The following is a 56,833-nucleotide window of genomic DNA, read 5'->3' on the forward strand; positions in this document are numbered from 1 at the left end:
CCGAAGCCGCCGGCCGTCCCGCGGCGGGCCTTCATCACCGCGATCAGGCCCAGCACGATGGCCACCACGCCGCAGATCACGCCGACGATGGTGAACAGGACGGTCCAGAACGTCAGCAGACCGATGACGCCGAACACCAGGGCGGTGATCGCCATGCCCTTGCGCTGCGGCGACTCCTGCCAGTACTGCCCACCGCCCGGCGGCGGATAGTTGCCCGGCGGCGGGTACGCACCCGGCGGGTAGTTCCCCGGCTGCCCTTGCGGCGGGTACTGACCGTACTGGTCCGGCGGCGGGTACTGATTCATAGGACGATGCTATTGCCCGCCGAGCCGGGCATGCATTTCCCACACCAGGATCTCCGACGGCAGGTTGGCCGTGACCCGCTGGCCGCCACTGCGAGCCAGCCGGACCGCGTCACCCTCGTACAGGGTCCCCGCGCCCTCCATCTCCACCTCGCCGCGTGCGACGAAAACGTGCAGGTAGGGGGCCTCGGGTAGGCGGATCTCGGCGCCCTCGCCGGGCATCCGGGCCACGTGCATGGCGGAATGACTGCTGGCGATGGCGATGGCCGTGCGGTCGCGGTAGCGGGGCAGGCCGGAGGCCACCGTGACCAAGTCGCCGCTCGCGAGTTCGGCGTCGATCTCCAGCTGCTGGTAGCCGGGGGTCAGTCCGGAGTCGTCGGGCACCACCCACATCTGCACGAAATGCACCGGCTCCTGGTGTTCGGGCGCATTGCTGAGCCGCCAGGAGTCATTCTTCTCCGAGTGCAGGATGCCGGTGCCGGCGCTCATCCGCTGGGCCAGGCCCGGGTAGATGACGCCGTTGTGGCCCAGAGAATCCTGATGCACCAGGCTGCCGCTCAACACCCAGGTGACGATCTCCATGTCCCGGTGCGGATGGGTCTCGAACCCCTCGCCGGGCAGGACGATGTCCTCGTTGTTGACCAGCAGCAGGCCGTGATGGGTGTTGTCGGGATCGTAGTGTTCTCCGAAGGAGAAAGAATGCTTCGAATCCAGCCACGCCACACGGGTTTTCATGCGGTCGCCGCCACGATGGATATCGATGTGTGGTGTCGTGAGGGTGGACACCGCCGTACTCCTCTCACCGGCGAGCACCGATCGGATTCCAGGGTAGGGGCCGATACAGCGGCCCAACTTGAATTCCGGGTTAAATTCTAGCGTGCGGGCAGCGCTGCCCCACCTGCCGCCGACCAGGTACTACGCTTCCGGCAATCGGCCCGGGCAAATGCCCGGCGATTGTCCGGGCGCCCGGTCGCCATGTTCCCGGATCCCGCCCCGACCATCAGCGGGTTTCGGTCGGCGACCGTATCATGATGTGCCGCAAGCGAAACGGGAGGGAGAGCAGGGGGATGCGACCCGAGGTACTCGCGGGCATCGAGCGTGAACTCCGGCAGCAGGCCGAGAGCGAGGGGATCGCTCATTTCGTCATGGGCGTGGCCGTCTTCCGGGACGGCAAACTCCTGGTCGTACGGCGTGTCGAGGAAGGCTCGCACGCGGGGATGTGGGAACTGCCGGGCGGTGGCGTGGAATCGGGGGAGACCTTCGCCGATTGCGTGGCCCGCGAGCTGTTCGAGGAGACCGGGCTGCGGGTCGTGAACATCACCGATGTGCTGGGCGGCTTCGACTACGCCACCCGCACCAAGTCGCGGGTCCGCAAATACAGCTTCGTGGTCGAGGCCGAACCCGGCGAGATCCGGCTCGACCCCCTCGAACACGACCACTACCAGTGGATCGATTCCGACACCGTCGACAACCTGCCCATGGCCGATGACATGCGCGCCGCCGTGTTCGCCCTGGTGACCACGCACCCGTCCCGGTGACCGCGCCCCCGCCCGCCGAGCCGCGCACCCGGCTCGCCGCGGTGACGGCCGCGCTGCGCGAGAACCCGGGCACCCTGCGCCTGACCATGGTCCGGCTCACCGGGCAGTTCGGCGACGGCATGTTCCAGGCCGCGTTGTCCGGCGCGATCCTGTTCAACCCCGAGCGGCAGACCGATCCGCTGGCCATCGCCGGGGGCTTCGCCGCGCTGCTGCTGCCGTATTCGATCATCGGACCGTTCGCGGGCGCGCTGCTCGACCGCTGGGACCGCCGCCGGGTGCTGCTGTACGCCAACCTGCTGCGGGCCGTGCTCATCGTGGCGACCGCCGCCGGGCTGCTGGCCGGGATCCGGGCCACGCCGCTCCTGCTGGGCGCGCTGGCCGTCGTCGGGGTGAGCCGCTTCGTCGGCGCGGGCGTGTCCGCGTCCCTGCCCAAGGTGCTGTCCCAGCGCTGGCTGGTCCCGATGAACTCGGTGCTGGCGACGGTGGCGTCCGGGTGCGCGATTCTCGGCGCGGGCCTGGGGTTCTCGCTCATCGGCGTGATCGGGGCGGGTGACTTCGCCTCCGCGGTCGCGACCGCCGCCAGCGCCTCGGGCTCGATCGTGAGCGGGCTCGTGGTGGCCGGATTCCGGCCCCGGGCACTGGGTCCCGACCGGGACGGGCCCCCCGGCGACACCGTGGGCGGGCCCACCGGCGACACTGTGGGCGGGCCCACCGGCGACACTGTGGGCGGGCTCGCCACCGTACGGGCCATCGCCGCCGGACTGCGCCGGGGCGCCACCGCGGCCTGGGGGTCACGGGACGTGACCACCGCGTTCCTCGGGATCGGCGCGCACCGCATCGTGTTCGGCGCGGACACCCTGCTCATGGTGCTGGCACTGCGCCGCGGCGACGAGTCCGCGGTCGGCATCCACCTCGCCAAGTTCAGCGCGGCCATCACCGCGACCGGGGCGGGACTGGTGACCGCGGCCGTGGTGGCGCCGTTCCTGATTCCGCGGCTGGGCCGCCCGCGCACCGTGGTGAGCTGCCTGGTGGCCGCGATCATCGTGCAGCTGACCCTGGTCACGCCCATCACCGTCGCCACCGGCGGGACCGAGCGGCGGGCGGAACTGCTGCTGCTCGCGGCGGCCTTCCTGCTCGGGCTGGCCGGGCAGGTCATCAAGCTGACCGGCGACGCGGCCATGCAGATCGAGATCGACGACACCCACCGCGGCCAGGTGTTCGCGCTGCAGGACACGATCTTCAACATCACCTTCGTGCTGGCCCTGGCCGGGACCGCGCTGCTGATCCCGGCGGACGGGCGCTCCCCCGCGGTGGTGGTGGCCGCGGCCGCCGTCTACGCCTGCGGAATCGTCGCCATCGGGGCGAATTCCCGGCGACGGACGGGTCCGTCCGCGGCATAGGTATCGGCTCGATCACACCGGCCCGGCGACACGCGGCAGCGCTCTGTCGGATCCGGCCGGGCCCGATACCGTGGATTCAATGACTGCGCGGCGCTCCGAAGCACCTGCGGCACTGGCACTCTCCAGCCTGGCGATGGCCGGGGTCATGATGCTGCCCGGCGTGCCCGCCACCGCGAACGCCCTGGCGCCCTGGGCCCCGCCGCCGCTGAACGCCTGCGGCGAAACGGGATTCGATCCGCTGGCCCGAGAACCGAATCCGGACCTGCCGCCACCGCCACCGCCACCCGTGGACACCACCATCCACATCCAGCTCCCGGTCCCGAAGTTCACGCCGGTCCCGATCCCCGGACCCCGGCAGAACAACACCCGCATCGACCCGCCGCCACTGCCCGCGGACCCGTGCATCAACCCGTGCCCGGACATTCGCACCGACCAGAGCCCGCGGCCCGAGAACCTCCCGCCCGAGACCGAACCCGCCGAACCGGGCGACGACGAGGACGCCACCGGCGCGCCGCCCGCCACCGAGCCGCCGCCCGAACCCGCGCCCCCGCCGCCGGCAAACAGCGGATCGGGCGGAATCCCATTGCCGCGGCTCCAGATCGATCAGGTCCCCGAGACCATCCCGATCCCGATCCCCGGCGGGGAGCCCCCCGCACCACAGCCGCAGCCCGCACCGGCCGTGCCGTCCCTGGCGCCCGCGCCGGTCGCCGCGCCCGTCGCTCCTGTCGCACTCGACGAGCTGGAGCTGGTGAACCAGGTGACCGGGCACGGGTCCAGCAACCGCACCGACATGCGCTGGTCGGTCGACGGCACGGACCTCGGCCTGATGTGGGAAACCGAGCCCGGGCGGATCGCCGTCGTGTTCGGCGACACCTTCGGCAAGGGCTGGGAGCCGGTCGGGGCGGGCACCGGGGACCAGGACTGGCGCAGCAACGCCATCGCCTTCAGCACCGAACGCGATCTGTCCAAAGGATTGGTGCTGGATACCTTCGCCCAGGACAGCCGCTGCCACGCCGCCGAGATCCTGGCCAGCCGCAAGGTCGACAACTTCGAGATCACCACCATTCCCACCTCGGGATTCGCGCTGCACGGCCGGCAGTACCTGACCTATATGTCGGTGGCGCGATGGAGCCGCCTGAAGCCGGGCATGTGGTGGACCACTCTGGGCGGGCTGGCCTGGTCCGACGACAGCGGCGACACCTGGACCAAATCCGAATGGGCGCGCTGGGACAATGTTTTCGGACTCGGGCGGTTCCAGGTCACGGCGATGACCCCGCACGACGGGTACGCCTACATGTTCGGCACGCCCAACGGCCGGTTCGGCACCATCGCGCTGGCCCGGGTGCCCAGCGATCAGGTGCTCAACAAGTCCGCGTACCAGTACTGGATCGGCAACACCTGGGTGCCCGCGTTCGGACCCGACGAATTGCTCGCCACGCCGGTGGTTTCCGGGACCGCGGGGGAGGTGTCGGTGCGGTACGACGCGTCGACGCGGCGGTGGCAGATGCTGTACCTGGACCTCGACCGGGGGGCGCTGGTGCTGCGCACCGCCGCCGAACCGCAAGGGACGTGGACCGATCCGGTGACACTGGTCGACACCCGCGAATATCCCACCACTTACGGCGGATTCATTCATCCCTGGTCGAGGGGGAACGATCTGTACTTCACCATGTCGGCGTGGAACAGCTACAACGTGTACCTCATGCACGCGAAACTGAAGTAGTGCGGTGGAATCCGTGCAGGCGCACGGTCACTCGATGCGGCGGAAGCGCAGCGGCTGCCCGGGCCTGGCCTGCGCCACCGTGTCCACGTCGGCGTCCACCACCACCGCGATCACCGGGTAGCCCCCGGTGATCGGGTGATCCGCGAGGAAGACCACGGGCTGACCGCTGGGCGGCACCTGCACCGAGCCCAAGGCCATACCCTCCGTGGGCAATTCGCCGGCGACGCTGCGCTGCAACGCGGGCCCGCGCCGCCGGTCCAGCCGTGCGCCGATCCGGTCGGTGTCCGGGGACACCGTCCACTCGCCCGCGAAAAGCGCTGCGGCATCGGTGAACCAGTCGGCGCGCGGGCCGGGCACCGCGCGCACGGTGAGCAGGTCGTTGCCCAGCGCCGGAACCGGCGCGACATCGACGATCGGCAGCGCGCGCGGTGGCGGGCCCACCGGCAGCAGGTCACCCGGGCGCAGGGGTTCGGGGCCGATGCCGGAGAGGGTGTCGCGGCTGCGGGAACCCAGCACCGGCGAGACCTCGATCCCGCCGCGCACCGCCACATAGCTGCGCAGGCCGGTGGCGGCGAGCCCCAGCCGAAGCCGTTGGCCCTCCTCGATTTCCAGCACACAGGCCGTGCCCATCGGGCGGTCGTCGACGGTGACGGGGGCGGACGCGCCGGTCACCGCCACCGTGACATGCCGCTGGGCCACGAGTTCCAGCCCGCCCAGCAGCACCTCGATGCCCGCGGCGCCCTCGGAGTTGCCGACCAGTCGATTCGCCAGCCGTAGCGAGGCCCGGTCCGCGGCCCCGGCCGCGCCCACCCCCGAGTCGAACCAGCCCGGACGGCCCAGATCCTGAATGGTGGCCAGCGGCCCCACCCGATCGACCCGCAATGCGCTCATGACCTACCTCCCCGCGTCGACGAACCGGACCGGCGTCCCCGCGCGCACGAGGGCGGGCGGATCCCGGTCCACATCCCACATCGATGAATCGGTGGTGCCGATCAACTGCCACCCGCCCGGGCTGCGGCGCGGGTAGACGGCCGAATAGCCGCCCGCCAGGGCCACCGCGCCCGCCGGGATCGCGGTCCGCGATTGGGTGCGCCGCGGCACGGTCAGCCGGGCGTCGGGTGATTCCAGATAGCCGAAGCCGGGTGCGAAACCCACGAAGGCGCAACGCCATACGGTCCCGGTGTGCTGGGCGACGACCTCGGTCTCGGACAGGCCGAGCAGACGCGCGACCTCGGGCAGATCCTCGCCGTCGTAGCGGACGGGGATCACGACCGGTTCGCGTGGCGCGGCCCGCTCACCACGATCGCCCACGACGTCCTCCCGACTCCAGCCGTCGACGGTGGAAGGCCTCGCCGGTGACCGCCGATCACCGGCGCCGACCCGGGCCGCCGTGTCGAGCCGGTTCAGCAAGGCCAGCAAGCGCTTTCGCACCGGCTCCAGCGACCGCGGCGAATCCAGGGTCACCAGCACGGTTTCGGCGGCGGGCAGCACATCCAGCACGCCGCGCGGCCGCGGCTCCAGCGCGGACACCAGCTCGGCGACCAGGGCGTGCAGCGGTGGAATCACCAGCAGCGCACGGTCACCCGCCGCCCGCACCTCGCCGGCGGCGTCGATCTGTCCAGGATCGGTCATGGCGCATCATCCCCGGTCAGGTGAAAGCCCGGACGGGCGTGCCGGATTCGTCGAGCGCCGCGCGGATCCGGCGGGCCATCTCGACCGCCGCCGGAGTGTCGCCGTGCACGCAGATGCTGGCCGCCGTCACCGCCACCGTGCCGCCGTCCACGGCCGCCGCCTTGCCGTCCCGCGCGATCGACAGCGCCTGGGCCACCGCCGCGTCCGCGCCGAGCACGGCGCCCGGCAGCCCGCGCGGGGCGAGCAGACCCTCCGGCGTGTAGGCGCGATCGGCGAAACCCTCACCGACGAACGGAGTTCCGGCGGCCGCGGCCGCGTGCTCGAGTTCCGTGCCCGCCGGGCCCAGCAGGGCCAGAGCGGTGTCGAAGTCACGCAGCGCCGCGACGATCGCGTCGGCCAGCGCCCGGTCGGCCGCCGCCTGGTGATACAGCGCGCCATGGGGTTTCACGTAGCGAACCCGGTCCCCGGCCGCGACGGCGAAGCCAGCCAGCGCGCCGATCTGATACAGCGTCTCGTCCCGTAGGTCGGCCGGGGTGACGGCGATGGCGCGGCGGCCGAACCCGGCCAGATCGCGATGGCCCACGTGCGCGCCGATCCGGACACCCTTCTCCACGGCCAGGGCACAGGTGCGGCGCATGATGGCCGGATCGCCCGCATGGAAGCCGCAGGCGATGTTCGCGCTGGTGACCACGTCCAGCATGGCGGCGTCATCGCCCATGGCCCAGTCGCCGAAACCCTCGCCGAGGTCGCTGTTCAGATCCAGCGTCATCCGCGTCCTCCCGCTGTCGTCGTGATCCGATTGTGGGCGCGCCCGCATCCGGCGACAAGAATGTCACGACAGAAACTGTGTCATGGATCACAGCGCCGTGCGGCCGGTTCCGGCGGCGCTGCCGGCGTCAATACGCGTAGACGTCAATACGCGTAGACGTCCACTTCGGTCGCCTTCACCGCGAAATACACCCGCATACCGGGGGCCACGCCCAGCCGGGCCACGGCGGCCGGGGTCAGATCGGCCGCCAGGCCCGCGGCCGCCCCCGGGCCGTCCATCGCGCGTACCCGCACGATCCCGCCGTGATCCTCCAGCTCGGACACGGTCACCCGGAACACATTGCGGGGACTGCCCTCCGGATGGTCCCGATGTACCGCCACCGCGGCGGGCGAGAACACCGCCGCGGCGTCGCCACCTGGCGTCCACTCGTCCTCGGCCCGGCCGAAAACCTCGGCGCGCCCGTCCGTCACGGCGCCCAGCCCCGCACTGTCACCGGCCACCGCCGTACCGAGAATCAGGTTCACCCCGGCGATCCGGGCCGCGAAACGGCTGCGCGGACGCGCGAGAACCTCGGTGACGGAACCGGATTCGATGACCCGGCCGGACTCGATCACGACGACCCGATCCGCCAGGGTGACCGCGTCGATGATGTCGTGGGTGACCAGAATCGTGGCCGTGGGACGCGCGTCGGCGAAGGCGGCGTCCGCACCGTGCGGGCGCAGCACCTTGCGCAACAACGCCCGCATGGCCGGGGCCGCGGTCACATCCAAGGCCGCCATGGGTTCGTCCAGCAGCAGCACCCGCGGATGCACGGCCAGTGCACGGGCCAGGGCCACCCGCTGCGCCTGACCGCCCGACAGGGAATCGGGCGAACGGTTCGCCAGGTCCTCCGCCTCGACCGCCCGCAACCACTCCCGCGCGAGCGCCACCGCGGCCTTGCCGCGCATGCCGCGGCTCCGGGGGCCGAACGCGACATTCGCCTCCACCGACAGATGCGGGAACAGCAGGGCATCCTGCGCCAGCAGGGATACACCCCGCTGATGCGGCGGCACCGCAAGACGTTTCGAGGTATCGGTCAGCGCACGCCCGTCGAGCCGGACATATCCCTCGTCCGGAACGGCCAGGCCCGCGACCACATCCAGCAGACTCGACTTGCCCGCGCCATTGGGGCCGAGGACCGCCAGCACCGCACCGGCCGGAACCTCCACGGCCACCTGGACATCCCGCTCGTGCAGCCGGGCGGACACCTCGAGCCCGGTCACGGCGTCAGCTCTCCCAGCAGGGCGCCCAGGTGGCGGGGCGCGGGGGAGCCGTGCGCGAGCATCGCGTCGTGCCAGTCCCGCAGGGGAGTCGCGGCGGGGCGCGCGGCGGCCAGGGCGGCCACCTCGGTGTAGCCGACGAAATAGGTGGAGAGCTGGGTGGAGGTGAGCAGGGTGCGACGCCATTTGCCGACGGCCTCGCCCTCCTCCTGGAAGCCGCGGTCGAGCATCAAGCGCATGGCCTCGGACTCGGTCATGGCGTCACAGTGCACCGACTGGTCCAGGATGGCGTTGATGGTCATGCGGAGGTGGGACTTCAACTGCTGCAACCGGACCGGGAGCCCGCCGAAACCGGTGTCGGCCATGAGTTTCTCGGTGTAGACGGCCCAGCCCTCGATGAACGTCCCGCTCGCGCACAACGCGCGGACCGCGGTCGAACCGCGGAAGCGGCGAGCCCGCGCCAACTGGAGATAGTGACCGGGCATGGCCTCGTGCACGGTCAGATTGCGCATCATGTGGTCGTTGTATTCGCGATAGAACGACGTCGCCCGCTCCGGCGACCAGTCCTCCGGGGTCGGGGCGATGGCGAAGAAGGTGGGGAGCTCGGCGGTTTCGAGCGGACCCGCCGAATCGCAGTAGGCCACGGCCACCCCGCGCGCGAATTCCGGCATCTCCTGGATCACCAGGGGGTCCTCGACCAGCGACGCCAGGTCGTGCTCCCGGACGAAGGCGGTGGCCTCGGCGAGCGCGTCGGCGGCCACGGCCACCACCGTCTCGTTCGACGGGCGCTCGGCCGACACCCGCTCCAGCGCGTGGCGCACGGTGTCATCGTCGGGGTTCGCGACGCCGAGCAGTTCGCCCGCCGCCGAACGGATCTCGCCGGTCAGCCGCTCGAGATGACGGTGGGCGCGGTCCAGGATCTCCCGCGAGCCCAGTTCGGTGTCGAGGGTGTGCCAGAGCCTGGCCTCCCACAGGCGACGGCCCAGGCGCGGGTCACGGTCCGCGCCGTCGAGGCGACCGCCCAGCCAGGAGGTGAACTCCCTCAGCGCCGACACCGCTCCGGTGGCGGCGGGTTCGATCGCGAACCCGGGCGCCTCGGCGGCCAGCGCCGGCACCTGGTCGCGCACCAGCGCGGCCACCCCGTCGAACTGGCCGATCGCGGTCCCGACATGGACGCTCGGCATGTCACCGAGCACCGCGCGCGCCGTGGCCAGTGCGTCCGGGAGCGCGGTGAGCCGGGCGCGCAACGCCTCCAGCCGCACCTCGGCGGGAGCGAACGGGCGGGCGATCAGGTGATGCAGGAGCGGACCGGGATTGTGCACCAGCGGATTCCACTCGTGCTCACGGATCTCGGTGAGCTCGAAGAGCAGGCCGTCGACCCGCTGCTGCAGCAACGCCAGATCGACGCCGTCCTGCGGCGCGAGATCGTCGGGATCCACCTCGGCCAGCGTGTGCGAGGCGTCGCGCAGCAGGGCGACCCGCTCGGCCACCGCACCCGGCGACAGATCCGGCAACCGGCCATCGGCGCGATGATCGCCGACCTCGGCGGCCGGGTGCGGATCGGCGGTCAGCAGCGCATCGACGATGCGCTCGGCACGGGAGGCGAAGATCGGCGACATGGTGGTCACGTTAGCGTTCGCCGGTACGCGACCAGCACGATCACCGCGGCGACCAGCACCAGCAGCAGCGAAAGCGCCACCGCGGCATCCGGATCGGACTCCCGTTGCAGATAGATCTCCAACGGCAGGGTGCGGGTCCGGCCCTGCAGACTGCCCGCGAAGGTGAGGGTCGCGCCGAACTCGCCCAGCGCCCGCGCGAACGCCAGCACCGTCCCCGACACCAAGGCCGGGCGCAGCAGCGGCAAGGTCACCCGCCACCACACCACCGACGGCCGCGCGCCCAGGGTGGCCGCGATCCGCTCGTACCGGTCGCCCGCGGTGCGCATCGCGCCCTCCAGCGTGATCACCAGGAACGGCAGCGCGACGAACGTCTGCGCCAGCACCACCGCCGTCGTGCTGAACGCGATGCGGATGCCGAGCGACTCCAGCTCGCGGCCCACCAGACCGTACCGTCCGAACAGATACAGCAGCGCCAGACCACCCACCACCGGCGGTAATACCAAGGGCAGCAACACCAGTGCGCGCAGCACCGGCATCGCCCGCCACCGGACCCGGGCCAGCACCGCCGCCATGGGCACGCCCAGCAGGACGCACAACACGGCGGCGGCCAGCGCGGTGCGCAGGCTCAGCTCCAGCGCCACCCGCGAGGACTCCGAGGTGATCAGGCCGAAGAAGTGCGACCAGTCCACCGCCCCGGTCAGGGCCACCAGCGGGCCGGCCACCAGCACGAAGCCGATGGCCGCCGGCAGCAGCAACCAGACCGGGAGACGCATCACGGCTGCCCGAAACCGGCCTGCTGCAACGCCTTCCGACCGTCCGGTCCGGTGACCAGGGCGACGAAGTCCTTCGCCGCGGCAGCGTTCTTGGAATCCGCCACCGCCGCGATCGGGTAGGTGTTCACGGCCTTGGCGGATTCGGGGAAGTTCACGGTGGTGACCTTGGCGCCCGCGCCCGCCGCGTCGGTGACGTAGACCAGCCCGGCGTCGGCCTGACCCGAGGTCACCTTGGCCAGCACGTCGGTCACCGAGGACTCCTCACTCACCGGCGAAATCGCCACTCCGGCATCGGCGGTCACCTTCTTGGTGGCCGAACCGCACGGCACCTGCGGCGCGCACACCACCAGTCGCAGACCCGCGTGCGACAGGTCGGCCAGCGCAGTGACATGCGCCGGATTACCGGGCGGCGTCACGATGGTCAGCACATTGGTGGCGAAAGTCTGCGGCTTGTCGGTGATCCTGCCGCCCTTCACCGCCTTGTCCATATTGTTCTGGTCCGCGGAGGCGAAGACGTCGGCGGGCGCGCCTTGATTCAACTGCGCCACCAGATCCGAGGAACCGGCGAAGGAGAACGTCACCTTCGTCCCCGGGTGCGCGGACTCGTACTGGGTGCCCAGCTGGATGAACACCTGCTTCAGGGACGCGGCCGCGAACACGGTGACGGTCTTGGTCTCGGTGCTGTCCGACGAGGACCCGCACCCCGCGAGCAGGCCCGCGCCCAGGACGGCGGTGGCGGAGAAGGCCGCGCCGGACTTGAAACCTAGGCCGCGCCACCGGCTTCGGTCGCCGTCTCCACCACGACGGTGGTCGCCTTGACGCTCGCCCACGCCACGCTGCCGGGCTGCAGCCCCAGCTCGCGCACCGACTCGCTGCTCATCAACGACACCACTGTGAACGGTCCGCATTGCATCTCCACCTGTGCCATCACGGTATCGGCCACCACTCTGGTGACCAGTCCCGGAAACCGATTGCGCGCCGAACTGGCGCTACCCATCCGGGTCTGCGGCGTGCGGGCCTGCTCGACAGCCAATTCCGCGAGCTCCCCGCCGTACACCACCAGGCGACCGGACTCGTCCTTGCGGCCGGACAACACGCCGCCGTCGATCCAGCGGCGCACCGTGTCGTCGCTGACGCCGAGCAGCTGCGCGGCGTCACGAATCCGTATTTCGGGCATGACAGGAAGAATATAGCCGCAACTACGGAGATATCAATCCAATCCATCCGCAAGTACGGATGACAAGAGGTCTCCGAGTGTTCCTGTTCACCTTCGCGCCGCTGGTGTCGCCGCCGGCGGCCAGTACGCTCGAAGCAATCATGGCCACGTATTTCGATCCGAAGGCCTGGTCACCCCTGCGCGCGGTGGACCTGGGCATGGACCTCGGAAGACGCTTGTTCGACCAGGTCTGGGTGGAGCAGTGGACGAGCTTCACCAGCGCCTGGCTCGAACCGGCCGCCGACCTCGGGTCCGGAACCGTCACCGCGCTGATGCCCGACGTCCTCATGACCCTGCTGTCCGAAGGCATCCTGAGCCAGTTCGGCGGCCAGGAGGTCAGCGCCACCCTGCTCGGCAGCGATATGCGAGCCACCCTGCACACACTCAAGGTGCGGCGGCGCGGCGCGCACTTCCAGGCCAAGACCGTGCTCACCGGCCTGCTCTGGAACACCCACCCGATCGAGGAACTGACCGTCATCGCCCACGGGCTGCGGCTCATCCCCGGCGTCCCCACCAAGGTCCGCACCTCACAGCTCGACCTCACCGGCGTGATAACCCTTGCGGCACTGCTGGAATGGATCAACAGCTGGCAGCCCGACTGGGAACTGGAAACCGCCGACGACGGGCTGATCCTGGCCCGGCACCGGCGGCGCCGGATCCGGGCGCTGGCCTCGGCCGAGGTCAGCGACAACGTCCTGTCGATCACCGTGCAGCGCGCGCACTGGCGAAAAGTCCGCGCGCCCAAACGATTCACCACGCTCAACCCGATCCCGCTGACCGGGCTGCCCAGTCAGGCTCGGATCAGCCGGGCCGAACTGGTCGGCGAGCACGTGTTCTTCCGCATCGACCTGCCGGGCATCACCGGCTCGTTCGATCTCGCGCAGATCCGATCGGCCATCGTCGCGGGGACGACCCTGATCATCTTCTGAGAGAGCCCCACTCTCGGGACCCTCGAGGGCTCCGCCCCCGAACCCCTCAGACCTATTGCGTCGGCCACCATTCGAGCAGCGCGGCCTCCGCCTCATCACGCGTCATCGGGCCGCGGTCCAGGCGCAGTTCCTTCAGGAAACGCCACGCCTTGCCGACATCCGGGCCCGGCTTCAGATCCAGCAGCTCCATGATCGCGTTGCCGTCCAGATCCGGGCGCACCCGCGCCAGATCCTCCTGCTCGGCCAGCGCCGCGATACGCGTCTCCAGCCCGTCATAGGTCGAGCGCAGCGCGGCGGCCCGGCGCTTGTTGCGGGTCGTGCAGTCGGCGCGAACCAGCTTGTGCAGACGAGGAAGCAGGTCACCGCCGTCGGTCACGTAGCGGCGCACCGCCGAATCGGTCCACTGGCCCTTGCCGTAGCCGTGGAAACGCAGGTGCAGGTACACCAGCCGCGCCACGTCCTCGGTGAACTGCTTCGGATACTTCAAGGCGCGCAGGCGCTTTCGCACCATCTTCGCGCCCACCACCTCGTGATGGTGGAAGCTGACGCCGCCGCCGGGCTCATTGCGCTTGGTCGGCGGCTTGCCGATGTCGTGCAGCAGGGCGGCCCAGCGCAGCACCAGGTCCGGATCGCCGTCCTCCTGGTCGATGGCCTGGCGCAGCACGGTCAGCGAATGCTGGTAGACGTCCTTGTGCTGGTGGTGCTCGTCGATCTCCAGCTGCATGGCCGGAACCTCGGGCAGCACCTGCTCGGCCAGACCGGTCTCGACCATGATGTCGATGCCGTCGGTCGGGTACTCGCCGCCGATCAGCTTGTCCAGCTCGGTGCGCACCCGCTCCGCGGTGATGCGGTCGATCTCGGGAGCCATCTCCACGATCGCCGCCCGCACCCGCGGGGCCAGCTCGAAACCCAGCTGCGAGACGAAACGCGCGGCGCGCAGCATGCGCAGCGGATCGTCGGCGAACGAATCCTGCGGCAGCGCAGGCGTATCCAGGACACCGGCCAGCAGCGCCTCGACACCGCCCAGCGGGTCCACGAACTCCAGCTCGCCCAGCGTGCCGATCCGCACCGCCATGGCATTGACCGTGAAGTCCCGGCGCACCAGATCACCCTCGAGGGTGTCGCCGAACGTGACCTCCGGATTGCGGGAGACCCGATCGTAGGCGTCGCTGCGGAACGTGGTGATCTCCAGTTGCTGGCCGTCCTTGGCCGCGCTCACCGTGCCGAAGGCCAGGCCGCCGGTATCCCACAGGTTGTCGGCCCAGCCGCGCATCAACTCCTGCACCACGTCGGGGCGGGCGTCGGTGGTGAAATCCAGATCGGTGCCGAGACGGCCGAGCACCGCGTCGCGGACGCTGCCGCCGACCAGATACAGCTGATGGCCGTGTGCGGCGAACAGTTCGCCGAGGGGAGTCAGCACATCGGAGAGCCTGCCGAGGGTTATCGCTGCCGCCGCCAGCAAACGAGTACGGCGATCGTCGACAAGCGCGGGGGGGCTGAGCGCTGCTTCCTCGGACTTCGGCGAAACCACGAAGACGCAGCTTAGTCGCACGTCGGCGCAATCCCGAATAGTGTCCCGCGACCCGGGGCGGGCATCCGGCGTGCCGCGCCACGACCGGTGTCTACCTGCTATGAGAGCCCTGTATATAGAGGAGCCACCGCGCTGGGGCGGGCGGAGCCGACCTCCCCTATAGACTGACCCAGTGTCCCCGGCCGATCGTGCGAACAGTCGACGCCGCCAGCCCCGGCGGCGTGGTTCGGCCGGTAATGCGGCGAAAGCTACCGGCGCGGCGAAACCGCGCATGCGCACCGTCCGCGAGACCTCCGCGGGCGGACTCGTGGTGGACGGTCTCGACGGCCCCAGCGAGAAGCGCTGCGCCGCCCTCATCGGACGCACCGACCGGCGCGGACGCCTGCTCTGGTCCCTGCCCAAGGGACACATCGAAGAAGGCGAGACCTCCGAGCAGACCGCCATCCGGGAGGTCCAGGAGGAGACCGGCATCCACGGCACCGTGGTCGCCGAACTCGGCAGCATCGACTACTGGTTCGTCACCGAGGGCCGGCGGGTACACAAGACCGTGCACCATTACCTGATGCGTTCACTCGGCGGTGAGCTCTCCGACGCCGACGTCGAGGTCACCAAGGTGGCCTGGGTTCCCTTGAGCGAACTGGACTCCCGGCTCGCCTACGCTGACGAACGCAGGCTGGCCGAGGTCGCCAACCGGCTGATCGACCGGATGGAGAACGGCAGACAATGACGCGTGCGGGATCGCGGCGCACGCTGCTGTCACTCGTCGCGGTAATGCTGGCGGTGCTCACGTCACTGGGAATCGGCCCGGGAATCGGCACGCCCATTGCCGCCGCCGAACCCACCGGCAGCGGTAGCGGACAGAACACTGGACCCAAATTCCTGAAACTGTCACTGGATTCGGTGACACCGACCGCCATCACGGCCGGCAGCGACCCCTACTTCGTGGTGTCGGGCACCGTGACCAATATCGGCGATCGGCCGGTCGACGATGTCAGCGTTCGCATCCAGCGCGGCGCGGCCGTCACCAACCCCAGCGCGTTGCGCACCACACTGCGCCTGGACCAGGCCAGTTACGACGTCACCGGCGAATTCCAGGACGTCGCAGACCGATTGACCGCCGGGCAGCGCAAGCAGTTCAGCGTCACCGTCGCCCTGCACTCCGGAACCGAGCTGCCCGACGGCATCTCGTCGCTCAATATCGACGCGCCCGGCGTCTACCCGCTGCTGCTCAATGTGAACGGGCAACCCGCCTACGGCGGCCAGGCCCGCCTCGACGATGCCCGCTTCCTGCTGCCCGTGCTCGGCGTGCCCGGCGGCGCCGACGCCAAACACGCTCCCGGACAACCCGCCCCAGCCGTCGTCGACGCTCCGCCGGTCGCCACCACCCTGCTGTGGCCGTTGGCCGACCGCCCCCGGCTGGTCGCCGGGCAGCCCGGCGCACCCGACGCGCAAGCCCTGCTCACCGATGACGACCTCGCCGCCTCACTGGCCCAGGGCGGACGGCTCGACCAGCTGCTCTCCGCCCTGGAGAGCATCGTCAAGCCCGACAGCGCCCGCGACCGCAGCCTGATCAACGCGGTCTGCCTGGCCGTCGACCCCGACCTGCTCATCACCGTGTCCGACATGACCAGGGACTACCGGGTGCTGGCCAGCCCCTCCGACCCCGAAGGACCCACCCGGTCCGGTAGCGGCGGCCGGGCCGCCAAGGCGTGGCTGGAACGACTGCGCACACTCGCGCCGGGAATGTGCGTGACCGCACTGCCGTTCGCGCAGGTCGACCCGAACGCGCTGGCCGCGGCCGGGGACGTCACGCTCGCCGACCGCGCGCTCAACGCGCCCGCCGACCTCGTCGACTCCGTACTCGGCGTGAAATCGGTGCGCGGCGTGGCCATTCCGGACGCGGGCACCGTCGACAACGAGGGCGCCGCACTCTTCGCGCACCACGGCTTCACCACCACCGTGCTCGCCGACAACGCGGTCGCACCGGCCGACGGCCGCTCCAACCTGCTCACCGCCAAGACCCCGCCCGCGGCGCCCGGCGGCGCATCCGAAACCGGCGCCCCCGACGTGGTCACCCTGGCCGACGTCAGCCCGCCACCCGCCACCGGCACCACCACGCAGCCCGCACCCGCCGCCCCGCATGCCGCCACCTTCGACATCTGGGCCGCCACCGCGCTCGCCGCCATCGGATCCAACCCGCCCACCCCGCCCTTCACCCCGGACAAGGCCCGCTACGACGTCACCGTCGACTCCCGCGCCGCCCGGTTGCAGGACGCGCTCGGGGCCGTCGCGTGGACCGCGCTCAACCCGCAGCCCGGCCGCCCGCGCTCCGCGCTGCTGGTGCCGCCGCAGCAGTGGGGGGCCAACCGGGACGAGGCCTCCTCGGTCCTCGCCCTGCTGGACCTGCAGCTGCGCAGCAACCTCGCCACCCCGCGACCGCTCACCGAACTGCTTGCGCAACAGCCCGATCCGCAGCCCTACACGCTCGACTATCTGGAACAGGCCGCCGACGACGCGGTCCCGGCGCACTACGCCGAACCCGTGCACCAGCAGGGCCAGCGCATCACCGAACTGATGAGCGCGCTGGTGGACGTGCCGCAGCAGGAACTCAGCCCGCGCGCCTTCCTCACCCCGCTGCGCGACGACCTGATCCGGGTGCTGTCGCTGACCGACCGCCGGTCCGGGGGCGCCGCCGCCGACACCAATGCCCAGCGGCGGCTGGACCAGACCACCAAAACCATGGACAACCTGTACGGATCGGTGACCGTGCTGCCGCCCGGCGGCGTCTACACCCTCGCCTCCGAACAGAGCCCGCTGCTGCTGGTCGCCCGCAACGACCTGCCGGTGGCCATCCGGGTGCGGTTCAAGATCAACGCGCCGGCCGAGACGAATATCACCGATATCGGCGAACAGCAGCTGCCCGCCAAGGGAAACCGGTCTTTCCAGATCCCGACCGAGGTCTCCGACAGTCGAAACCTGGCCATTCCCATCGGACTCAGCACACCGGACGGCGTGCCGCTCGGCAACGCGGTCTCGGTATCGGTGCGATCCAACGCCTACGGTCAGGTGTTGGCAATAATTACGGCGAGCGCCTGTGCACTCCTGCTCCTGCTGGTCGGTCGCCGGCTCTGGCACCGCTTCCGCGGACAGTCCGATCCGGCCGACGAGGAGGGGTTCGACGCCGGCGCCGCCCGCGGCCCCGAGCAGCACGGCCGCGGACGCAAGCGGGACATGAAACGACAGGAGGCACGGTGAGCGAGTACGGCGGGCCACGCTCATCCGGCCGACCGGAGGACTCATCGGGCCGGGCCGCAGGCCACCCCGGACATCACGAAGGACAGGCCGGGCGCCAGGACGGGCCCGACGGTCCGCCGCCGGCGCGCCGTGCCCCCTCCGCGCCATGGGAACGCGGCGTCCCCCGCCCCGGACCGCGCGGACCCCAAGGCCCCGCCTCCGGAGCACAGCGAGCGATTCCCGGTAATCCGCAGGGCAATCCGGGCCGCCCCTATCCGGGTCAACCGACCGGTCCCCAACGACACGTTCCCGCGCCCGGCGAATCCGGGCCCATCATGCGACGACCCCAGCAGGGCCGCCCCGAACCCGCCGCCGGACACGTCCCACCCGAAGAGCGCTACCACTGGGGACACCCCGGCGCCGCGGGCAACCGCGCGCCCGGAACCGGGCCCATCTCGATGCCGCCCGGCCAGCGCTACCCGACACCGCCGATGTCGAATCCGCGCCCGATGGCCGCCCCGCGCCCCGGACCGCCGACCGGGCCGCAGCGGCACGCCGATTCGGGCCGGCAGGCAGTGGTCACCGCCCCGCGCGCCGACGAGAAGCCGGACAACTCCAACGCCAAACTCGTGCGCGACACCGGCTCGCTCGCGCTGGCGACCCTGATCAGCCGCATCACCGGATTCGCGAAACAGGCGCTGCTGCTGACCGTGCTCGGCCCGGCCATCGCCAGCGCCTTCACCATCGCCAGCTCCATCCCCAACATGATCTCCGAGCTGCTGCTCGGCGCGGTGCTCACCGCCATCGTGGTGCCCACCCTGGTCCGCGCCGAACGCGAGGACGCCGACGGGGGAGCGGCCTTCGTCCGACGGCTGTTCACCACCGCGCTCACCGTGCTCGGCACCGGAACCGTCATCGCGCTGATCCTGACCCCGGTGCTCACCGAGCACGTCTTCCTCTCCAGTGACAGCAAGGTCAACTCCGCGCTCACCACCGCGCTGACCTTCATGCTCGTGCCCGCCGTACTGCTGTACGGCATGTCGGCGCTGCTCATGGCGATCCTGAACACCCACCAGGTGTTCAAACCCGGCGCCTGGGCGCCCGTGCTCAACAACTGCGTCGCCCTGGTGGTGCTCGGGCTCTACGCCCTGCTACCCGGCGAGCTGACGCTGAACCCGGTCCGGATGGGCGAACCCAAACTGCTGCTGCTCGGCATCGGCACCACCGTCGGCGTCGCCGTCCAGGTCGCCACCCTGCTGCCCGCCATCCGGCGCGAAGGCATCGACCTGCGGCCGCTGTGGGGCCTCGACGCCCGGCTCAAGCAGTTCGGCGGCATGGCCGCGGCCATCATCCTGTACGTGCTGATCAGCCAGATCGGCTTCAGCTTCACCCTGCGCGTGGCCTCGCACGCCGACGTCGCGGGCCCGACCATCTACCAGAACGCGTGGCTGCTGCTGCAGCTGCCGTGGGGCGTGCTCGGCGTGACCCTGCTGACCGCGATCATGCCGCGACTCAGCCGCAACGCCGCCGCCGACGACACACCGGCCGTGGTCGACGATCTGAGCGCGGCCACCCGGCTCACCATGATCGCGCTGGTGCCGATCGTCACCTTCCTGACCTTCGCCGGCACCCAGATCGGCGAGGCCATCTACGGATACGGCCGCTTCGGCGGCGACGCGGCCCGCCTCGGCGAAGCCGTGTCCTGGTCCGCGTTCAACCTGATCCCGTACGCGCTGGTGCTGATCCACCTGCGCGTCTTCTACGCCCGCGAACAGGCATGGACGCCCACCTGGATCATCCTCGGCATCACCAGCGTCCAGATCACGCTGTCGGCGCTGGCGCCTGTGTTCTTCTCACCCGAACACGTGGTCATCGCGCTCGGCGTGGCCCGCGGGCTCGGCTTCGTGACCGGCGCGATGATCGGCGGCTGGCTGCTGCACCGCAGCCTCGGCGATCTGCGCATGGCCAATGTCGGCCAGACCATCACACGCGTGGTGCTCGCCTCGCTGGCCGGCGGCGCGGTGCTGCTCATCGTGGACAAGGTGCTGGGCCTGCACCGGCTCTCGGACTCCTTCGGCGGCTTCGGCTCGCTCATCCGGGTCGGCATCACCGCCGTCGTCATGTTCGGCGTGGCCTTCGGGCTGATGCGCCTGCTCGGCATCCCCGAGATCGTGGCCATCACCGTCGCCGTGTCGCGGCGGCTCGGCTTCACGCCGCCCGCCCCGGATCTGGACCTCGATGGCACCCCGCTCGAGGACCTCCACGAGACCACCCTGCTGCCCAAACCGGACCTGCGCGCCGCGCCGTACTACTACCGCTTCGATCCGTACCTCGACGCGCAGACCATGGTGCTACCGGTCATCCGACCCGATGCGGTTGAACTCACCGAGAAGGTGGAGTTCCCGTACCCTGTTCGGCAGGCAAACGCAACTGCCCAAACCGGCCTGCCCGCGGACAGCTCCCGCGGCACGCCGGACGTCGCCCGGAACCCCGACGGCGGCTTCCGCACTGGTCCGGAGGCCGCCGCGGCGGGCCCGGCGCCGACATATCGGTCTTCGACATACGAGGGCGAAGGAGGAACGAGGGTGAGCGACGACGCGGCGGGCGGTGTCCCGGGCGCCGAATCCGCACAGGCCGCGGGCGGCGGGCTCTCCACGGACACCCCTCCGGTCGGCGAGGCCGGCGGAAAGCCCGGGGTCAGAGCCGAATCCGCGGACCGCACGAGCGGATCCGGCGGACCGCAGGAACTACCGGAGGACCAGGACCACGCAGGTCCCGAAACCGGTGTCTACGAGGCCATCTCACCGCAGATGCCGCCCATGCGGGTGGAATCGCCGACCAAGCGGATCCAGCGCGGACCCAAGCTGACCCCCGGCGCCTCCGTGGCGGGCGGCCGCTACCGGCTGCTGGCCGGGCACGGCGGCGCGCGCGGCCTGCGGTTCTGGCAGGCCCTGGACGTGAAGCTCGACCGCGAGGTGGCCCTCACCTTCGTCGACGCCGACCAGGAGGCCACCGAGAACTCCGGGCACGACGGACCGCAGGCCATCCTGTCCCGCACGCTGCGCCTGGGCCGGATCAACTCGCCCGGCCTGGCCCGCGTCCTGGACGTGGTGCGCGGCTCCTCCGGCGGCATCGTGGTGGCCGAATGGACCCCCGGCCGCTCGCTCAAGGAGATGGCCGACACCGTGCCGTCCCCGATCGGCGCGGCCCGCGCCATCCGGGCGCTGGCGGCCGCGGCCGAGATGGCGCACCGCGGCGGCGGCTCACTGTCCATCGACCACCCCGACCGGGTGCGGATCAGCGCCTCCGGCGACGCCGTGCTGGCCTTCCCCGGCACCCTCTCCGATTCCGACGCGCAGTCCGACGTGCGCGGGCTCGGCGCCATGCTCTACGCGCTGATCACCGCTCACTGGCCCATCCGCCCCGGCGGCATCTCCGGCACCGCGATCACCGTCGGCGGACTGCCGCTGGCCGATTTCGGGCCCGACGGAACCCCGGTGGAACCCCGCAACATCCGGCCCGAGGTGCCCTTCGAGATCTCCGCGGTCGCGGTGCGCTCGCTGGAGTCCAACAAGGGCGTCCGCACCGCCGCCACCGTCCAGCACGTGCTGGAGCAGGCGTCCGTGGTGGACCAGAAGACCGACTTCATCCCCGTGCTGCGGCTCGGGCAGAAGCCGCCCAGCGCACCCGACGAGACCCTCGCCGATCCGGAACTGCTCGCCGCCGAGAAGGAACGCTCGCAGCGGATGATGTGGATCCTGGTCGGGCTCGGCGTGCTGGCCGCGCTCGTGGTCGGCGTCATCATCTGGTGGCTGCTGAGCGTGTTCGCGCCCGGCTCCTCCAACGCGCCGCTCAACGAACAGCGCAATATCGGCCTCACCACCTCGGCGACGCCGCCGCCCGCCCCGGGCGCGGCCACCCAGACCCCCGTCGGCGCGCCGCCCGTCGGTGGGGTGCCGGTGCCGGTCACCGGCGCGACGGTGTTCTCCCCGGAGGGCACCCCGGACAATGTGGGCAGCGTCGGGGCCGTGCTGGACAACAACCCCACCACCACCTGGCGCAGCGACGCCTACTTCCAGCAGTTCCCGGCCCTCAAGAAGGGCGTGGGCGTCCTCACCACCCTCGGCAGCCCGTCCAAGCTGACCAAGGTGAGCATCGAATCGCCTTCGCCCGGAACGCAGGTCGAGATCCGCACCTCGCCGACCGCCTCGCCGACCCTCGACCAGACCCAGCTGGTCGGGTCGGCGGTGCTCGGCGACGGCATGACCGAGATCCCGGTGCGGGCCGACCAGCCCGCCCGGTACGTGCTGCTGTGGATCACGCAGCTCGCGAACAACGGCGGCCAGTTCCAGTCGGCCATCGCCGAAATCCGCTTCGAAGCAAGTGTCTGACGCTCCTCCGAGTTCCTGAGCGCTGACCGCCACCAGGTCGCGTGGTCCGGACCAAATGGCCGCTACCTGCGCATTCTCGCGCGATTCACCGCTGCTGAATCGTTCTCCTCGATATGATCTTGGCGCTCTCGGCATGGGGAGTTCGCCGCTCTGAGGGGATGCATTGTCGTCACCGAACGCAGTGTCAGCATCGAGGACAGAGTCACCGTCGAACGCGAGCGATCGCGAACTATTGGCCGCGCACGCCGCGGGCGCACCGCACGCCTTCGCCGAACTGTTCCGCCGCCATCGCGACCACCTCTACCAAACCGCGCTACGCGCCTCCTACAGTCCCGAGGACGCCGCCGACTCGCTCCAGGACGCCCTGCTGTCCGCGCACCGCGGCGCGGCCGGATTCCGTGGCGACGCCGAGGTTCGCAGCTGGATGCACCGCATCGTGGTCAACGCCTGCCTGGACCGCATCCGCCGCAACAAGCTGCGCCGCACCGAACCGCTGTCCGAGGACACCGCCGACGAGCCTGCTTGTCCGCGAGACGATTTCGCGGCCCTGGAGGCCAGCCTGCTGGTCGACGCGGCGCTGTTCACGCTGCCCGCCGACCAGCGCACCGCACTGGTCACGGTGGAACTCGAGGGCTACTCCATCGCGGATGCCGCTGCCCTGCTGGGCATCCCGGAGGGCACGGTCAAGAGCCGCTGCGCCCGTGGCCGCCGAAGGCTGGAAATGAAACTTCGCGAATAGGACGTTTGCGCGCCGACACAGCCGGGCATGAACACCTGAATTCCGCTCGAACACCGCACTATTGGGGGAACCTTGTACGGTTCCCGTACGTCCGATACGAAGACAGGTCTGTGATTCCCACTCGACGCCCTGGAGGGGCAATGGAGGAAACCTTCTCCACCGAGCTGCTGGCCGATCTGCACGGCGGCAACCTGCCGCCGGAGCAGTCCGCACGGCTCTGGCCCGAGGTCCGGCGCGACCCCGAGGCCATGCGCTACCTGAACACCCTCGACGGCGTCGACGACCGGCTGCGCGAACTCGGACGCGACGAGAACATCACCCACCCCATCCCCACCGACGTGGCCGACCGCTTGGAACGCATGATCGACGACCTCGCGGCGGAGGACACCCCCATCGCCACCGCGCCCATGCCGGTCCTCAACGGGTCCATCTTCACCACCGGCCGCCTCGACCCCCGCGACCTCGAGGAACCGCTCCTCCCGGCGGACCTGGACGAGGACGAGACCGTGCCCGCCGAGTTCACCGAACGCCCGTCCCGCCGCCTGCGCTGGCTCACCGCCGCCGCGGCCGCCGCCGCCCTGGCCGCGGGCGCCGTCGTCGCCGTGGACGCCCTGAGCACCCGCCCCACCACCCCGGCCGCCCAGCCCACCGCCGGCGACGAACTGGACCCCGCCCTCTCGCCCGGCGTCGTCCTGACCGCCATGGGCCGCCACGACATCACCGGCCCCCTGGCCGCGGGCAGCGCCCTCACCGACTGCCTACGCGCCGCCGATCTGGACCGCCAGGTCCTCGGCAGCCGCAGCGTCGTGTTCTCCGGCACCCCCGGTGTCCTGGTCCTGCTCCAAGGCCCGAAAGCGCCACAGATCACAGCCGCCGTCCTCGGAACGGGCTGCGCACCCGGCCACCCACAGGTACTCGGCCGGACCGATATCGGCTAGCCGGCCTGCGAACCCGCCGGAGCGAAGCGGAGGCAATCAAACCCGGGAATGACAGCGTTTAGGCTGTTGTTGACCGGTTCGCTCACGCTCGAGCGATCGAGATTCTGTACTACAGCTTCGGAGGGCCATCTTGAGCACGCCTGTTCGCGACCTGATCATCGTCGGCTCCGGCCCGGCCGGCTACACCGCCGCGGTGTACGCCGCCCGCGCGGAACTGGAACCGCTGCTGTTCGAGGGCACCCAGTTCGGCGGCGCGCTCATGACCACCACCGAGGTCGAGAACTTCCCCGGCTTCCGCGAGGGCATCATGGGCCCCGACCTGATGGAGGAGATGCGGGAGCAGGCCAAGCGCTTCGGCACCGACATCCGCACCGAGGACGTGGACGCCCTCGACCTGACCGGTCCGGTCAAGAAGGTGACCGTCGGCGGCGAGGTGTACGAGGCGCACGCCGTGGTCCTCGCCATGGGTTCGGCGGCCCGCTACCTCAATGTCCCGGGCGAGCAGGAGCTGCTCGGCCGCGGCGTCAGCGCCTGCGCCACCTGTGACGGCTTCTTCTTCAAGGGCCAGGACATCGTGGTGGTCGGCGGCGGCGACTCGGCCATGGAGGAGGCGACCTTCCTCACCAAGTTCGCCAGCTCGGTGACCGTCATCCACCGCCGCGAGGAGTTCCGCGCCTCCCGGATCATGCTGGAGCGGGCCAAGAACAATGACAAGATCCGCTTCATCCTGAACTCGGAAGTCGCTGCGGTGCACGGTGATTCGAGCGTCACCAGCCTGACCCTGCGCGACACCCGCACCGGCGAGACCTCCGAGCTGGCCGCCACCGGCCTGTTCGTCGCCATCGGCCACGATCCGCGCAGCGAACTGGTGCGCGGCCAGGTCGATCTGGACGACGAGGGCTACGTGCTGGTCCAGGGCCAGAGCACCTACACCTCGGTGCCGGGCGTCTTCGCCGCCGGCGACCTGGTCGACCACACCTACCGGCAGGCCATCACCGCCGCCGGCACCGGCTGCCGCGCGGCCATCGACGCCGAGCGCTGGCTCGCCGACCAGGGTGACATCACCAGCAACACCCTCGATCACGCCGGTCAGCCGGTGGAAGTGAACAACTAAGGAGTTTGGCAATGTCCGACGCCAAGACCGGTGCCACCAAGACGGTGACCGACGCGACCTTCGCCGACGAAGTACTGCTCAGCGAGAAGCCCGTACTCGTCGATTTCTGGGCGGCCTGGTGCGGCCCGTGCAAGATGGTCGCCCCCGTGCTGGAGGAGATCGCCGCCAACACGGACAAGATCACCATCGCCAAGCTCGACGCCGACAACAACCCGGAGACCTCGAAGCACTACGGGATCCTGTCGTTGCCTACCATGGTCCTGTTCCAAGGGGGCAAGGAAACCAAGCGGATCGTCGGAGCGAAGGGCAAAGCCGCCCTCTTGCGCGAACTAGAAGAAGTTCTTTAGCGACGCTGGATACGATTTCGGCGTCAGCGGGGAGGCGGAGCGACGCCTTCGGCCCCTGACCCTGACGGCGGGGTTAGTATGCCTGCACTCGACAGTTGCCGAAATTCGGTCCGGGTCTGAAACAATCGTTCGACGCTCCGGTCGCGCGGTGGTGTGAACCACCGCGCGAATGGGTACCCGGGTTGGCGGAAGGAAAGGGCTCTCACGCATGCACCGACTTCGTCACGGCGATACAGGACCAGCCGTAGCAGAGGTTCGGAGCACCCTGGCAAGCCTCGGGTTCCTGCACACTCATCCCACCAGCGATCCGGCGGGTCTGGACGGGGAGTACTGGAAGGACGCCGACGCCACCTTCGACCATGATCTGGACTCCGCTGTGCGCGCTTTTCAGCAGCACCGCGGTCTCCTGGTCGATGGCGTGGTCGGCCCGGCCACCTACCGCGCGCTGAAGGAGGCCTCGTACCGCCTCGGCGCCCGCACTCTCATCTACCAGCTCTCCGCACCGCTCTACGGCGACGACGTCGCCACCCTGCAGCGTCGGCTGCAGGATCTCGGCTTCTATGTGGGCCGGGTCGACGGGTACTTCGGCCCGCACACCCACGACGCGCTCACCGCGTTCCAGCGCGAGATCGGGCTCTCCTCGGACGGCATCTGCGGTCCGGACACGCTGCGCTCGCTGGATCTGCTGGGCGCTCGCGTCACCGGCGGCAATCCGCATCGGATCGCCGAGGAAGAGGTGGTGCACCGGGCCGGGCCGCAGCTCACCGGCAAGCGCATCGTCATCGATCCGGGTCTGGGTGGGCCGGACAAGGGTTCGCCGGTGCCGACCGAATTCGGTGACGTCTACGAATCGGAGATCCTCTGGGATTTGGCCAGCCGGCTCGAAGGCCGCATGGCGGCAACGGGTATGGAGACCTTCCTGTCGCGGCCGTGGGGGGCCAACCCCTCCGATGCCGAGCGCGCCGAGACCTCCAATACCTTCGACGCCGATCTGATGATCTCGCTGCGCTGCGCCAGCAGTGACAACGATTCCGCCAGCGGCGTGGCCAGCTTCCACTTCGGCAACTCGCACGGCTCGACCTCGATGATCGGTCAGGTGCTGGCCGGGTTCATCCAGCGCGAGATCGTGGCCCGTACCTCGCTGCAGGACTGCCGGACCCACGCCCGCACCTGGGACCTGCTGCGCCTCACCAAGATGCCGACCGTGCAGGTCGACATCGGCTATCTCACCAGTGATTACGACGCGTCGGTGCTGACCAACCCGCGCATGCGCGACGTCATCGCCGAGGCCATCCTGATCTCGGTGAAGCGGCTGTACCTGCTGGGCCAGGACGACCAGCCCACCGGCACTTACACATTCGCCGAATTGCTCGCCGAAGAGTTGGCCGCCGCAGACCGGCTGTAATGTTTCACATGAAACAACCCCGCCTCCCGAACTTCCGGGAGGCGGGGTTTTCGTTGCGGTGGAACCGGACGGGGGAGTGGTCAGCGGGTGGAGATACGGGTCGGCATGGTGAGCGCCGCCGCCGCGAGAAGCTGATCGAGCGCGCGCTCGACGTCTTCCTTCCACAGGTGCTCGTGATCCAATTCCAGCCGCAGGCGCGGGAACCGATGATGCGAGGCGACCACCTTGAAGCCGACGTCCTCCAGGAAGTCGGCCTCGATCATGCAGTTCTCGGGGGAGCATCCCGAGGGCGACGGCGCGGGGGAGCGCAGCGGCGAGCCGATCCGCTCGCGCAGCGACAGGGAACCGACGGCAGGCATGGAACTGGTCGGCGGATCCTTGCGAATGCCGAACGCCTCGATGGCCCGCACACCGCGGCGCACCAGATCGCCCACCACGGCCTGGAGCAACTGCTGACCAACCTGCTCCCCTTGGAACGGGATTTCGGCGCTCAGCGTGGTCAGCAGCACCGCATCCGGGCTCACCGGGGACGTGGGGAAGAGACCCGCGCGCGGGACGGCGCTCGGCGGCGCGTAGATGGCGCAGCCGGCCGGTTTGTCCTCGATCACGGCGACCTGACCGCACAACCCCCACTGCAACATGACGGTCGAGAGCCAGGCCTCCTTCTCGAAGACCGGGTCACTGAAGCTATGGGAATCCGCTGCCACCGCCGGATCGATCTCCCAGAACACGCATCGCCGCGCATGCACCGGAAGTTTGTCGAGTCCGCCGAGGGTAAGCGCGGTCACGCTGGTCGACACCGCTCTGCTCAGCCTCCAGCTGTCTGATTCATCCACACTCACGCCGCATCACACAGTGCTCGCCAGCAAGAATAAGCGATCAACGCTTTACGCCTCTCCAGGGCCGTATACCCGAACGTCACAGTGACGTTTCCACTGTGACCTCCGGGATGGGCCCTCCTTAGGGCCTGGACTGCTCCATCATGCTGACAATCCGCTCCAGATCGTCGATGGAGCCGAATTCGACAGTGATCTTTCCCTTGCGCTTGCCGAGGCTGACCGTGACGCGAGTGTCGAACGACTCCGACAACCGCTCCGCCACATCCTGCAGACCCGGCATCTGAATCGGCTTCCGCTTCGGCACCGGGGGAGCGGCCGCATCCGGATTCCGGTTCGCCAGCGTCACCGCTTCCTCGGTGGCCCGGACCGACATGCCCTCGGCGACGATCCGCGCGGCCAACGCCTCCTGCGCATCGGCACCCGCCTCCAACGCCAGCAGAGCGCGCGCGTGGCCGGCGGACAAGACGTTCGCGGCCACCCGGCGCTGCACCGGGATCGGAAGCTTCAACAGCCGAATCATATTCGTCACCACCGGACGCGAACGGCCGATCCGCGAAGCCAGTTCCTCGTGGGTGACGCCGAACTCCTCCAGCAGCTGCTGATAGGCGGCCGCCTCTTCAAGCGGGTTCAGCTGCACGCGATGGATGTTCTCCAGCAACGCATCCCGCAGCATGGAGTCGTCCGCGGTCTCGCGCACGATAGCGGGGATGGCTTCCAGCCCCGCCTCCTGGCTGGCCCGCCACCGCCGCTCACCCATGATGAGCTGATAGCGGGGGACCGGTCCGGACTCGACCTGACGCACCACGATGGGCTGCATCAGACCGAATTCCTTGATGGAGTGCACCAGTTCGGCCAGCGCCTCTTCTTCGAAGACGGAGCGCGGCTGCTTCGGGTTGGGCTCGATCTGCTGTGGCGGGATCTCGCGGTACACCGCGCCCGGGTCCGCGCCGTCGGCCGACTCGACCGGATCGGGGACCCGATGCAGGTACGCCGACGCGGGCTGCGGCCCAACCGGATCGACACCGATGACGACATTGGCCGCGGCACTGCCGAGCCCGCCCGGTGTGGTGGCCGGTCCGGTCGGAATCAATGCCGCGAGGCCGCGCCCCAGTCCACCCTTCTTCGCCTGACTCATCGGCCTACCGACCCCTTCCATTGTTCACCGTCACCGCCGCCGAGATTTATCTACACACCGGATTGTGCGTCCGAAACGGGCACCGGCGCGGCTTGGCGCGCCGAGTTCCGCGACGCGATCTCACGACCGGCGTCGAGGTAGCTCATCGCGCCCCGCGAGCCCGGATCGTAATCGAGGACGGTCATGCCGTACCCGGGAGCCTCCGACACCTTCACGCTGCGGGGGATGACCGAGCGCAGCACCGCGTCACCGAAGTGCGAGCGGACTTCCTCGGCCACCTGATCGGCGAGCTTGGTGCGGCCGTCGTACATGGTGAGCACGACGGTGGAGACATGCAGTCCGGGATTCAGGTGCGCTTGCACCAGACCGATATTGCGGAGCAGCTGACCCACGCCCTCGAGTGCGTAGTACTCGCACTGGATGGGGATCAGCACCTCCTTGGCCGCGACCATGGCATTGACGGTGAGCAGCCCCAGCGACGGCGGGCAGTCGATCATCACGTAATCGATGTCGTACCCGGCGAGGTTCGCTTCCTGGATGGCGGCCTTGAGGCGACCCTCGCGGGCGACCATGGAGACGAGTTCGATCTCGGCGCCGGCGAGGTCGATGGTGGCGGGGATGCAGAGCAGTCGTTCATTGTGCGGGCTCTGCTGGATGGCGTCGCTGACCGAGCACTCGCCGATGAGGAGTTCATAGCTGGACGGGGTGCCCGACTGATGGGGGACGCCGAGCGCGGTGCTGGCGTTGCCCTGCGGGTCGAGGTCGATGACGAGGACCCGCATGCCCTGGATGGCGAGCGCGGCAGCCAGATTCACGGCCGTGGTGGTCTTACCCACGCCGCCCTTCTGGTTGGCGATGGTGATGACGCGCTGTTCTTTCGGACGCGGAATGTGGGCATTGGTTCCCGACCGCACCTGGCTGGCGCGCTGCGCCTCGGCGGCAATCGGGGTGTCGGCGGAGATGTTGCCGTAGGGGGTGCGGCTGAACTCGTCCGTATCGAAGGGACCGCTATCGAGCATGCCGGGAACCCGAGACGTTGTTTCCCGTGAAACATTCGCCGGACCGTTGGACATACAGGCTCCTAACCCCGAGAACTCAAAGACACGTGGCCGAGCTGAAATTCGCGCGCCTGGCAGCAGCAGCCGCGTCACTGCGTTGTCACTGAGGGCTGGCTGGAATCGGCTGGAAGTCGTTCATCGCTCGACGTTCATTAGCTTGCCAGTAGAGGACACAATACGGAAGTTGAACGCACAGCTTCGCACCACGACACACCCCGAGGCGACTCAAAGATCGCGAAGGTGTGCATGTTTCACGGGAAACATCGCTTCGTCAGTGACGCTTCGAGGGCGGGGTCCCACGACCCCCGGCTTTGCGCTCAGCACTCGCCGCTTTGCGTTCCGCACTGCCTGCTTTGCGCTCCGCGCGACGCTCGGCGCGGGCCAGCCGCTCCGCGCTGATGACGAAGGTGGGCGTCTCGAGTACTCCCACACCGCATTCCAGAACCTCGGCGTGACCCGCACCCGCCTTGGTGAGCTCGTCGCGATCGCGCTCGAGTTCCTCGGCGGCGCTGATTCCCTTGAGGGCCAACATTCGTCCGTGCTCGTGCACCAGCGGCATGGACCATCCCGCGAGCTTCGCCAGGGGAGCGACCGCACGGGAGGTGACGATGTCCGCGCCGCCCGCCTCCTTCTTCACGCCCGCCTGCTCGGCGCGGCCGCGCACGATGACGATATTGTCCAGTCCCGCCTCGGCCGCGAACTCGGCGAGGAAGACGGTCCGGCGAAGCAGCGGCTCCACCAATGTGATCCGGAGATCGGGCCGGGCGATGGCGAGCGGGATGCCGGGGAGCCCCGCGCCACTGCCGATGTCGACCACGCGCGCGCCGGGCGCGATGAGGTCACCGATCACCGCGCAGTTGAGGATGTGGCGATCCCAGAGCCGGGGAACCTCGCGGGGGCCGATCAGTCCGCGCTCCACACCCGCGGTCGCGAGCGCGGTGTAGTACTGCCGGGCCTTGTCGAGCCGATCGCCGAAAACGACCGCGGCGGCGGCCGGGGGATCGACCGGACCCGGAGCGGTCATCTCGGTGTCTGGTTCCACGTGAAACATCCTTCCGGGGGGACGACTGTAGCTAAAAGAGTAGGGCCCCCGGGTTTCCGAAACCCGGGGGCCCTACCGCTGCGATCCGCGTGTCAGGCGGGGAGTACCACCACGTGACGATTCGGCTCGACACCCTCACTCTCGCTCACGACACCGTCGATCGCGGCCACGGCGTCGTGCACGATCTTGCGCTCGAACGGAGTCATGGGGGAGAGCGCCTCACGCTCGCCGGTTTCCAGCACGCGCTTGCCGGCCTCGGCGCCGAGCGCACTCAGCTCCGAACGACGCGCGGCCCGCCAGCCCGCCACATCCAGCATGAGCCGACTGCGGATGCCGGTCGCCTGCTGCACGGCCAGCCGGGTCAGCTCCTGGAGCGCGTCCAGCACCTCGCCCCGGCGGCCGACCAGCTTCGCCAGATCCTTGCCGCCGTCGATGCTCACGATGGCCCGGTCGCCCTCGACATCGAGGTCGATATCGCCGTCGAAGTCGAGGACATCCAGCAACTGCTCGAGGTAGTCGCCGGCGATCTCGCCCTCTTCGATGAGCGCTTCCTCGGAGTCGCTCGCGGCGCCCGGTGCGGCCGTCGCTGACGTCACAGTGGGATCCCCTCCGTCGGTTTCAACAGTCATGGTTGTTTCCTTCATCTGGAGTTGTAAGTCTCAGCGACGCCGCTTCTGGTTGGCGCGGCCACGGTTGCCCGACCGCTTCTTTCCGGTGGTGGGCTTGGCGCCGGCGGCCGGCTTGGCGGGCGCGGGGTTCACACCATTCTGCGACGCGTCCTCGGCATCGGTCACGGCGTCCTCGATCTTGGTGCCGGACTGCTTCTTGCGGACGTCCACCGGCTTCGCGCCCGGCTTCGGGGCGTTCTGCGCGCGTCGCTCGAGGGCGGCCTGCTTCTTCTCCTCTTCCTCTTTTTCGATCTTGCCGAAAACGAGGTGCTGCTGACCGTAGGTCCAGATGTTGTTGGAGACCCAGTAGATCAGGATGGCGACGGGCAGGAACGGACCACCGACGAGCACGCCGAGCGGGAACACGTAGAGCGCCAGCTTGTTCATCATGGCGGCCTGCGGGTTGGCCGCGGCCTCCGCCGACTGCCGGGCCACCGAGGCGCGGGCGTTCATATGGGTCGCGATACCGGCGATCACCATGAGCGGGATCGAGACCAGCGCGATGACCAGCTTGCTCGGCACACCGCCGTAATCGGCGAAGGACTCCAGGACCTTCGCCGGCTCGGTGATGTACGCCGACAGGGGAGCGCCGAAGAGCCGTGCGGTCAGGAAGGACTGGACGTCGGCCGCGGAGAAGATGTAGTTCGGGGTGTGGGCGTTGTCGTAGGGCGACATGCCCAGCTGCCCGATTCCGGTGCCGGTGCGGTTGAACGACCGCAGCACGTGGAACAGACCCAGGAACACCGGAACCTGCAGCAGCACCGGCAGACAGCCCATGAGCGGGTTGAAGCCGTGTTCCTTCTGCAGCTTCTGCATCTCGACCGTCATCTGCTGGCGGTCGTTCTTGTACTTCTTCTGCAGCTCCTTGATCTGGGGCTGCAGCTCCTGCATCTGCCGGGTGGTGCGGACCTGCTTCACGAACGGCTTGTAGAGCACCAGCCGCAACGTGAACACCAGGAACACCACGGCCAGAGCCCAGGCGAATCCGCTGTTCTTGCCCAGCACATACCCGAATGCCTGGTGCCAGAACCACAAAATGGCCGACACCGGGTAATAGATGAAGTCGAGCACGGCGCTATGCACTCCCGTCGTTCGTATCGCCGGTCACCGCGGGCGATGATCCTTCGTAAGCTGATGCCGCGCGCCGGTGCTTACGCTCCGGAACGGGGTCCCACCCACCAGGGTGCCAGGGCGCACATTTCGCCAGACGGACGGCTGCCAGTCCGAGTCCGACGAACAGTCCGCGGGTGCGCAACGCCGTCACCGCGTACTCACTGCACGTGGGAGTGAATCGGCACACCGGCATACGGGTGGGGGAGATATAGGTCCGATACAGCTCGATGAGGAATATCAGAGCTTTGGCCGGTAATCCGGCAGCCGCGCGCAGCGCGCCCGCAGAAGAATGCGGCGCGTTCATGCGAGGGGGCCGAGCTTGCGCAGCCCGCTGTGCAACTGGCGCAGCAGTTCTTCGGAGGGCGCGTCGGCGGCACCCGGGAGGGCGCGAATGACAACATCTGCGCCGCCGGGCAATTCGGCCGTCAGGCTTGCGCAGATATGACGCAGGCGGCGGGCCACCCGGTGGCGTACCACCGCCGGACCCACCGCCTTGCTGACGATCAAGCCGAAACGCGGACCGCCCACCCGGATGGCCGGGGTCGATCCGTTCGCTTGATCGTCGTGTAGCAGTACGTGCACAACGAGGTCCCGTCTCCCGATCCGCCGGCCCTGGCGCACCGTCCGGGAAAAGTCGGTGCGCCGGTGCAGCCGGTAGGGCTCAGGCAGCACCTGAGCGTCCAGCGGAGTGCGGGCGGATGGGGGACCGGAGACCGGACGGCGAGTCGCTCATACGACGCCGCATCCGGGGTTACCGAATCAGGCGGTCAGCTTGGCGCGGCCCTTGCCACGACGAGCCGACACGATGGCGCGACCCGCACGGGTCCGCATCCGGAGACGGAAGCCGTGGACGCGCGCCCGACGACGGTTGTTCGGCTGGAACGTCCGCTTGCCCTTGGCCACGGTCAACACTCCTCTAGGTGGTGGACGTCCGGTGACGTCCGAAGCTGTTCGGTGAAACGGTGCTCTCGACGGACGGGAGTCCCTCGGCGCAATACCCTTGTCGGCACGGGCAGCAGACAGCCGCCACCGCACCATAGGGTGACTGTAGAAGGGTACTTACCCCCTGGACGAGGGTCAAACTCGGGGGTCGAGGCCCGATTTCGCGGGACTGGATCGATCGTTCCGCGTGGCGTTCGGGGACGGTTCGTGTCGGAGCGCCGGTGTCGTGTACGGTCCTTCCCAGTCCCTTCCGGTGACCGCGGACGGCCTCGTCCTCCGCCCCGCGAGCGGTATTGCCAGCTGGTAGCTGTGAAGCCGCAGGTACGCGCCGGATCCGAGGAATCAGACACGCGGACGCGTGTATCCCCAGGTTGTCCACATCTGTGGATAATTGTGTGGAAATACCCCTGGAGTGGCATATTCGTAGGGCCGACGGTACCCGCCGACGCCCGGTGACTGGGGGAGCCGAGCAGCGCAACCGTCTGCTCCAATCGACCTACATCCGGGGAGGACTACGTTCGTGGACGACGAGCAGAATGTGCTGACGGCTGTCTGGCCGGAGGTGATCGCCGAATTGGCGAGTGGCTCCGCGGATGGGGAGATCCAGCCGGTCAGCAAGGCTCACAAGGCGTGGCTCAACACTATCGAACCGATCACCTTCGCGCAGGGGTTCGCCCTGCTCTCGGTGCCCGGCACGATGGCGCAGGTGACGGTCGAACGCGACTTGCGGGAGCTCATTCTGCGCTCGCTCGCCCGCCGCGGACTCCAGGTCGAGGGTCTGGGCGTGCGCATCCGCGCGCAGCAGAATCCCCCCGCCGGACGGTCCGCGAACGCGCCCCGGCACGCCCGCATGACCTCCCGCCCGGAGCGTCCCCGCGAGCCCGAACCGACGCCCCCGGCGTACGCGCCCGAACCGCCGATGACCGAGCGTCCACAGCCCTCGTACCAGTCCCAGCCGGAGTACGCGCCGCGCTACCTACCTCCCCAGGACTACCCGGGCGAGTACGACGAGCGCGAGGCTTATCCACCTGTGGAATACGGGCAGCCGCCAATGGCCGAGGAGTTGCCGCCCGTCACCGCCGACCGTCCGACCGCGCCCGAGCGGCCGTTGCCGGGCGGTGAACCGGCCGTCGCGCCCCTGGGCCAGCGGCCCGACCGGCGGCGGGACAACCATCGCGGCGCGCCCATGCCGCCGGGACAGGAGTCCCTGTTCTCCCCGGACCCCGAGGACGAACCGGTCCGGTCCGCCCCGCAGCGCTATGCCGACGAACCCACGCCGCAGCGCTACTCGGACGAACCGTCTCCCCAGCGCTATGCCGAGGAACCCGCGTCCCAGCGCTACTCGGACGAACCGTCTCCCCAGCGCTATGCCGAGGAACCCGCGTCCCAGCGCTACGCCGACGAACCGTCCCCGCAGCGATATGTGGACGAGCCCGCGCAGCAACGGTATTCCGACGAGCCCGCCCCGCAGCGTTATGCCGACGAACCGGCGGCCCGCTACGAGGAGCCCGCGCCGCGCTACTCCGAGGAACCGGCCGCGCGCCGTCCGGTGGACGAGCCGCACGACGACGAGCCGGTGGTCAATGTCCGCAATTCGTGGCCGACCTACTTCAACCGGTCGCCCGAGCGGGAGCCCGCGCCCGCGCCGTCCTCGGCCAGCCTGAACGCGAAGTACACCTTCGACACTTTCGTCATCGGCGCGTCCAATCGCTTCGCGCACGCCGCGGCGGTGGCCATCGCGGAGGCGCCGGCGCGCGCCTACAACCCGCTGTTCGTTTGGGGCGCTTCGGGTTTGGGCAAGACGCACCTGTTGCACGCGGCGGGCCACTACGCGCAGCGGCTGTTCCCGGGCATGCGGGTGAAGTACGTGTCCACCGAGGAATTCACCAACGACTTCATCAACTCGCTGCGTGACGACCGGAAGGTGGCGTTCAAGCGCCGCTACCGGGAGACCGACATCCTGCTGGTGGACGACATCCAGTTCATCGAGGGCAAGGAAGGCATCCAGGAGGAGTTCTTCCACACCTTCAACACCCTGCACAACGCGAACAAGCAGATCGTGGTGTCCTCCGACCGGCCGCCGAAGCAGCTGGCGACGCTGGAGGAGCGGCTGCGGACGCGGTTCGAGTGGGGTCTGATCACCGATGTGCAGCCGCCGGAGCTGGAGACCCGCATCGCGATCCTGCGCAAGAAGGCGCGCATGGACCGCCTGGACGTGCCGCACGACGTGCTCGAACTGATCGCCAGCCGGGTGGAGCGCAATATCCGGGAGCTGGAGGGCGCGCTGATCCGCGTCACCGCGTTCGCGTCGCTGAACGGGCAGCCGCTGGATCTGTCGCTGGCCGAGGTGGTGCTGCGGGATCTGATGCCCGACACCGCGACGCTGGAGATCACGGCGGCCACGATCATGGCCGTGACCGCGGAGTACTTCAACACCACGCTGGAAGAACTGACCGGTCCGGGTAAGGCGCGGCCGCTGGCGCAGGCCCGGCAGATCGCCATGTACCTGTGCCGTGAGCTCACCGACCTCTCCCTGCCCAAGATCGGCCAGGCCTTCGGACGCGACCACACCACGGTCATGTACGCGGAGAAGAAGGTGCGCAAGGAGATGACCGAGCGGCGCCGTGTGTACGACCAGGTTCAAGAACTCACAGCCCGAATTAAACAGCGTTCGCGCTGATCCACAGTCCACAGGACCCCACGTCGTCTGACGTGGGGTTCTGTGCTTTCCGGGGTTGTGGATTCCTCGAGGAGTCCTCGAGGAAAGGGTGTGGAGTCCTCGAGGAATCCCACTGTTGTCCACGGGGTTGCGCACAGGTCGCTACTCACAGCGGTGCACAGGTGTTGATCCACAGATCCCACAGGTGAATTCATCCTCGAGGGCTGAGCTGCGCGGATGGGGTTTTCGGCTTGTGGATTCCTCGAGGAGTCCCTGTCAGGTCCTCGAGGAATCCACGGGGTAGTCCCCGGTTCCATCCTCATGTGGGTATCCCTGCCCGATTCGGGGGAGCAACTCGAGGATCACTCGAGGATGGCTGGGGAGTTCCCGGGTGACTCCACAAGCACCGGCTGTTCATCCTCGAGCCACCCCAACGACATCCCCACGCCGCCGCCCGGTCGGACCTGCGGAAACAGGCGAAGTCCACAGAACTAACAGGACCTACTACTACTTCAGTTCTTCATCTAGAGAAGGTTCTTCTAAAACAGGGTGTGTGGAAACTCGGGTTGGGAGGGCACGGTGCGTTGGGCAGCTCCTCCACACCCGATCGGGAGGCAGGGAGGAGAAGGGAGAGGGACCGGTCTTCAGCCGAGGGCTCGGTGGGGTCGGGGCAAAGGCTCGGTGGGTCGGCGTAGGCGGGTCGGTCTCGCGCAGGTACGGTTTGGTGTCGGCCCCGTGTGCGAGACTGCCGATTACCGTTTCGAGATCCGAACGACCCCCAGTGGAGAGGACAGACCGGGCGATGGAGCTTGCAAGCATGAAGTTTCGGGTCGCTCGCGAGGACTTCGCCGAATCCGTAGCCTGGGTGGCCCGCAGCCTGCCGTCGCGGCCTCCGGTGCCCGTGCTCGGTGGCGTACTCCTCGTGGCTGACGAGGACGGCCTGACGGTCTCCGGTTTCGATTACGAGGTCTCCGCGCAGATGCGGGTGGCCGCCGAGGTCGCCGGTCCGGGCCAGGTGCTGGTGTCGGGCCGCCTGCTGGCCGATATCACCAAGGCGCTGTCCAACAAGCCGGTGGACGTGTCGGTGGACGGCACTCGCGTGCTGATCGCCTGTGGCAGTGCCAAGTTCTCGCTGCCGACCATGCCCGTCGAGGACTATCCCCAGCTTCCCGAGCTCCCGCCGCAGACCGGTGAGCTCGCCGTGGATCTGTTCTCCGAGGCCGTCTCCCAGGTGGCCGTGGCCGCCGGCCGTGACGACACCCTCCCCATGCTCACCGGCATCCGTGTGGAGATCGAGGGCCCGAAGGTGGTCCTGGCCGCCACGGACCGTTTCCGGCTCGCTGTGCGCGAATTGGAGTGGCAGCCGGGCCGTGCGGATGTGGAGACCGCGGTCCTGGTCCCGGCTCGCACCCTGTCCGAGTCCGCGAAGACCCTCGGTGCCTCCGATCAGCCGGTGCAGCTGGCGTTCGGCACCGGCACCGACGGCCTGCTGGGCATCGTGAACGGCGGCCGCCGCACCACCACCCGCCTGCTCGACGCGGAATTCCCCAAGTTCCGCCAGTTGCTCCCCAAGGAGCACACCTCGCTCGCGACCATCGCGGTGAGCGCGCTGACCGAGGCCATCAAGCGTGTGGCCCTGGTGGCCGAGCGCGGCGCCCAGGTGCGGCTGGAGTTCTCCGAGGAGGGTTTGCTGCTCTCCGCCGGTGGCGACGACGCCGGTCGCGCCGAGGAGTGGCTGGTCGCCGATTTCCGCGGTGAGCCGCTGACCATCGCCTTCAACCCCGGCTACCTGCTCGACGGCCTCTCCGCAGCGCATTCGGACCGGGTGACCTTCGGCTTCACCACGCCCAGCCGTCCGGCGGTGTTCCTGCCTGCGCCGGAGGAGGAGCCCGCGCAGCTGGAGTCGGGCTCCTTCGCGGCGCTGGCCGGAAGCTACATCTACCTGTTGATGCCGGTGCGGTTGCCGGGCTGAGCAGGTTTGGCGACCCATCGCTTCGGAGCGAACGACACACCTGTGCACAGTGTTGACAAACCTGTGAAAAACGCGGGGACGGTGGGCTGACCGGATGTACGTGCGTGCGCTGTCACTGCGCGATTTCCGGTCCTGGGAGGCCGCCGAACTCGAACTTTCGCCCGGTGGAACGGTTTTCCTGGGGTCCAACGGGAACGGCAAGACCAACCTGATCGAGGCCATCGGATATTTGTCCACACTCGGCTCACATCGGGTGTCCGCCGATGCTCCGCTCATCCGGATCGGCGCGCAGAAGGCCCGGATCGGCGCGACGGTGGTGAACACCGGCCGCGAGCTGCGGGTGGATATGGAGCTGAATCAGGGCACGGCCAATCGCGCCCAGATCAATCGTTCTCCGGTGCGGCGGCCGAGGGAGATCCTGGGGATTCTGCAGACGGTGTTGTTCGCTCCCGAGGATCTGTCGCTGGTGCGCGGGGATCCGGGGGAGCGGCGGCGGTTCCTGGACGAGCTGGCCACGGCCCGGCTGCCGCGCCTGGCCGGGGTGCGCGCGGATTACGAGAAGGTGCTGCGGCAGCGGTCGGCCCTGTTGAAAACGGCTGGGCGCAATGCCCGTTCGGGGGCGCGGGGCGCGGAGATGAGCACCCTCGATGTGTGGGACGGGCATCTGGCGGCGCACGGCGCGGTGCTGCTCGCGCATCGGCTGCGACTTGTCCACGACCTTTATCCACATCTTGCACAGGCTTATTCAGATATCGCGCCCGAGTCCCGGCCGGCGTCGATCGGCTATCGCAGTGCGAGTCTGCCGCCGGAATTGCTGGATTCCGCGCGTTCTCCACAGGACGATGACGAGGAGGCGCTCGAGGCGATCCTGTTGCGGGAGTTGGCCGCCGCGCGTCCCAAGGAGCTGGAGCGCGGGGTGTGCCTGGTCGGTCCGCACCGTGACGAACTGGATCTGATGCTGGGGTCCGCGCCGGCCAAGGGTTTCGCCAGTCACGGCGAGTCCTGGTCTTTCGCCTTGGCTCTGCGGCTCGGGGCGTTCGAGTTGTTGCGGTCCGCCGGAACCGATCCGGTGCTGATCCTCGATGACGTTTTCGCCGAACTGGATCGCCGCCGTCGGAGCGCGCTGGCTCGGGTGGCCGCGGGCGCGGAGCAGGTGTTGATCACCGCGGCGGTGCCCGAGGACGTGCCGCCCGAACTCGATGCCGCGCCGCAACGCGTGGAGACGACCGGGGAGGCGGATCGGCGGGCCTCCCGGATCGCGGAGTGAGATTGTCCGAGTGCGTCGGCCGTGGGAATCGCCGAGCGGTCGGTGGCATGCGGCAGAATCACGTGACGAACCGAGGGTGATCATCCGGATTCCCAGGTGTGGAAGGAGTTGTGGATGGCCGAGTCGCCGGAAACCGACGACCACACCCCGCGCGGGGGTGCGACCGGACCGGGCGCCGAACCGGAGTTGCGTGGAGTCGATCTGGCTCGGCGCGCGCTCGAGGAGGCGCGGGCCGCGGCCCGCGCGGCCGGGAAGTCGGTGGGGCAGGGGCGGGCCTCGCCGGCCGCGCCGCGCAAGGGCGGCATCCGGGCATTGCGGCGGCGCAGCAGTTGGTCGGGCGCGCACCCCGACGATCGGGATCCGCAGACCTTCGCGTCCCTGGCCATGCAGTTGGCGAAGGGCCGGGGCTGGTCGGCCAAGGTCGCCGAGGGCACGGTGTTCGGCCGGTGGGCGAGCGTGGTGGGGGAGGACATCGCCTCCCATGCCCAGCCGATCTCGCTGGAGAACGGCGTGTTGAGCATTCAGGCCGAGTCCACAGCCTGGGCCACTCAGCTACGCATGTTCCAGTCCCAGATCCTGGCGAAGATCGCGGCGGCGGTCGGGAACGGCGTGGTCAAACAGCTGAAGATCAATGGTCCGACCGCGCCGAGCTGGCGCAAGGGCGAGCGGCACATCAAGGGCCGCGGCCCCCGCGACACCTACGGGTAGGCCGCTGCCACCGGGGTCCGGGCCGCGAATCCCGGCGTCCGCGCGCTGGTTTCACGTGGAACGTTCGGAGATCACGACGAACCCTCGCGCAAACGCCCGCGTGTCCGCTGGCGCATCGACCGCTGAGGCTCCCGGAACCGCCCAGACCCATAACGGGTCATATCGCTGGTCGATTTCATGACCGTACGGCCCACCCAGGGGTGTCATAGGTGGGTTCTCTGTCGGTCGTACCAGTAGGATGAGGGAGTAACTAGCGGCGATACCTCCCGGCGCGTTCCGTAGCGCCCGCGCGTGGGCCCCCGTAACTCTCGAGCAGACAGTGTTCCGGAGCTCGGGCAGACAGTGTCTGTGGGCCTCACGCGTGCGACCGCACTGTGCCGGGAGGATCAGCAAGTAAGGAGAGCTACCGACCAGTGGCTGCCATGGACTCCAACGCAGACGGCTCGACCCAGCCCAAGTCAGGCAAGCCGACGTCGTACGGTGCCGACTCCATCACCGTCCTCGAGGGCCTCGAGGCGGTTCGCAAGCGCCCCGGTATGTACATCGGTTCCACCGGTGAGCGCGGCCTGCACCACCTGATCTGGGAGGTCGTCGACAACTCGGTCGACGAGGCGATGGCCGGATACGCCTCGCGGGTCGATGTCACCCTGCTGGCCGACGGCGGCGTCGAGGTCGTCGACGACGGCCGCGGTATCCCGGTCGCGATGCACGCTCAGGGTGTGCCCACCATCGAGGTGGTCATGACCCAGCTGCACGCGGGCGGCAAGTTCGACGGCGAATCGTATGCGGTGTCGGGTGGTCTGCACGGCGTCGGCATCTCGGTGGTGAACGCGCTGTCCACCCGGCTGCAGGCCGATGTGGACACCGACGGGTTCCACTGGACCCAGGAGTACAAGGACTCCAAGCCGGGCAAGCTGGTCCAGGGCAGTCCGACCAAGCGCACCGGTACCACCATCAAGTTCTGGCCGGACCCGGACATCTTCGAGACCACCACCTTCAGCTTCGAGACGGTCGCGCGCCGTCTGCAGGAGATGGCGTTCCTGAACAAGGGCCTGACCATCACGCTGACCGATCAGCGGGTGTCCGAGGGCGATGTCACCGACGAGGTGGTCAGCGAGACCGCCGAGGCGCCCAAGCATGTCGACGAGAACACCCCGGCCGCCGAGCCGAAGGTGAAGACCCGCACCTATCACTACCCGGGCGGGCTCGAGGACTACGTCAAGCACATCAACCGGACCAAGACGCCGATCCACAACTCGATCGTGGCGTTCACCGGTAAGGGCACCGGCCACGAGGTCGAGGTCGCGATGCAGTGGAACTCGGGCTACTCCGAGTCCGTCCACACCTTCGCCAACACCATCAACACCCATGAGGGCGGTACCCACGAGGAGGGCTTCCGCGCGGCGCTCACCACGGTGGTGAACAAGTACGCGAAGGACAAGAAGCTCCTCAAGGAGAAGGAAGGCAACCTCACCGGTGACGACATCCGTGAGGGTCTCGCCGCCATCGTGAGCGTGAAGATCGCCGACCCGCAGTTCGAGGGCCAGACCAAGACCAAGCTCGGCAACACCGAGGTGAAGTCCTTCGTCCAGCGCACCTGCAACGAGCACATCTCGCACTGGTTCGAGGCGAATCCGGCCGACGCGAAGACGATTGTGCAGAAGGCGGTTTCGTCGGCGCAGGCCCGCGTCGCCGCCCGTAAGGCGCGAGAGCTGGTGCGGCGCAAGTCCGCCACCGATCTGGGCGGCCTGCCGGGCAAGCTGGCCGACTGCCGTTCCAAGGACCCGAGCAAGTCCGAGATCTACATCGTGGAGGGCGACTCCGCCGGTGGCTCGGCCAAGTCCGGCCGCGACTCGATGTACCAGGCGATCCTGCCGCTGCGCGGCAAGATCATCAATGTCGAGAAGGCGCGCATCGACCGCGTGCTGAAGAACACCGAAGTGCAGTCCATCATCACCGCGTTCGGCACCGGCATCCACGACGAGTTCGATATCGCCAAGCTGCGCTATCACAAGATCGTGCTGATGGCCGACGCCGACGTGGACGGCCAGCACATCTCGACCCTGCTGCTCACCCTGCTGTTCCGCTTCATGCGCCCGCTGGTCGAGCACGGTCACGTATATCTGGCCATGCCGCCGCTGTACAAGCTGAAGTGGCAGCGTTCCGAGCCGGAGTTCGCCTACTCCGATCGCGAGCGCGACGGGCTGCTCGAGCGCGGCCTGGCGGCCGGTAAGAAGATCAACAAGGACGATGGCATCCAGCGCTACAAGGGTCTCGGTGAGATGAACCCGAAGGAGCTGTGGGAGACCACCATGGATCCGAGCGTGCGGGTCCTGCGCCTGGTCACCCTCGATGACGCCGCCGCGGCCGATGAGCTGTTCTCCATCCTGATGGGTGAGGACGTGGAGGCTCGCCGCAGCTTCATCACTCGGAACGCCAAGGACGTCCGGTTCCTCGACGTGTAATTCGCGACGGCGGAGGCCCTGTCGGGTCTCCGCCGCGCGCCGCGAGGACCACCCACCACTTCTGACGGAGACCAATTCATGACTGAGACTTCGCTTCCGCCCTCGGGTGGCGACCGCATCGAGCCGGTCGACATCCAGCAGGAGATGCAGAACTCCTACATCGATTACGCCATGAGCGTGATCGTCGGCCGCGCGCTGCCGGAGGTGCGCGACGGCATGAAGCCGGTGCACCGGCGCATCCTGTACGCGATGTACGACAACGGGTATCGGCCCGACCGCGGTTACGTGAAGTCCGCCCGCCCGGTCGCCGACACCATGGGTAACTATCACCCGCACGGTGACACCGCCATCTACGACACCCTGGTGCGTATGGCGCAGCCGTGGGCGCTGCGGTATCCGCTGGTCGACGGCCAGGGCAACTTCGGTTCGCGCGGTAATGACGGTGCGGCCGCCATGCGTTACACGGAGTGCCGCCTGACGCCGCTGGCGATGGAGATGCTGCGCGAGATCGACCACGAGACGGTCGATTTCGTCCCGAACTACGACGGTAAGACGCAGGAGCCGACCGTCCTGCCGAGCCGGGTGCCCGCCCTGCTCATGAACGGTTCCAACGGCATTGCCGTCGGTATGGCGACGAATATCCCGCCGCACAACCTGACCGAGCTGGCCGACGCCATCTACTGGGCGCTGGACAATCACGACGCGGACGAGGAGGCCACTCTCGCCGCGTGCATCGAGCGGGTGAAGGGTCCGGACTTCCCGACCGCGGGCCTGATCGTGGGCACCCAGGGCATCCACGACGCCTACACCACCGGCCGCGGTTCGGTCCGGATGCGCGGTGTCGTGGAGATCGAGGAGGACAGCCGCGGTCGCACCACGATCGTCATCACCGAGCTGCCGTACCAGGTCAATACCGACAACTTCATCAATGCCATCGCGGAGCAGGTGAAGGACGGCAAGATCGCGGGTGTCTCCGACATCCACGACGAGTCCTCCGACCGTGTCGGTATGCGCATCGTGGTGACCGTGAAGCGCGACGCCATCGCCAAGGTGGTGCTGAACAACCTCTACAAGCACACCCAGTTGCAGACCTCCTTCGGCTGCAACATGCTGTCGATCGTCGACAAGGTGCCGCGCACGCTGCGCCTGGATCAGATGATCCGGCTGTACGTGAACCACCAGTTGGAAGTCATCGTCCGGCGCACCCGCTACCTGCTGCGCAAGGCGGAGGAGCGGGCTCACATCCTGCGCGGTCTGGTGAAGGCGCTGGATCAGCTGGACAAGGTCATCGCCTTGATCCGCCGCTCGGCGGACACCGAGACCGCGCGCACCGGCCTGATGCAGTTGCTGGAGATCGACGAGATCCAGGCGACCGCCATCCTCGACATGCAGCTGCGTCGCCTGTCGGCTCTGGAGCGGCAGAAGATCCTCGACGAGTTGGCCAAGATCGAGGCCGAGATCGCCGATTTGAACGACATTCTGGCCAAGCCGGAGCGGCAGCGCGCCATCGTCCGTGACGAATTGGCGGAGATCGTCGACAAGTACGGCGACGACCGCCGCACCAAGATCATCGCGGCTGACGGCGACGTGCAGGACGAGGACCTGATCGCCCGCGAGGACGTGGTCGTGACGATCACCGAGACCGGCTACGCCAAACGCACCAAGACCGACCTCTACCGCTCGCAGAAGCGCGGCGGCAAGGGCGTGCAGGGCGCGGGTCTCAAGCAGGACGACATCGTCAAGCACTTCTTCGTCACCTCGACCCACGACTGGCTGCTGTTCTTCACCAACAAGGGCCGGGTGTACCGGGCCAAGGCGTACGAGCTGCCCGAGGCCAACCGCACCGCGCGCGGCCAGCACGTGGCGAACCTGCTGGCCTTCCAGCCGGACGAGAAGATCGCCCAGGTCATCCAGCTGAAGTCGTACGAGGACGCGCCGTATCTGGTGCTGGCCACCCGCAAGGGCCTGGTCAAGAAGTCCAAGCTGACCGACTTCGACTCGAACCGGACCGGCGGCATCGTGGCGGTCAATCTGCGCGACGAGGACGAATTGGTCGGTGCCGCACTGTGTTCGGCCGACGACGACCTGCTGCTCGTCTCCGCGCACGGCCAGTCGATCCGCTTCAACGCCAATGACGAGGTGCTGCGCCCGATGGGCCGCGCGACCTCCGGCGTGCAGGGCATGCGCTTCAACGCCGACGACGAACTGTTGTCGCTCAACGTGGTTCGCGACGCGGAGGGCATCTATCTGCTTGTCGCGACGGCGGGCGGGTACTCCAAGCGCACGGCCATCGACGAGTACACCGCGCAGGGTCGTGGCGGCAAGGGTGTGCTGACGATTCAGTACGACGAGAAGCGTGGCAGTCTGGTCGGTGCGCTCATTGTCAATGACGACGACGAGCTGTACGCGATCACCTCGGGCGGCGGTGTCATTCGCACACTGGCGCACCAGGTTCGTAAAGCGGGTCGTCAAACCAAGGGCGTCCGGTTGATGAACCTGGGTGAGGGCGATACTTTGCTCGCGATCGCTAGGAACGCGGATGAGCCTGACCAGGTTGCCGAAGACGACACCAGCGGTTCGGCGAAGCAGTAGTTTCTCCACAGCAGCGGCGGCACAACGGATCGAAGGATTCACCATTGACCACGAATCAGCCGAATGACCAGCGAGGTCACGCCAACGGCGTGACCGAGAGAATCGCCCCGTCCCCGATTCCGCCGCGTCCTATTCCGCGGCCGGGTGCGCAGGACGGTGGAACGCCGCAGAATTCCGAATTGCCGGATAAGTCCGGTGATTCGGCCACCGAGGCCCCCGCGGCCGCAGCGGCGCCCGCCGCTCCCGAGGCGGCGGACGGGCAGGGTGGTTCGCCCTTCCAGGAGGGCTGGTCGCAGCTGCCGCAGCGGGAGCCGCAGTCCAACCTGTACCGTCCGGGCCAGTCCCCGGCGGCGGGCCGGCCGGGGACCAACCCGAGCCTCGGCGGTGGCGGCCTGCAGGGCGGCGGCCTGAACGCCGGTGTCTCCAATGCCCGCACCACCGCCGACCTGGCGGCCAAGGCGGCGCGCAAGGAGGCGGCCATGGTGAAGTCCGTCGGCATCGACGGACCGACCCGCAGCATCGCCCGCCCGGAACTGGTCAAGGATCTGCCGGATCTGTCCGAGCTGCGGCACCCGCTGCCGCCGCCGGACCCGATCGCGCCGGCCGGTCCGGTGTCGCCGTCCGCCCCCGCGGCGGTGGCGCAGGCCGCGGCCACCGGTGAGCCGCTGCGCGCCACCGTGCAGCTGCGCCACATCGACCCGTGGTCCACGCTGAAGATCTCGCTGGTGATCAGCGTGGCCATGTTCTTCGTGTGGATGCTGGCGGTCGGCCTGCTGTACCTGGTGCTGGAGGGTATGGGCGTCTGGGAGCGCCTGAACTCCACCTTCACCGACATGGTCTCGGACAACTCCAGCTCGGCGCTCATCGACGCGGGCACGGTCTTCGGCTACGCCGGGGTGATCGGCCTGATCAATGTGGTGCTGCTGACCGCGCTGTCCACGGTCGGGGTGTTCGTCTACAACCAGTGCACCGATCTGGTCGGCGGCATCCAGGTCACCCTGTCCGATCCGGACTAGGAAACCGCTGTTTCGATCCGCCCGCGACGGCCGGTCAGCCTTGCTTCCGCAAGCCGCTGACCGGCCGTTTTGGTTATCGGCGCCGACGTACGGTAATCTTCTGCCTCGTTCGAGTCACACACTTCGAACACCCACTAAGGGCCTATAGCTCAGGCGGTTAGAGCGCTTCGCTGATAACGAAGAGGTCGGAGGTTCAAGTCCTCCTAGGCCCACCCACAGGTAAAGAACGAACTGCCTTCCCAGGGGCCTTAGCTCAATTGGCAGAGCACTGCCTTTGCAAGGCAGGGGTTAGGGGTTCGATTCCCCTAGGCTCCACTCTTATCAGTGCAGTTCCGGGGGTGTTTTTCACTCCCCGGTCTGTTCCTGTCCACACCCTGTGTCCACAAGGTGGATAATCTGGGGATCGGTCCATCTGGAATCTGACGGGATTTCGGCGACGACCCGCAAAGGTTCGCCATGCCCCGTGCACGTTCCGCCACGCTCACCCGTCCCGCGAAGAAGCCGACGACCCCGCGCCCCCGCCGGCGGTCTGACAACACGATCGGCTACCAGGTCCGCTACCGCATCACCATCGCTGGTGCGCGCAAACAGTCCTCGAAGGTGTTCGACGACTGGAAATCCGCTGAGCGATTCGCCAAGCACATCGACGCATTCGGCGTCGAGCGCGCCCTCGAGATCCTCGAGGCCACCCTCGCGGCTACGCAGACAATCACGATCGGCGAGTACCTGCGTGAGTACGCCAACGGGTTGACCGGAATCGAGGAGGAGACCCGCAAGCGGTATCTCCGGTTCTGCGAGAACGACATTGACCCGTTCATGGGCGCACTCCCGATCGACGCGTATACCGAGCAGCTCGACGCGGCGTGGGTCGACTGGCTCTCGAACGAGCGCGGCAACGCCCCGAAAACCGTGGTGAATAAGCATGGTTTCGTCTCCGCCGGTATGGCCGCCGCCGCGCGCCGCAAGCCTGAGCCGCTGGTGCCGTCCAACCCGTGCGCGTACACGCGGCTGCCGCGCGTGCAGGGTCGCAAGCGCGACTACCTGACCCCGGTCGAATACGAGCTGCTCGAGGCGGTGCTCTGGCCGAAGTACCGGCCGATGCTGGAATTCCTGGTGATGAGCATGTGCCGCCCGGGCGAGGTGTTCGCGCTCACCGTGGGCGATATCGACCCTGAGACGGGCGCGGTGTCGATTACGAAGGCGTGGAAGTATGCCGGGGGGAAGCGCAAGCTCGGGCCGCCGAAATCCTCACGGGGCGTGCGCATCGCGTACGTGCCGCTCGAAACGATCGCACGTCTCGATCTCGATCGGCCGCGCGATGAGTTGCTGTTTCCGACCGGCGCCGGAACCGCATTCACCGTCGTCGGGTTCTACGAGCAAATCTGGCTGCCCGCGTTGCGCCGCCTCGAGGCGCTGGCGAACGTGGCCGAGCCCGGGCACGACGACGCCGGGCACAACCTGTTTGGCCGTATCGCGCACTGGCAAGGTGAGTCCGCCGAGCAGCTGCTCGCGCGGTTCGGCCGCGGCACCGTCGAGCGCATGCTCGAGAAGTGGCTCGTCCCGTACATCACGCGCCACACCGGCATTTCGTGGCGGTTGCAGGACGGCGTACCGATCTGGGTCGTATCCCGCGACGCCGGGCACGAGTCGACCAGCACCACCGACAAGGCATACGGGCACATCGACGCCCGCGCCTCGCTGGCCGCGGCCGAGCAGGTCGCCGGACGCCTGCCCACGCTGCGCCGCAACGTGATCGAGCTCGACCTCGTACGCCGTCGCCGACAGGTTCGCGCCGGGGACCTCGGCGAAATCGACCAGGTCGACACCAACGTATTCGAGGCGGTCTGGCTCTCGGCCGAGGGCGAGGTGCGCTCGCAGGTGTTCGCCACCTACGAGGCCGCCGTCGACCACGTCGCCTACTACGAGGCGGGCGAACCGCTCGCCGCCTGACCACCGAACCCCCGGACCGCAATGCGGCCCGGGGGTTTTCCATTTCATCGCCTGCCGTGACAGGAAACGAAATCAAAATGTCCGCTGGTACAGATCATGTTTGCCAATTCCCTATCGGTGCCGCGGTGTGCGGCGAACCGGTGCCGCCGCGCCCCGGGCCGGGCCGTCCGCGAATCTATTGCAGCGACCCGACACACAATGCGGTGAACCGGCACCGGATCGAGCAGCGCCGCGCGAAGGCCCGCGCCGCGGCCGAGCAACCGCCCGCCACGGTGGCCGAGCGGGTTTCGTCGCTCGTCGACGCCGTCGCCCGGATCGAGCGGCTCAAGGGGCAACTCGTCGCCGAGCTGGCCGACGCCGAGCAGCTCGTCGCCGACCTCGCCGACAGCGAGCAGCACCTCGCCGACCTCGATCGGGTCGAAACGCTGGCGCTTGCTCGTGTGCGCCAGGCCGAAGCCGACCGCGACGCCGCGCTCGCGCTGCGCGAGATTGCCGACCACGACGCCACCGAGACCCGCGCGCAGCTCGTCTCGGTGCGCGTCGAGGCCGCGGACACGGTCTCGCGGATGCGCGCGGAATTCGATCAGCAGATTGCCCGGGTGGCCGCGGTCGCCGACGCCGAAATCGAGAGGGCCACTACGGCGAAGACGCTCGCCGCGGACCGGCCGCGCCGCCGCGTCTCGGCGGTCTAGTCCACGTCGGCGTCGTCGCTGCGCTGTGCTGCGGTGAGGAATCCGAACATCGCCAGCAGCAGCAACCCGGGAATTCCCCACACGGCCATGATCAGCGGGAAATTCGACTCGAGGGCGGCGCTGTCCACGATGAGGAATGCGGCTCCGGTGATCGAAATCCCGATGCCGCATATCCCGATGCCGAGCATGACGCCAGTAACGAGGCGTGGCGCTTCGGGGTCGGGGAGGCTGATCAGGGCCGCGGTGGTGACGATCAGACCGCCGGTGAACGCCCACGCCAGATAGAGCCAGGTGAGGGCCACTGTGCCGGTGTCGTGCAGGTGCATCATGTCGTCGACCTCAACGCGAGATACATCGCCGAGGAACCAGAACGACCACGCGGCAAGGGTCGCAACGAGATTGGCGGCCGTCCACAGGTGCACCGCGGCATCCTCGTACGTCCGCCCGGCGAGGCGCACCCGCCGATGAGCGTCGAGCAGGTGCTCGAGTCGGTCTCGGACTCGTGGGTGTTCGACGATCACCGGCAGACTCAGCGCGCCCAGCGCCCACCATGCCGCCCCGGCGAGCAGCACATGCCAGAGATCGGTGAGGTTGGCGGCTGTAGCGATATGCGGATCGATTGCCTTGTCGACGACGCTGAGGCGAACGACGAACGCCACCGCGATTGCTGCGAGTCCAAGAGTGAGCAGCGGGACACGGCGACCACGAACAGAAATCACGCGGCCCAGCACGACCGCGACCAGAGGAACCAGACCGACGAGCATGAAACGGATGGTACGAGTACCCGCCGACAACCGGGCTGAAACCGGTTGATGCATCACATACCGAGCTGTCTGCGCAGCTGCCTGCCCGGCGAAGGTTGCGGGTAGTCACCGGTTTTCAGGCGGCGCGCAATGTCAACGAGCATTTCCTCGCTATCGATGCCGAGTAGCTCGGCGACCTCGAGCACTTCCGCTACAGAGATCTCACGCGTGCCCTGCTCGGTCCGCTTGTAGGTGTTCACACCCCAACCGAGAGAGTCCCAAATTTGGGACATGGTGAGCCCTGATTGCTTTCGTCGGATGCGCAGAGCATGTCCGATTGCCCTGTTTACCCTGCCGTGATCCATGGAATGAGGCTAACCCATGTGTCGCCCTTGCAGGTCCCTGAAACGGGCCGTAAGGTTTGCGGTGTGTTGGCCTGGTGGTGAGGGGCATCACGGATGAGGTCGGCGACTCCACACGTCGGGGACGGAGCAGCCGCGCGGTAACCGGGTGGAGGAAAAGTGAAATACGAGGGCTCAGACGACGATTCGGCCGACGAGGATTTGCGCCCGATGGGTCGCGGGTTGTTCAGGAGCTCGGGGCCGCGGCCGACGCCGGACGGTTCTAAGGCTCTGACTCATCGCAGCAAAGCGCTTGCGGCATTGCGGGGGCCACTCATGGATTGCGACCCGACCGAGGTTGAGAAGTCGCTGAAGCTGTCCCCGAAGGCACTGCGAGCCAGGCTGGACGGCCGCATCCCGTTCGACGCGTCCGAGCTACTCGTCGCCGCGAGACTCGCCGGCCTCGTCGCGCGCGAGCTCGTCTAGTTCCTTTTCCGCCGCGTCCAGGAAGACGCCGATATTCGTGCCGAGCGCCTTGCAGAGCTCCATGAGATTCGGTATCGACGCGGCGCGTTCGCCGCTCTCGATCCTCCGGAGCGTCCTTAGTGGCACGCCTGAGAGCTCGGTCAGTTTCTCTCGGCTCAGGCCCTTTTTGGCACGCAGTGCGCGCAGGTTCGCGCCAATGATCACGTTCGCCTGCTCTACATCAACCATGTGGGACAGTATCTGTCCCGTCCTGGGCGTGGCGCAAGCTCATCGGGCCACTTTCTGTCCCAAACGGGCATAGCGGAACGCTTGCCATGTGGCCCGTTTGGGCCTTATTGTGTCCCGTATGGGACATATCAACGAGGAGTTAGCTCGAGCGGTTGGGGAGGCGCTCGACGACGCAGGGCTCAGCGTCCGACAAGCCGCAGAGAAGACCGGAATCCCGCGCGCGACCTTGCAACGCAAGCTGCGCGGCGCGGGTAAGGCAGGTTTCGAATTCTCCGAGCTGTACAGCCTCGCCGCCGCCATTAATCGGCCGATGCGCGATCTGCTGCCGGGGGAGTGGCTCGTATGAGCGCCCCCACTGTCCCCGAGATCAAGACGTACACACTCGATCTCGTCTGCGAGATCACCGGCGCGCCGTCCCGGGACTGGCTTACGCGCCGCATCGTTCGCCGCGAAATCCCCGCCGTCCGCGCCGGAAAGGTCTGGCGCATGACGCGATCGGACATGGTCGCCGTCGTCGAGTACATGCGCCGCGAGGCCGAGGACTACATCGCCGACAAGGCAGGCCCCGCCGCCCCCGAGTCGCCCACCACGCCCGAGCCCAATCACGCCGGGCTCTCTGCGCGCAGCGCCGCGCGCCTCATGCGCCAGCGCGCCGCTACCCCCTGATCTTCCCGGGCGCGGCGCTCGCCGAAGGCCGCGCTCAGGAACGCGTGACGGCCGGGGGGACCGCCGGGTGACCCGTCACACCCGGCCCCGGCTGATCACGCAACCCCTGTCAGACCAGAGAAAGGACCGACCCGCATGTCTCCTAATGGCCGATTCGCGAACGGGACACCCGTCAGCGATTTCGAAGCGGAATTGCTGAGTCGCGCTTTCGGATTCAGCTCCGCCCGCGAGATGAACGACATCTGCGCGAGGGCCGATGCGCGCCGCGCCGCCGACACCGAGATTCGGCACCGGATCGCGGGCGCGGCATGAGCCGCCGCGACACCGTCGCCCTGCACGGGTGGTTACTGCTCGGCCTGCTCATCCTCGCCGCGATGTTCGTCGGGGCCGCATTCGGTACCGGGTGGGGCGCAGTCGTACTCGTGTGGGCCGCACTCGGGTTCGCCGCATGGGCCGTCGTCCGGGCAGGTGATCAGCGATGAGGCTCACCAACCACGGCCGCGAATTGTGGTTCGACGCGTGCCAGCGTGCGCCGATGCCGCGCGGCGAACTGCACCCGTTCGCGGAACCCGCGCCGCGTGTGCCGGTCGTCGAGACCCGACTCAGTGACGAAGACATGGGCCTCGTCTGCGACACCGTCGATACGACCGCGGCGCTCGCCGGTCATGTGCTGTCTCGCAACGCAATCGCGAGCATCGCCCGCGCGGTCGTCGACACCGCGCTCGTCCTGTTCAAGCCGCCCGCCGCCGAGGCGACGGGCGACCCTTCCAACCCCTGAAATGCCGCGCCCTACGAGGTGGAGCTCGCGGGGCGCATTCAGAGATCGAGGAGTGATCCTAATGGGAAAACACAATCGCGACCGACGCCACCAGGCGGGCAGCGCCCGCGCCCTGGTCCGCGCGATCCTTTCCCGTATCCGCAACGAGGGCGACGAAACGCAGCCTATGACGGCCGTCGTCGAGGTCGACCGCGGTCGGTTCCTGTACGACGAGTGGACGAGCCCGGACTCGTGGGCCGCGCAGCACACGACGACCCCCCGGATTCCTGCTACACCCGCTACACCTACTACACCCGATACGCGGTGGCCGTGATGTCCGGCGACAGGTGGTGGCACTATGCCGCCTGCAAGGGTCTGCCGCTCGAGGCGTTCTTTCCGCCCGGCCGCTACGACGACAAGGAACGTCGCGCCGCGGTGCTGTTCGTGCAGCGGATCTGCGTGCACTGCCCGGTGCGTATGGAATGCGCCGAAGACGCCCTCGCCAACGGCGACCGGTACGGCGTCCGTGCCGCCGTCGACCTCGGCGACGGACTGACCTACGGCAAGAAGTGGGCCGCCAAACAAGCCCGCTTGCACCGTGCCGCCGGACATCGGGACGCCGCGTGAGCAATCAACTCGTCGCCGGAATCCCGGACACGGAATATCACGCGAGCCCGGCGCTCTCGTCGAGCGGTGCGCGGCGCCTGCTGCAAGTCGCTCCCGCGCAATGGCATTGGGAGCGCGAGCACCCGCTCGCGCCGACCGATGACATGGAATTCGGCAGCGCGGTTCACTCGCTCACCTTGCTCACCGGCGCGCCCGCCGTCGACACCGGACACGACAAGTGGAACACCAACGCCATCAAGGACGAGATCGCGCAGATTCGCGCCGAGGGCGGTATTCCCATGCGGCCGAAAGAGTTCGCGGTCGCGCAAGCAATGGCGAAGGCCGCCCGGGCGCACCCTCGGCTCGGCGTCGCTCTCCAGCACGGCGAGCCCGAACTCTCCGGTTGGTGGCACGACAGCGAGACCGGCGTCGAGTGCCGGGTCCGGCCCGACGCGCTGTACCGGCCGCACGGCGACCGCGGCCCCGCGCTCGCCCTGGACCTCAAGACCAGCAATAGCGCCGACCCGACCGAGTTCGCGCGGTCGGTCGTGAAATACGGCTACCACGCGCAACACGCCTGGTACGTCGACGGTCTCGCCGCGCATGGCATCGATGCCGCATTCGTGTTCTTGGTCGTCTCCAAGGTCGCGCCGTACCTCACCGCCGCGGTTGAACTCGTCCCGGCCGCGGTCGACCTCGGCCGCCGCCGCAACCGCGAGGCCCTCGCCATCTACAAGCGCTGCACCGAGTCCGGCGAGTGGCCGGGCTACGGCCCCGACATCCATCAAATCGACGTGCCCGCGTGGGCGTACAAGGAGGAAATTCAGTGAGCACCGAACTCGCACAGCTCGATACGCCGACACGGGCCGTCGCCGTGGTCGACCCGATCGACAACCTCATGCGGTACGCGGACGCGATCGAGATCGCTTTCAGCTTCGCTGAGAAGTTGTGCCGGACTGCGCTCGTGCCCGACCGGTACCGGGGCAAGCCGCACGATGGCGCGGTCGCCATCCTTTACGGGGCCGAGCTGGGACTCAACCCGATTCAGTCGCTACAGCAGGTGTTCACGGTGCACGGAACGCCTGCCATCTATGCGCGAACCATGGTGGGCCTGCTCAAGTCCAAGGGCTACCGGATCGGCACCGTCGAGACGAGCGACGACTCGGTGACCGTCGCCGGACGCGCGCCGAACGGCGAAGAGGAACAGAGCACTTGGACGATCGAGCGCGCGAGCCGCGCGGGCTACGTACCCACGATCGACGGCCGCACCGGCAAGTACAAGACCAACGCCAGCGGCAAGCTCATCGGGAACGAGAAGTACCTCACCGACCCGCAAGCGATGCTGTTCGCGAAGGCCGCCGCCGAGGTGTGCCGCAAGCTTGCCCCCGACGTGCTGCTCGGTATCGCCTACAGCGTCGAGGATCTCGAATCCGAGCCCGTGCGTGTGCATTCCGACCGTGTCGACCTGCTGCCCTCGGGTGGGGCCGCCCCGTCCGCCTCGTCGGTCCTGGACTCGCTCGGCCAACCGCCGGCGGGGACCGCCTCGGAATCGGGTGGAAAACCGGACACTGCGCAGGTCCCGGACTCGACCAGCGCCGCGGCCGAGGCGGATTCGCCGGAACCTGCGATGAGCACTCGGGCGCAGCAGAAGCGCCTTAGCGACCTGCTCGACGCAACCGCGGATTCCGGCGAGATGCCGCGGGCGGAGAAGCGCGCCTATCTCTCGCAGCAGTTCGGCCGCAAGATCACCAGCGCGGCGCAACTCACGGCGACCGAGGCCGAGGAGTTGATCGAGTACCTCGAGGCACCGATCGAGCCGGACTCGGTCGCCGAGGCCACCGACGCCCGCGCGCTGCCCGCCGAGCACCAGGTCGACGCCGAGGCCACCGAAGCGGCACAGAGCGACTACGCGCTCGACTGGTCCGCACCCGGCCCGCAGGACGAGACCGAGGGCGGTGAGCAGGCATGAGCCAGTCCGCCAGCGAGAACCAGAAGCGCTCGGCCGCGGGCCTCTGGGAAGTCGGTTACGAGTACCTCGTCGATTCGCTGCGCGTCCACGACACGTACGCCGATCGCGCGCACGCCGCGCAAACCGCCCTCGTGTTCTTCAGCGCCTCGCAATCGCGGGCGCTGCTCGATCTCACCGACCGCCTCGGCGCGCTGGTCGTCGAGCAGCACACCGGAAACCTCATCGCCGCCTACAAGTCCGGCGCACTCGACAGCGCCGAGGACTACGGGCGTGTCCGCGAACTGATCAAGGGGCTACTCGGCCCCGTCCGAACGGAAGGCCGTACCGCATGACCACCGACGAAGCCCGCTACGTGTGGAAGAACCGCGACCACTACGACGATGCCACGGTCGATTACGCCGTGCAGATTCTCGAGCAGGCGGGGGAACTGTGATGAGCACTCGCACCTCGATCACGGTCGGCACTGCCGACCTGCGCCAGGCCCTCAGCGCGGTTCGTGTGCACGCAACCGCCGACAAGGACCTCGCCGAATACCACCGCATCCGACTGGTTTTCGGCCCCGAGAACGTCGTCGTGACCGCGACCGACCGGTTCACCGCCGGTCTCGCGATCGTCTCCCAATGGGACAGCGACGCCGACACCGATCTCGTCGTCGAGCTGCTGCCCGATGACGTGGCGAAGATCCTCGGAATCTTCAAGGCAGGCGGGAAGGAACTCGGCGAAACCCCTGAGTACATGGTGCGTTTCGAGATCGACGAGCAGCACGTCACCCTCACCGACTGTTCCGGCATGATCGACGGCCGCGCGCTGCGCGTGCCGAGGCTCGCCACGCAAGACGCGCTCGACGCCGTACCGGGCCTGATCTACCGAACGCACGCCGGACAGCAAGCCCTACTCGTCGACATGACCGTGTCCGGCGACTCGCTCGCACGGTTCAAGGTGGCCGCCGCTGCCTACGGTTCGTCGGTCGCGATCGAGGCCCGCGGCGAAGGTCGCGCCCTGCTCATCCGTTGCGGCGAGGCATTTCTCGGCGTCATGTCCCCGCGGCGACTGACCGAGGACGACGTACAGCGGGCGGGGGAATGGGCCGAGGCGTGGGGCCGCCGCCTGCCCGAAATCGCGTCCGTAACCACGGAATCCGGCGGCGAGTAGCCCGCTCGAGGATCTCGCGAGGGGCTCGCGGCTGAGCCCCTCGCGACCTCCACACCGACGAAAGGAGGACAGCCGATGCGTATCCGCAGCACAAAGCCCGAGTTCTGGCGCTCCGAAACCATTGCGGCGCTGGACTGGGACGCGCGCCTGATCCTCAAGGGCATCGAGGCGTACGTCGACGACAACGGAGTAGGCAAGGACTCGGTTGTACTCATCTGCGCCGACGTGTTCCCGCACGATCTCGCCCGTGATCCCGACACCCTCGCGAGGGTGTCGCGAGGGTTGCAAGCACTTTGCGACGCCCAAATCATCGCCCGCTACACCATGGGCGGCGAGCGCCTGCTCTACGTCCGCAAGTGGAAATCGCTCCAACGCGTCGACCGACCGAACAAGGGCCGCCACCCTCGGCCCGATGGGACGCTCGAATACGCAGACGACGTAGACGAGAGCGTTTGCGCAGGTCTAGGCGCTACGGAATCCGGGCCCGCCGCCGATTCGCGAGACCCTCGCGAACCTGTCGCGACACCCTCGCGAGCACCTCGCGACACCCCATTGACTGGAACAGAGGAACAGGGGAACAGAGGAACAGAGGAAACCCCCTCGCCTCACGCGCGCACCTCACTTGCGCTCGTGCCCGCGAAAGCGAGCGGGGGAAGCGCGCAGATTGTGCAGCGCCTCAACGCCACCGCGCGCAGCGGCCCGGCGCACGCGATCGCGGTCGCGTTCTCTGATTCCCTGCCAACTCCACTCGAGGGACGCCTACTCGCGAAGGTCGGCGTCGAGATCGACAAGTGCCTCGCCGCAGGCATCCCACCGCCCGCCATCGCCGAGGGCCTGCGCGCATGGACCGACTCGGATTCGTGGTCGCCCACGCAGATACCGAATTTCGTCCACAAGGCCAACAGCCG

Annotated in this window: 55 protein-coding genes and 2 tRNA genes (2 of these 57 only partly in view); 34 read left to right on the plus strand and 23 right to left on the minus strand. The window is 68.5% G+C overall.

The features are described 5' to 3' along the window. Positions 1–305, minus strand: the 5' portion of a protein-coding gene (locus ACQPYY_RS33900; RefSeq protein ID WP_379102928.1) for a DUF4190 domain-containing protein. It extends 226 nt beyond the left edge of the window; the window shows 305 of its 531 coding nt (coding positions 1–305); its start codon is at positions 303–305; the stop codon falls past the left edge of the window. 9 nt (positions 306–314) lie between these two features. Beyond that, positions 315–1,088 (minus strand): pirin family protein, encoded by a 774-nt coding sequence (locus ACQPYY_RS33905; protein ID WP_379102930.1) that lies wholly within the window; start codon positions 1,086–1,088, stop codon positions 315–317. Positions 1,089–1,369: 281 nt separating this feature from the next. Between ACQPYY_RS33905 and ACQPYY_RS33910 the strand changes: the two genes are divergently transcribed. The 3 genes from ACQPYY_RS33910 (at position 1,370) to ACQPYY_RS33920 (ending at position 4,963) form a co-directional block, all read left to right on the plus strand. Then, positions 1,370–1,840: an NUDIX hydrolase gene (locus tag ACQPYY_RS33910; protein WP_379271838.1), complete on the plus strand. Its 471-nt coding sequence runs from the start codon at positions 1,370–1,372 to the stop codon at positions 1,838–1,840. Continuing rightward, entirely contained in the window at positions 1,837–3,240 is a 1,404-nt protein-coding gene (locus ACQPYY_RS33915; protein ID WP_433592262.1) for a hypothetical protein, read from the plus strand. The genes ACQPYY_RS33910 and ACQPYY_RS33915 overlap by 4 nt, the downstream gene beginning before the upstream one ends. Positions 3,241–3,319: 79 nt before the next feature. Beyond that, positions 3,320–4,963: a DUF4185 domain-containing protein gene (locus tag ACQPYY_RS33920; protein WP_433592263.1), complete on the plus strand. Its 1,644-nt coding sequence runs from the start codon at positions 3,320–3,322 to the stop codon at positions 4,961–4,963. Positions 4,964–4,990: 27 nt separating this feature from the next. Here the strand turns inward: ACQPYY_RS33920 and ACQPYY_RS33925 are convergent, their stop codons facing one another. From ACQPYY_RS33925 to ACQPYY_RS33960, 8 genes are all read right to left on the minus strand, one after another. After that, complete coding sequence (locus ACQPYY_RS33925) at positions 4,991–5,854, minus strand: biotin-dependent carboxyltransferase family protein (protein WP_433592264.1); 864 nt, start codon at positions 5,852–5,854, stop codon at positions 4,991–4,993. Positions 5,855–5,857: 3 nt separating this feature from the next. Beyond that, positions 5,858–6,595, minus strand: coding sequence for a 5-oxoprolinase subunit B family protein (locus ACQPYY_RS33930; RefSeq protein WP_433592265.1), 738 nt, complete (start codon positions 6,593–6,595; stop codon positions 5,858–5,860). A gap of 16 nt (positions 6,596–6,611) precedes the next feature. Beyond that, complete coding sequence (locus tag ACQPYY_RS33935; protein WP_379102943.1) at positions 6,612–7,364, minus strand: LamB/YcsF family protein; 753 nt, start codon at positions 7,362–7,364, stop codon at positions 6,612–6,614. Between the two features lie 143 nt (positions 7,365–7,507). Beyond that, entirely contained in the window at positions 7,508–8,626 is a 1,119-nt protein-coding gene (locus ACQPYY_RS33940) for a sulfate/molybdate ABC transporter ATP-binding protein (RefSeq protein ID WP_433592266.1), read from the minus strand. Continuing rightward, positions 8,623–10,242: a DUF885 domain-containing protein gene (locus ACQPYY_RS33945; protein ID WP_433592267.1), complete on the minus strand. Its 1,620-nt coding sequence runs from the start codon at positions 10,240–10,242 to the stop codon at positions 8,623–8,625. Before ACQPYY_RS33945 ends, ACQPYY_RS33940 begins: the two co-directional genes overlap by 4 nt. 5 nt (positions 10,243–10,247) lie before the next feature. Then, positions 10,248–11,015, minus strand: coding sequence for an ABC transporter permease (locus tag ACQPYY_RS33950; RefSeq protein ID WP_433592268.1), 768 nt, complete (start codon positions 11,013–11,015; stop codon positions 10,248–10,250). Then, on the minus strand, positions 11,015–11,845 hold the full coding sequence (gene modA / locus ACQPYY_RS33955; RefSeq protein WP_433592269.1) for a molybdate ABC transporter substrate-binding protein: 831 nt from the start codon (positions 11,843–11,845) through the stop codon (positions 11,015–11,017). The genes ACQPYY_RS33950 and modA overlap by 1 nt, the downstream gene beginning before the upstream one ends. Further along, entirely contained in the window at positions 11,779–12,192 is a 414-nt protein-coding gene (locus ACQPYY_RS33960) for a TOBE domain-containing protein (protein ID WP_433592270.1), read from the minus strand. The genes modA and ACQPYY_RS33960 overlap by 67 nt, the downstream gene beginning before the upstream one ends. Before the next feature lie 140 nt (positions 12,193–12,332). Here ACQPYY_RS33960 and ACQPYY_RS33965 point away from each other — a divergent pair, with 140 nt between their 5' ends. Next, a complete protein-coding gene (locus ACQPYY_RS33965) occupies positions 12,333–13,160 on the plus strand; it encodes a hypothetical protein (protein WP_433592271.1) in 828 nt (275 codons plus the stop codon). Between the two features lie 52 nt (positions 13,161–13,212). Here ACQPYY_RS33965 and ACQPYY_RS33970 read toward each other — a convergent pair whose 3' ends face one another. Continuing rightward, entirely contained in the window at positions 13,213–14,691 is a 1,479-nt protein-coding gene (locus ACQPYY_RS33970; protein ID WP_433592272.1) for a CCA tRNA nucleotidyltransferase, read from the minus strand. 172 nt (positions 14,692–14,863) lie between these two features. Between ACQPYY_RS33970 and ACQPYY_RS33975 the strand changes: the two genes are divergently transcribed. The 8 genes from ACQPYY_RS33975 to ACQPYY_RS34010 all read left to right on the plus strand — a co-directional run bounded on the left by ACQPYY_RS33975 (position 14,864) and on the right by ACQPYY_RS34010 (position 26,859). After that, positions 14,864–15,418, plus strand: coding sequence for an NUDIX hydrolase (locus ACQPYY_RS33975; protein WP_357088536.1), 555 nt, complete (start codon positions 14,864–14,866; stop codon positions 15,416–15,418). Further along, positions 15,415–17,946 (plus strand): DUF6049 family protein, encoded by a 2,532-nt coding sequence (locus ACQPYY_RS33980; RefSeq protein ID WP_433592273.1) that lies wholly within the window; start codon positions 15,415–15,417, stop codon positions 17,944–17,946. Before ACQPYY_RS33975 ends, ACQPYY_RS33980 begins: the two co-directional genes overlap by 4 nt. 470 nt (positions 17,947–18,416) lie before the next feature. Next, entirely contained in the window at positions 18,417–22,316 is a 3,900-nt protein-coding gene (locus ACQPYY_RS33985; protein ID WP_433594801.1) for a murein biosynthesis integral membrane protein MurJ, read from the plus strand. 181 nt (positions 22,317–22,497) lie between these two features. Further along, positions 22,498–23,055 (plus strand): RNA polymerase sigma factor SigM, encoded by a 558-nt coding sequence (sigM, locus tag ACQPYY_RS33990; RefSeq protein ID WP_379102959.1) that lies wholly within the window; start codon positions 22,498–22,500, stop codon positions 23,053–23,055. A 140-nt stretch (positions 23,056–23,195) separates the two neighbouring features. Next, positions 23,196–23,993 carry a hypothetical protein gene (locus ACQPYY_RS33995; RefSeq protein ID WP_433592274.1) on the plus strand — a complete coding sequence of 266 codons (798 nt, stop codon included), beginning with the start codon at positions 23,196–23,198 and terminating at the stop codon, positions 23,991–23,993. A gap of 130 nt (positions 23,994–24,123) precedes the next feature. Further along, entirely contained in the window at positions 24,124–25,107 is a 984-nt protein-coding gene (trxB, locus tag ACQPYY_RS34000) for a thioredoxin-disulfide reductase (protein ID WP_379102964.1), read from the plus strand. Positions 25,108–25,118: 11 nt separating this feature from the next. Continuing rightward, complete coding sequence (gene trxA, locus ACQPYY_RS34005) at positions 25,119–25,454, plus strand: thioredoxin (RefSeq protein ID WP_357088521.1); 336 nt, start codon at positions 25,119–25,121, stop codon at positions 25,452–25,454. Positions 25,455–25,662: 208 nt separating this feature from the next. After that, positions 25,663–26,859 (plus strand): N-acetylmuramoyl-L-alanine amidase, encoded by a 1,197-nt coding sequence (locus ACQPYY_RS34010; protein WP_379102968.1) that lies wholly within the window; start codon positions 25,663–25,665, stop codon positions 26,857–26,859. A gap of 80 nt (positions 26,860–26,939) precedes the next feature. On the opposite strand, the gene ACQPYY_RS34015 is transcribed toward ACQPYY_RS34010, so the two are convergent. From ACQPYY_RS34015 to rpmH, 9 genes are all read right to left on the minus strand, one after another. Further along, positions 26,940–27,659 carry a GNAT family N-acetyltransferase gene (locus ACQPYY_RS34015; RefSeq protein ID WP_379102970.1) on the minus strand — a complete coding sequence of 240 codons (720 nt, stop codon included), beginning with the start codon at positions 27,657–27,659 and terminating at the stop codon, positions 26,940–26,942. Between the two features lie 160 nt (positions 27,660–27,819). After that, the gene (locus ACQPYY_RS34020) at positions 27,820–28,833 is read right to left on the minus strand and encodes a ParB/RepB/Spo0J family partition protein (protein ID WP_433592275.1); all 1,014 of its coding nucleotides are present in this window, start codon (positions 28,831–28,833) and stop codon (positions 27,820–27,822) included. A 50-nt stretch (positions 28,834–28,883) separates the two neighbouring features. Next, positions 28,884–29,852, minus strand: coding sequence for a ParA family protein (locus ACQPYY_RS34025; RefSeq protein WP_379102974.1), 969 nt, complete (start codon positions 29,850–29,852; stop codon positions 28,884–28,886). 310 nt (positions 29,853–30,162) lie between these two features. After that, positions 30,163–30,942: a 16S rRNA (guanine(527)-N(7))-methyltransferase RsmG gene (rsmG, locus tag ACQPYY_RS34030; protein ID WP_357088507.1), complete on the minus strand. Its 780-nt coding sequence runs from the start codon at positions 30,940–30,942 to the stop codon at positions 30,163–30,165. A gap of 83 nt (positions 30,943–31,025) precedes the next feature. Continuing rightward, the gene (locus tag ACQPYY_RS34035; protein ID WP_379102980.1) at positions 31,026–31,562 is read right to left on the minus strand and encodes a protein jag; all 537 of its coding nucleotides are present in this window, start codon (positions 31,560–31,562) and stop codon (positions 31,026–31,028) included. A gap of 30 nt (positions 31,563–31,592) precedes the next feature. After that, complete coding sequence (yidC, locus tag ACQPYY_RS34040; RefSeq protein WP_379103745.1) at positions 31,593–32,672, minus strand: membrane protein insertase YidC; 1,080 nt, start codon at positions 32,670–32,672, stop codon at positions 31,593–31,595. Between the two features lie 4 nt (positions 32,673–32,676). Next, positions 32,677–33,018, minus strand: coding sequence for a membrane protein insertion efficiency factor YidD (gene yidD / locus ACQPYY_RS34045; protein ID WP_357274901.1), 342 nt, complete (start codon positions 33,016–33,018; stop codon positions 32,677–32,679). Continuing rightward, positions 33,015–33,386: a ribonuclease P protein component gene (rnpA, locus tag ACQPYY_RS34050; protein ID WP_379102983.1), complete on the minus strand. Its 372-nt coding sequence runs from the start codon at positions 33,384–33,386 to the stop codon at positions 33,015–33,017. Before rnpA ends, yidD begins: the two co-directional genes overlap by 4 nt. An 87-nt stretch (positions 33,387–33,473) precedes the next feature. Beyond that, positions 33,474–33,617 (minus strand): 50S ribosomal protein L34, encoded by a 144-nt coding sequence (gene rpmH / locus ACQPYY_RS34055; RefSeq protein WP_033085250.1) that lies wholly within the window; start codon positions 33,615–33,617, stop codon positions 33,474–33,476. Between the two features lie 559 nt (positions 33,618–34,176). Here rpmH and dnaA point away from each other — a divergent pair. The 11 genes from dnaA to ACQPYY_RS34110 all read left to right on the plus strand — a co-directional run bounded on the left by dnaA (position 34,177) and on the right by ACQPYY_RS34110 (position 48,977). Continuing rightward, positions 34,177–36,336 carry a chromosomal replication initiator protein DnaA gene (dnaA, locus tag ACQPYY_RS34060; RefSeq protein WP_433592276.1) on the plus strand — a complete coding sequence of 720 codons (2,160 nt, stop codon included), beginning with the start codon at positions 34,177–34,179 and terminating at the stop codon, positions 36,334–36,336. Positions 36,337–37,117: 781 nt separating this feature from the next. After that, a complete protein-coding gene (gene dnaN, locus ACQPYY_RS34065) occupies positions 37,118–38,287 on the plus strand; it encodes a DNA polymerase III subunit beta (protein ID WP_433592277.1) in 1,170 nt (389 codons plus the stop codon). Positions 38,288–38,381: 94 nt separating this feature from the next. Then, positions 38,382–39,554, plus strand: coding sequence for a DNA replication/repair protein RecF (recF, locus tag ACQPYY_RS34070; RefSeq protein ID WP_357274910.1), 1,173 nt, complete (start codon positions 38,382–38,384; stop codon positions 39,552–39,554). A gap of 114 nt (positions 39,555–39,668) precedes the next feature. Beyond that, positions 39,669–40,262, plus strand: a complete 594-nt coding sequence (locus tag ACQPYY_RS34075) for a DUF721 family protein (RefSeq protein WP_379102990.1) — start codon at positions 39,669–39,671, stop codon at positions 40,260–40,262. A 422-nt stretch (positions 40,263–40,684) separates the two neighbouring features. Continuing rightward, positions 40,685–42,727 carry a DNA topoisomerase (ATP-hydrolyzing) subunit B gene (gyrB, locus tag ACQPYY_RS34080; protein ID WP_379102993.1) on the plus strand — a complete coding sequence of 681 codons (2,043 nt, stop codon included), beginning with the start codon at positions 40,685–40,687 and terminating at the stop codon, positions 42,725–42,727. Positions 42,728–42,805: 78 nt separating this feature from the next. Then, positions 42,806–45,319 (plus strand): DNA gyrase subunit A, encoded by a 2,514-nt coding sequence (gene gyrA, locus ACQPYY_RS34085; protein ID WP_433592278.1) that lies wholly within the window; start codon positions 42,806–42,808, stop codon positions 45,317–45,319. Between the two features lie 44 nt (positions 45,320–45,363). Then, positions 45,364–46,335 (plus strand): DUF3566 domain-containing protein, encoded by a 972-nt coding sequence (locus tag ACQPYY_RS34090; protein WP_433592279.1) that lies wholly within the window; start codon positions 45,364–45,366, stop codon positions 46,333–46,335. A 138-nt stretch (positions 46,336–46,473) separates the two neighbouring features. Then, positions 46,474–46,547, plus strand: a tRNA-Ile gene (locus tag ACQPYY_RS34095). Positions 46,548–46,577: 30 nt separating this feature from the next. Beyond that, positions 46,578–46,650, plus strand: a tRNA-Ala gene (locus ACQPYY_RS34100). A 285-nt stretch (positions 46,651–46,935) separates the two neighbouring features. Then, positions 46,936–48,285 (plus strand): tyrosine-type recombinase/integrase, encoded by a 1,350-nt coding sequence (locus ACQPYY_RS34105; RefSeq protein WP_433592280.1) that lies wholly within the window; start codon positions 46,936–46,938, stop codon positions 48,283–48,285. Between the two features lie 56 nt (positions 48,286–48,341). After that, positions 48,342–48,977 (plus strand): hypothetical protein, encoded by a 636-nt coding sequence (locus ACQPYY_RS34110; protein ID WP_433592281.1) that lies wholly within the window; start codon positions 48,342–48,344, stop codon positions 48,975–48,977. On the opposite strand, the gene ACQPYY_RS34115 is transcribed toward ACQPYY_RS34110, so the two are convergent. The 3 genes from ACQPYY_RS34115 to ACQPYY_RS34125 all read right to left on the minus strand — a co-directional run bounded on the left by ACQPYY_RS34115 (position 48,974) and on the right by ACQPYY_RS34125 (position 50,775). Beyond that, entirely contained in the window at positions 48,974–49,741 is a 768-nt protein-coding gene (locus ACQPYY_RS34115) for a hypothetical protein (protein ID WP_433592282.1), read from the minus strand. The genes ACQPYY_RS34110 and ACQPYY_RS34115 overlap by 4 nt on opposite strands. A 53-nt stretch (positions 49,742–49,794) precedes the next feature. Beyond that, positions 49,795–50,085, minus strand: a complete 291-nt coding sequence (locus tag ACQPYY_RS34120) for a helix-turn-helix domain-containing protein (RefSeq protein WP_433592283.1) — start codon at positions 50,083–50,085, stop codon at positions 49,795–49,797. A gap of 411 nt (positions 50,086–50,496) precedes the next feature. After that, positions 50,497–50,775 carry a helix-turn-helix domain-containing protein gene (locus ACQPYY_RS34125; RefSeq protein WP_433592284.1) on the minus strand — a complete coding sequence of 93 codons (279 nt, stop codon included), beginning with the start codon at positions 50,773–50,775 and terminating at the stop codon, positions 50,497–50,499. 118 nt (positions 50,776–50,893) lie between these two features. On the opposite strand from ACQPYY_RS34125, the gene ACQPYY_RS34130 reads away from it, so the two are divergent. From ACQPYY_RS34130 to ACQPYY_RS34180, 11 genes are all read left to right on the plus strand, one after another. Beyond that, positions 50,894–51,121: a helix-turn-helix domain-containing protein gene (locus tag ACQPYY_RS34130; protein WP_433592285.1), complete on the plus strand. Its 228-nt coding sequence runs from the start codon at positions 50,894–50,896 to the stop codon at positions 51,119–51,121. Next, the gene (locus tag ACQPYY_RS34135) at positions 51,118–51,441 is read left to right on the plus strand and encodes a hypothetical protein (protein ID WP_433592286.1); all 324 of its coding nucleotides are present in this window, start codon (positions 51,118–51,120) and stop codon (positions 51,439–51,441) included. The genes ACQPYY_RS34130 and ACQPYY_RS34135 overlap by 4 nt, the downstream gene beginning before the upstream one ends. Before the next feature lie 135 nt (positions 51,442–51,576). Next, complete coding sequence (locus tag ACQPYY_RS34140; protein ID WP_433592287.1) at positions 51,577–51,753, plus strand: hypothetical protein; 177 nt, start codon at positions 51,577–51,579, stop codon at positions 51,751–51,753. Further along, positions 51,750–51,923, plus strand: coding sequence for a hypothetical protein (locus tag ACQPYY_RS34145; protein WP_433592288.1), 174 nt, complete (start codon positions 51,750–51,752; stop codon positions 51,921–51,923). Before ACQPYY_RS34140 ends, ACQPYY_RS34145 begins: the two co-directional genes overlap by 4 nt. Next, the gene (locus ACQPYY_RS34150) at positions 51,920–52,219 is read left to right on the plus strand and encodes a hypothetical protein (protein ID WP_433592289.1); all 300 of its coding nucleotides are present in this window, start codon (positions 51,920–51,922) and stop codon (positions 52,217–52,219) included. Before ACQPYY_RS34145 ends, ACQPYY_RS34150 begins: the two co-directional genes overlap by 4 nt. 213 nt (positions 52,220–52,432) lie before the next feature. Beyond that, complete coding sequence (locus tag ACQPYY_RS34155) at positions 52,433–52,825, plus strand: WhiB family transcriptional regulator (protein ID WP_433592290.1); 393 nt, start codon at positions 52,433–52,435, stop codon at positions 52,823–52,825. Further along, complete coding sequence (locus ACQPYY_RS34160) at positions 52,822–53,634, plus strand: PD-(D/E)XK nuclease-like domain-containing protein (protein WP_433592291.1); 813 nt, start codon at positions 52,822–52,824, stop codon at positions 53,632–53,634. The genes ACQPYY_RS34155 and ACQPYY_RS34160 overlap by 4 nt, the downstream gene beginning before the upstream one ends. Beyond that, the gene (locus ACQPYY_RS34165) at positions 53,631–54,773 is read left to right on the plus strand and encodes a hypothetical protein (protein WP_433592292.1); all 1,143 of its coding nucleotides are present in this window, start codon (positions 53,631–53,633) and stop codon (positions 54,771–54,773) included. The genes ACQPYY_RS34160 and ACQPYY_RS34165 overlap by 4 nt, the downstream gene beginning before the upstream one ends. Then, the gene (locus ACQPYY_RS34170) at positions 54,770–55,105 is read left to right on the plus strand and encodes a hypothetical protein (protein WP_433592293.1); all 336 of its coding nucleotides are present in this window, start codon (positions 54,770–54,772) and stop codon (positions 55,103–55,105) included. The genes ACQPYY_RS34165 and ACQPYY_RS34170 overlap by 4 nt, the downstream gene beginning before the upstream one ends. Before the next feature lie 100 nt (positions 55,106–55,205). Then, a complete protein-coding gene (locus tag ACQPYY_RS34175) occupies positions 55,206–55,925 on the plus strand; it encodes a hypothetical protein (RefSeq protein ID WP_433592294.1) in 720 nt (239 codons plus the stop codon). A gap of 75 nt (positions 55,926–56,000) precedes the next feature. Continuing rightward, a protein-coding gene (locus ACQPYY_RS34180; protein WP_433592295.1) for a hypothetical protein crosses the window boundary here: on the plus strand, positions 56,001–56,833 show its 5' portion. It continues 109 nt past the right edge of the window; only the first 833 of its 942 coding nucleotides appear in the window; its start codon is at positions 56,001–56,003; its stop codon lies beyond the right edge, outside the window.

Origin of the sequence: Nocardia sp. CA-145437 (genome assembly GCF_050956485.1) — a bacterium.
In the GTDB taxonomy this organism is placed as follows: Bacteria; Actinomycetota; Actinomycetes; order Mycobacteriales; family Mycobacteriaceae; genus Nocardia.

What these genes read in the sequence shown, in the direction of transcription:
- gyrB (WP_379102993.1), top strand. Translation starts at nt 40,685, where the DNA reads ATGGACTCCAACGCAGACGGCTCGACCCAGCCCAAGTCAGGCAAGCCG.
- ACQPYY_RS34175 (WP_433592294.1), top strand. Translation starts at nt 55,206, where the DNA reads ATGAGCACTCGCACCTCGATCACGGTCGGCACTGCCGACCTGCGCCAG.
- ACQPYY_RS34145 (WP_433592288.1), top strand. Translation starts at nt 51,750, where the DNA reads ATGAGCCGCCGCGACACCGTCGCCCTGCACGGGTGGTTACTGCTCGGC.
- ACQPYY_RS33965 (WP_433592271.1), top strand. Translation starts at nt 12,333, where the DNA reads ATGGCCACGTATTTCGATCCGAAGGCCTGGTCACCCCTGCGCGCGGTG.
- dnaN (WP_433592277.1), top strand. Translation starts at nt 37,118, where the DNA reads ATGGAGCTTGCAAGCATGAAGTTTCGGGTCGCTCGCGAGGACTTCGCC.
- ACQPYY_RS33980 (WP_433592273.1), top strand. Translation starts at nt 15,415, where the DNA reads ATGACGCGTGCGGGATCGCGGCGCACGCTGCTGTCACTCGTCGCGGTA.
- ACQPYY_RS34150 (WP_433592289.1), top strand. Translation starts at nt 51,920, where the DNA reads ATGAGGCTCACCAACCACGGCCGCGAATTGTGGTTCGACGCGTGCCAG.
- ACQPYY_RS34120 (WP_433592283.1), bottom strand. Translation starts at nt 50,085, where the DNA reads ATGGATCACGGCAGGGTAAACAGGGCAATCGGACATGCTCTGCGCATC.
- ACQPYY_RS33935 (WP_379102943.1), bottom strand. Translation starts at nt 7,364, where the DNA reads ATGACGCTGGATCTGAACAGCGACCTCGGCGAGGGTTTCGGCGACTGG.
- ACQPYY_RS33910 (WP_379271838.1), top strand. Translation starts at nt 1,370, where the DNA reads ATGCGACCCGAGGTACTCGCGGGCATCGAGCGTGAACTCCGGCAGCAG.
- ACQPYY_RS34140 (WP_433592287.1), top strand. Translation starts at nt 51,577, where the DNA reads ATGTCTCCTAATGGCCGATTCGCGAACGGGACACCCGTCAGCGATTTC.
- ACQPYY_RS34115 (WP_433592282.1), bottom strand. Translation starts at nt 49,741, where the DNA reads ATGCTCGTCGGTCTGGTTCCTCTGGTCGCGGTCGTGCTGGGCCGCGTG.
- ACQPYY_RS34020 (WP_433592275.1), bottom strand. Translation starts at nt 28,833, where the DNA reads ATGAGTCAGGCGAAGAAGGGTGGACTGGGGCGCGGCCTCGCGGCATTG.
- ACQPYY_RS33995 (WP_433592274.1), top strand. Translation starts at nt 23,196, where the DNA reads ATGGAGGAAACCTTCTCCACCGAGCTGCTGGCCGATCTGCACGGCGGC.
- ACQPYY_RS33985 (WP_433594801.1), top strand. Translation starts at nt 18,417, where the DNA reads ATGTCGAATCCGCGCCCGATGGCCGCCCCGCGCCCCGGACCGCCGACC.
- ACQPYY_RS34135 (WP_433592286.1), top strand. Translation starts at nt 51,118, where the DNA reads ATGAGCGCCCCCACTGTCCCCGAGATCAAGACGTACACACTCGATCTC.
- ACQPYY_RS34025 (WP_379102974.1), bottom strand. Translation starts at nt 29,852, where the DNA reads ATGCTCGATAGCGGTCCCTTCGATACGGACGAGTTCAGCCGCACCCCC.
- ACQPYY_RS34075 (WP_379102990.1), top strand. Translation starts at nt 39,669, where the DNA reads ATGGCCGAGTCGCCGGAAACCGACGACCACACCCCGCGCGGGGGTGCG.
- ACQPYY_RS34010 (WP_379102968.1), top strand. Translation starts at nt 25,663, where the DNA reads ATGCACCGACTTCGTCACGGCGATACAGGACCAGCCGTAGCAGAGGTT.
- ACQPYY_RS33950 (WP_433592268.1), bottom strand. Translation starts at nt 11,015, where the DNA reads ATGCGTCTCCCGGTCTGGTTGCTGCTGCCGGCGGCCATCGGCTTCGTG.
- trxA (WP_357088521.1), top strand. Translation starts at nt 25,119, where the DNA reads ATGTCCGACGCCAAGACCGGTGCCACCAAGACGGTGACCGACGCGACC.
- ACQPYY_RS33945 (WP_433592267.1), bottom strand. Translation starts at nt 10,242, where the DNA reads ATGTCGCCGATCTTCGCCTCCCGTGCCGAGCGCATCGTCGATGCGCTG.
- ACQPYY_RS34125 (WP_433592284.1), bottom strand. Translation starts at nt 50,775, where the DNA reads ATGGTTGATGTAGAGCAGGCGAACGTGATCATTGGCGCGAACCTGCGC.
- ACQPYY_RS33925 (WP_433592264.1), bottom strand. Translation starts at nt 5,854, where the DNA reads ATGAGCGCATTGCGGGTCGATCGGGTGGGGCCGCTGGCCACCATTCAG.
- gyrA (WP_433592278.1), top strand. Translation starts at nt 42,806, where the DNA reads ATGACTGAGACTTCGCTTCCGCCCTCGGGTGGCGACCGCATCGAGCCG.
- ACQPYY_RS34130 (WP_433592285.1), top strand. Translation starts at nt 50,894, where the DNA reads ATGGGACATATCAACGAGGAGTTAGCTCGAGCGGTTGGGGAGGCGCTC.
- ACQPYY_RS34035 (WP_379102980.1), bottom strand. Translation starts at nt 31,562, where the DNA reads ATGACTGTTGAAACCGACGGAGGGGATCCCACTGTGACGTCAGCGACG.
- rsmG (WP_357088507.1), bottom strand. Translation starts at nt 30,942, where the DNA reads ATGTTTCACGTGGAACCAGACACCGAGATGACCGCTCCGGGTCCGGTC.
- ACQPYY_RS33920 (WP_433592263.1), top strand. Translation starts at nt 3,320, where the DNA reads ATGACTGCGCGGCGCTCCGAAGCACCTGCGGCACTGGCACTCTCCAGC.
- ACQPYY_RS34170 (WP_433592293.1), top strand. Translation starts at nt 54,770, where the DNA reads ATGAGCCAGTCCGCCAGCGAGAACCAGAAGCGCTCGGCCGCGGGCCTC.
- ACQPYY_RS33930 (WP_433592265.1), bottom strand. Translation starts at nt 6,595, where the DNA reads ATGACCGATCCTGGACAGATCGACGCCGCCGGCGAGGTGCGGGCGGCG.
- recF (WP_357274910.1), top strand. Translation starts at nt 38,382, where the DNA reads ATGTACGTGCGTGCGCTGTCACTGCGCGATTTCCGGTCCTGGGAGGCC.
- yidD (WP_357274901.1), bottom strand. Translation starts at nt 33,018, where the DNA reads ATGAACGCGCCGCATTCTTCTGCGGGCGCGCTGCGCGCGGCTGCCGGA.
- ACQPYY_RS33960 (WP_433592270.1), bottom strand. Translation starts at nt 12,192, where the DNA reads ATGCCCGAAATACGGATTCGTGACGCCGCGCAGCTGCTCGGCGTCAGC.